46 protein-coding genes (2 of these 46 only partly in view) are annotated in these 57,671 nt (G+C 43.6%); 20 read left to right on the plus strand and 26 right to left on the minus strand.

Annotation, left to right across the window (positions count from 1 at the left end):
• Window positions 1-116, minus strand: partial view of a DUF3024 domain-containing protein gene (locus OCV30_RS22275; RefSeq protein WP_009844792.1) — the beginning only. Its footprint begins 247 nt before the window's first position; the window shows 116 of its 363 coding nt (coding positions 1-116); the start codon lies at window positions 114-116; its stop codon lies beyond the left edge, outside the window.
• 253 nt (window positions 117-369) lie between these two features.
• On the opposite strand from OCV30_RS22275, the gene OCV30_RS22280 reads away from it, so the two are divergent.
• A complete protein-coding gene (locus tag OCV30_RS22280; protein WP_009844791.1) occupies window positions 370-1,185 on the plus strand; it encodes a phosphate ABC transporter substrate-binding protein in 816 nt (271 codons plus the stop codon).
• Between the two features lie 194 nt (window positions 1,186-1,379).
• On the opposite strand, the gene OCV30_RS22285 is transcribed toward OCV30_RS22280, so the two are convergent.
• The 3 genes from OCV30_RS22285 to OCV30_RS22295 all read right to left on the minus strand — a co-directional run bounded on the left by OCV30_RS22285 (window position 1,380) and on the right by OCV30_RS22295 (window position 6,699).
• Window positions 1,380-2,066, minus strand: a complete 687-nt coding sequence (locus tag OCV30_RS22285) for a MaoC family dehydratase (protein WP_009844790.1) — start codon at window positions 2,064-2,066, stop codon at window positions 1,380-1,382.
• 332 nt (window positions 2,067-2,398) lie between these two features.
• Window positions 2,399-5,551 carry an efflux RND transporter permease subunit gene (locus OCV30_RS22290; protein WP_065678853.1) on the minus strand — a complete coding sequence of 1,051 codons (3,153 nt, stop codon included), beginning with the start codon at window positions 5,549-5,551 and terminating at the stop codon, window positions 2,399-2,401.
• A gap of 11 nt (window positions 5,552-5,562) precedes the next feature.
• The gene (locus tag OCV30_RS22295) at window positions 5,563-6,699 is read right to left on the minus strand and encodes an efflux RND transporter periplasmic adaptor subunit (RefSeq protein ID WP_065678854.1); all 1,137 of its coding nucleotides are present in this window, start codon (window positions 6,697-6,699) and stop codon (window positions 5,563-5,565) included.
• 259 nt (window positions 6,700-6,958) lie between these two features.
• Between OCV30_RS22295 and OCV30_RS22300 the strand changes: the two genes are divergently transcribed.
• Complete coding sequence (locus tag OCV30_RS22300) at window positions 6,959-7,402, plus strand: dCMP deaminase family protein (protein WP_004731749.1); 444 nt, start codon at window positions 6,959-6,961, stop codon at window positions 7,400-7,402.
• A gap of 109 nt (window positions 7,403-7,511) precedes the next feature.
• Here the strand turns inward: OCV30_RS22300 and OCV30_RS22305 are convergent, their stop codons facing one another.
• The 3 genes from OCV30_RS22305 to pepT all read right to left on the minus strand — a co-directional run bounded on the left by OCV30_RS22305 (window position 7,512) and on the right by pepT (window position 10,357).
• Window positions 7,512-8,354, minus strand: coding sequence for a mechanosensitive ion channel family protein (locus OCV30_RS22305; protein ID WP_065678855.1), 843 nt, complete (start codon window positions 8,352-8,354; stop codon window positions 7,512-7,514).
• Window positions 8,355-8,580: 226 nt separating this feature from the next.
• Entirely contained in the window at window positions 8,581-9,048 is a 468-nt protein-coding gene (locus tag OCV30_RS22310) for a DM13 domain-containing protein (protein ID WP_017098691.1), read from the minus strand.
• Between the two features lie 76 nt (window positions 9,049-9,124).
• Window positions 9,125-10,357, minus strand: coding sequence for a peptidase T (gene pepT / locus OCV30_RS22315; RefSeq protein WP_065678856.1), 1,233 nt, complete (start codon window positions 10,355-10,357; stop codon window positions 9,125-9,127).
• Window positions 10,358-10,707: 350 nt separating this feature from the next.
• Here pepT and OCV30_RS22320 point away from each other — a divergent pair, with 350 nt between their 5' ends.
• From OCV30_RS22320 to OCV30_RS22330, 3 genes are all read left to right on the plus strand, one after another.
• Window positions 10,708-10,854 (plus strand): hypothetical protein, encoded by a 147-nt coding sequence (locus OCV30_RS22320; RefSeq protein WP_017098689.1) that lies wholly within the window; start codon window positions 10,708-10,710, stop codon window positions 10,852-10,854.
• A gap of 410 nt (window positions 10,855-11,264) precedes the next feature.
• A complete protein-coding gene (locus OCV30_RS22325; protein WP_004731759.1) occupies window positions 11,265-12,257 on the plus strand; it encodes an aldo/keto reductase in 993 nt (330 codons plus the stop codon).
• A 207-nt stretch (window positions 12,258-12,464) separates the two neighbouring features.
• Window positions 12,465-13,199, plus strand: a complete 735-nt coding sequence (locus OCV30_RS22330) for an RNA methyltransferase (protein ID WP_065678857.1) — start codon at window positions 12,465-12,467, stop codon at window positions 13,197-13,199.
• Window positions 13,200-13,716: 517 nt separating this feature from the next.
• Here the strand turns inward: OCV30_RS22330 and fdxA are convergent.
• The gene (fdxA, locus tag OCV30_RS22335; RefSeq protein WP_065678858.1) at window positions 13,717-14,040 is read right to left on the minus strand and encodes a ferredoxin FdxA; all 324 of its coding nucleotides are present in this window, start codon (window positions 14,038-14,040) and stop codon (window positions 13,717-13,719) included.
• Between the two features lie 253 nt (window positions 14,041-14,293).
• Here fdxA and OCV30_RS22340 point away from each other — a divergent pair, with 253 nt between their 5' ends.
• A complete protein-coding gene (locus tag OCV30_RS22340) occupies window positions 14,294-15,925 on the plus strand; it encodes an NAD(P)/FAD-dependent oxidoreductase (RefSeq protein ID WP_065678859.1) in 1,632 nt (543 codons plus the stop codon).
• A 235-nt stretch (window positions 15,926-16,160) separates the two neighbouring features.
• On the opposite strand, the gene OCV30_RS22345 is transcribed toward OCV30_RS22340, so the two are convergent.
• Complete coding sequence (locus OCV30_RS22345) at window positions 16,161-16,316, minus strand: HP1 family phage holin (RefSeq protein ID WP_083994594.1); 156 nt, start codon at window positions 16,314-16,316, stop codon at window positions 16,161-16,163.
• Window positions 16,317-16,505: 189 nt separating this feature from the next.
• Between OCV30_RS22345 and OCV30_RS22350 the strand changes: the two genes are divergently transcribed.
• Genes OCV30_RS22350 through OCV30_RS22360 form a run of 3 tightly spaced genes read left to right on the plus strand, consistent with a single transcriptional unit; the run spans window position 16,506 to window position 18,699 of the window.
• A complete protein-coding gene (locus OCV30_RS22350; RefSeq protein ID WP_167351946.1) occupies window positions 16,506-17,375 on the plus strand; it encodes a ParA family protein in 870 nt (289 codons plus the stop codon).
• A 14-nt stretch (window positions 17,376-17,389) separates the two neighbouring features.
• Window positions 17,390-18,001, plus strand: a complete 612-nt coding sequence (locus OCV30_RS22355) for a hypothetical protein (protein WP_065678861.1) — start codon at window positions 17,390-17,392, stop codon at window positions 17,999-18,001.
• Window positions 17,998-18,699: a hypothetical protein gene (locus tag OCV30_RS22360; RefSeq protein ID WP_065678862.1), complete on the plus strand. Its 702-nt coding sequence runs from the start codon at window positions 17,998-18,000 to the stop codon at window positions 18,697-18,699. Before OCV30_RS22355 ends, OCV30_RS22360 begins: the two co-directional genes overlap by 4 nt.
• A gap of 660 nt (window positions 18,700-19,359) precedes the next feature.
• Here the strand turns inward: OCV30_RS22360 and bluB are convergent.
• Window positions 19,360-20,028: a 5,6-dimethylbenzimidazole synthase gene (gene bluB, locus OCV30_RS22365; RefSeq protein ID WP_065678863.1), complete on the minus strand. Its 669-nt coding sequence runs from the start codon at window positions 20,026-20,028 to the stop codon at window positions 19,360-19,362.
• A 167-nt stretch (window positions 20,029-20,195) separates the two neighbouring features.
• Here bluB and OCV30_RS22370 point away from each other — a divergent pair, with 167 nt between their 5' ends.
• The 3 genes from OCV30_RS22370 to OCV30_RS22380 all read left to right on the plus strand — a co-directional run bounded on the left by OCV30_RS22370 (window position 20,196) and on the right by OCV30_RS22380 (window position 22,619).
• The gene (locus tag OCV30_RS22370) at window positions 20,196-21,401 is read left to right on the plus strand and encodes a DEAD/DEAH box helicase (protein ID WP_065678864.1); all 1,206 of its coding nucleotides are present in this window, start codon (window positions 20,196-20,198) and stop codon (window positions 21,399-21,401) included.
• Between the two features lie 113 nt (window positions 21,402-21,514).
• The gene (locus tag OCV30_RS22375; RefSeq protein WP_065678865.1) at window positions 21,515-21,916 is read left to right on the plus strand and encodes a PPC domain-containing DNA-binding protein; all 402 of its coding nucleotides are present in this window, start codon (window positions 21,515-21,517) and stop codon (window positions 21,914-21,916) included.
• A 70-nt stretch (window positions 21,917-21,986) separates the two neighbouring features.
• Window positions 21,987-22,619, plus strand: a complete 633-nt coding sequence (locus tag OCV30_RS22380; RefSeq protein ID WP_065678866.1) for a 3'-5' exonuclease — start codon at window positions 21,987-21,989, stop codon at window positions 22,617-22,619.
• Between the two features lie 82 nt (window positions 22,620-22,701).
• Here OCV30_RS22380 and OCV30_RS22385 read toward each other — a convergent pair whose 3' ends face one another.
• Entirely contained in the window at window positions 22,702-23,538 is an 837-nt protein-coding gene (locus tag OCV30_RS22385) for a DUF6279 family lipoprotein (RefSeq protein ID WP_065678867.1), read from the minus strand.
• Between the two features lie 261 nt (window positions 23,539-23,799).
• On the opposite strand from OCV30_RS22385, the gene OCV30_RS22390 reads away from it, so the two are divergent.
• On the plus strand, window positions 23,800-23,973 hold the full coding sequence (locus OCV30_RS22390; protein ID WP_009844771.1) for a hypothetical protein: 174 nt from the start codon (window positions 23,800-23,802) through the stop codon (window positions 23,971-23,973).
• A 140-nt stretch (window positions 23,974-24,113) separates the two neighbouring features.
• Here the strand turns inward: OCV30_RS22390 and dbpA are convergent, their stop codons facing one another.
• The 9 genes from dbpA to OCV30_RS22435 all read right to left on the minus strand — a co-directional run bounded on the left by dbpA (window position 24,114) and on the right by OCV30_RS22435 (window position 43,218).
• Window positions 24,114-25,493 (minus strand): ATP-dependent RNA helicase DbpA, encoded by a 1,380-nt coding sequence (gene dbpA, locus OCV30_RS22395; protein WP_009844770.1) that lies wholly within the window; start codon window positions 25,491-25,493, stop codon window positions 24,114-24,116.
• 148 nt (window positions 25,494-25,641) lie between these two features.
• Window positions 25,642-26,550, minus strand: coding sequence for an aldo/keto reductase (locus OCV30_RS22400; protein WP_065678868.1), 909 nt, complete (start codon window positions 26,548-26,550; stop codon window positions 25,642-25,644).
• Window positions 26,551-26,767: 217 nt separating this feature from the next.
• Window positions 26,768-27,361: a hypothetical protein gene (locus OCV30_RS22405; protein ID WP_065678869.1), complete on the minus strand. Its 594-nt coding sequence runs from the start codon at window positions 27,359-27,361 to the stop codon at window positions 26,768-26,770.
• Window positions 27,362-27,571: 210 nt separating this feature from the next.
• Window positions 27,572-28,516 carry a PstS family phosphate ABC transporter substrate-binding protein gene (locus OCV30_RS22410; RefSeq protein ID WP_065678870.1) on the minus strand — a complete coding sequence of 315 codons (945 nt, stop codon included), beginning with the start codon at window positions 28,514-28,516 and terminating at the stop codon, window positions 27,572-27,574.
• A complete protein-coding gene (locus OCV30_RS22415) occupies window positions 28,516-29,163 on the minus strand; it encodes an OmpA family protein (protein ID WP_065678871.1) in 648 nt (215 codons plus the stop codon). The genes OCV30_RS22410 and OCV30_RS22415 overlap by 1 nt, the downstream gene beginning before the upstream one ends.
• The gene (locus OCV30_RS22420) at window positions 29,163-30,476 is read right to left on the minus strand and encodes a TolC family outer membrane protein (protein ID WP_065678872.1); all 1,314 of its coding nucleotides are present in this window, start codon (window positions 30,474-30,476) and stop codon (window positions 29,163-29,165) included. The genes OCV30_RS22415 and OCV30_RS22420 overlap by 1 nt, the downstream gene beginning before the upstream one ends.
• A gap of 33 nt (window positions 30,477-30,509) precedes the next feature.
• A complete protein-coding gene (locus OCV30_RS22425) occupies window positions 30,510-31,835 on the minus strand; it encodes an HlyD family type I secretion periplasmic adaptor subunit (RefSeq protein WP_065678873.1) in 1,326 nt (441 codons plus the stop codon).
• The gene (locus OCV30_RS22430) at window positions 31,828-33,987 is read right to left on the minus strand and encodes a type I secretion system permease/ATPase (RefSeq protein ID WP_065678874.1); all 2,160 of its coding nucleotides are present in this window, start codon (window positions 33,985-33,987) and stop codon (window positions 31,828-31,830) included. The genes OCV30_RS22425 and OCV30_RS22430 overlap by 8 nt, the downstream gene beginning before the upstream one ends.
• Before the next feature lie 33 nt (window positions 33,988-34,020).
• On the minus strand, window positions 34,021-43,218 hold the full coding sequence (locus OCV30_RS22435; protein WP_065678875.1) for a T1SS-143 repeat domain-containing protein: 9,198 nt from the start codon (window positions 43,216-43,218) through the stop codon (window positions 34,021-34,023).
• Between the two features lie 254 nt (window positions 43,219-43,472).
• Between OCV30_RS22435 and OCV30_RS22440 the strand changes: the two genes are divergently transcribed.
• A complete protein-coding gene (locus OCV30_RS22440; protein ID WP_065678877.1) occupies window positions 43,473-45,320 on the plus strand; it encodes a M3 family metallopeptidase in 1,848 nt (615 codons plus the stop codon).
• Window positions 45,321-45,414: 94 nt separating this feature from the next.
• Here OCV30_RS22440 and OCV30_RS22445 read toward each other — a convergent pair whose 3' ends face one another.
• The 3 genes from OCV30_RS22445 to OCV30_RS22455 all read right to left on the minus strand — a co-directional run bounded on the left by OCV30_RS22445 (window position 45,415) and on the right by OCV30_RS22455 (window position 47,968).
• A complete protein-coding gene (locus OCV30_RS22445; RefSeq protein WP_065678905.1) occupies window positions 45,415-45,726 on the minus strand; it encodes a hypothetical protein in 312 nt (103 codons plus the stop codon).
• A 172-nt stretch (window positions 45,727-45,898) separates the two neighbouring features.
• Window positions 45,899-46,939, minus strand: coding sequence for a porin family protein (locus OCV30_RS22450; RefSeq protein ID WP_009844765.1), 1,041 nt, complete (start codon window positions 46,937-46,939; stop codon window positions 45,899-45,901).
• A gap of 156 nt (window positions 46,940-47,095) precedes the next feature.
• Window positions 47,096-47,968, minus strand: coding sequence for a DUF3187 family protein (locus tag OCV30_RS22455; protein ID WP_065678878.1), 873 nt, complete (start codon window positions 47,966-47,968; stop codon window positions 47,096-47,098).
• A gap of 304 nt (window positions 47,969-48,272) precedes the next feature.
• Between OCV30_RS22455 and OCV30_RS22460 the strand changes: the two genes are divergently transcribed.
• Window positions 48,273-49,067, plus strand: coding sequence for a response regulator transcription factor (locus tag OCV30_RS22460; RefSeq protein WP_009844763.1), 795 nt, complete (start codon window positions 48,273-48,275; stop codon window positions 49,065-49,067).
• A 110-nt stretch (window positions 49,068-49,177) separates the two neighbouring features.
• Here OCV30_RS22460 and OCV30_RS22465 read toward each other — a convergent pair whose 3' ends face one another.
• On the minus strand, window positions 49,178-50,011 hold the full coding sequence (locus OCV30_RS22465; protein WP_065678879.1) for a RecX family transcriptional regulator: 834 nt from the start codon (window positions 50,009-50,011) through the stop codon (window positions 49,178-49,180).
• Between the two features lie 180 nt (window positions 50,012-50,191).
• Window positions 50,192-51,796 (minus strand): mechanosensitive ion channel family protein, encoded by a 1,605-nt coding sequence (locus OCV30_RS22470; RefSeq protein WP_065678880.1) that lies wholly within the window; start codon window positions 51,794-51,796, stop codon window positions 50,192-50,194.
• A gap of 252 nt (window positions 51,797-52,048) precedes the next feature.
• On the opposite strand from OCV30_RS22470, the gene OCV30_RS22475 reads away from it, so the two are divergent.
• From OCV30_RS22475 to OCV30_RS22495, 5 genes are all read left to right on the plus strand, one after another.
• Entirely contained in the window at window positions 52,049-52,297 is a 249-nt protein-coding gene (locus tag OCV30_RS22475; RefSeq protein ID WP_009844760.1) for a hypothetical protein, read from the plus strand.
• A 297-nt stretch (window positions 52,298-52,594) separates the two neighbouring features.
• Window positions 52,595-53,071 (plus strand): hypothetical protein, encoded by a 477-nt coding sequence (locus tag OCV30_RS22480; RefSeq protein WP_167351947.1) that lies wholly within the window; start codon window positions 52,595-52,597, stop codon window positions 53,069-53,071.
• Between the two features lie 95 nt (window positions 53,072-53,166).
• Complete coding sequence (locus tag OCV30_RS22485) at window positions 53,167-55,230, plus strand: protein-disulfide reductase DsbD family protein (RefSeq protein WP_065678906.1); 2,064 nt, start codon at window positions 53,167-53,169, stop codon at window positions 55,228-55,230.
• Window positions 55,231-55,233: 3 nt separating this feature from the next.
• Window positions 55,234-55,803 carry a protein disulfide oxidoreductase gene (locus OCV30_RS22490; protein ID WP_065678881.1) on the plus strand — a complete coding sequence of 190 codons (570 nt, stop codon included), beginning with the start codon at window positions 55,234-55,236 and terminating at the stop codon, window positions 55,801-55,803.
• Window positions 55,804-55,925: 122 nt separating this feature from the next.
• The gene (locus OCV30_RS22495) at window positions 55,926-56,645 is read left to right on the plus strand and encodes a DsbA family protein (protein WP_065678882.1); all 720 of its coding nucleotides are present in this window, start codon (window positions 55,926-55,928) and stop codon (window positions 56,643-56,645) included.
• Between the two features lie 156 nt (window positions 56,646-56,801).
• Here the strand turns inward: OCV30_RS22495 and OCV30_RS22500 are convergent, their stop codons facing one another.
• A protein-coding gene (locus tag OCV30_RS22500) for an HD-GYP domain-containing protein (protein WP_065678883.1) crosses the window boundary here: on the minus strand, window positions 56,802-57,671 show its 3' portion. It continues 396 nt past the right edge of the window; 870 of the gene's 1,266 nt are visible here — the last part of the coding sequence; its start codon lies beyond the right edge, outside the window — the gene reads right to left on this strand; it ends in the stop codon at window positions 56,802-56,804.

Consider the following 57,671-nt stretch of genomic DNA (forward strand, 5'->3'; position numbering starts at 1 on the left):
TCACACTCTTCATAAAGGGATTTGCCTAGCTCGACAGGTAAACTGCGATTTCGAGATGTACAGAGCTTCTCAGCTCCAATTAAAAGACGATTCAGTTCGATATGAATGACGGACATAACACCTCTTGTAACTTCATAGAAACTTCTAAGTAGTGAATTCCTTTGTTTAGCTTAGGACTCAACCAACATTTTAGCGAACTAGCGCAAACAAAATACCCGTCCTGCTCCCAGAAACGAATCCTGCTTTTGTAAACCTAACTCGCTTTCACTCATCAAGCTAATAGCGACACATTGAGCGGATAGAATTTCACAAAATTGTCATATAACCGACCTATCATAGCCGGCAAATGTTATTAACTAGGAGTTGTTTATGTTACGAGTCGCGCTTGCCTCTCTTTTATCCTTAGCCCTGTCTTCTCACGCTGCTTTTGCACAAGAAACCAATATTTCGGGCTCCACTTCGGTATCACGTGTGATGGATGTATTGGCTGAGGAGTACAACAAGACTCACCCTGATAACTATATTGCGGTTCAAGGCATCGGTTCTACAGCGGGTATTACCATGGTCAATAAAGGTGTCGCTGATATTGGTATGAGCTCACGTTACTTAACTGACCGCGAACAGGGCGAAAAATTGAAGGTATTTCCAATTGCCTTTGACGGCCTAGCCGTCGTGACTAACCGTTCAAACGGTGTAAGCAACGTTACACGTGAACAGCTATTCGATATCTACAAAGGAAAAATCACAAACTGGAAAGCCATAGGTGGTGCGGATCAACCTATCGCAGTTGTAACTCGTGAAGCTTCTTCTGGTTCACGTTACAGCTTCGAGAGCTTACTTGGTTTGACAAAAATCATTAACGACCGTCTAGTGTCTGACATCAACCCAAATAACTTGGTTGTAAACAGCAACAGCATGGTAAAAACGATTGTTAACCATAACCCACATGCGATTGGATTCATCTCTGTTGGCTCTATCGACCGTTCGATCAAAGCAATCACATTTGAAGGCGTTGAGCCGACATCTAAGAACATCGCCAACCACAGTTATGAATTGGCTCGCCCATTCTTATTGCTGCACAAAACTGAATCAGTTTCTGACGAGAGCAAAGATTTCATTAAGTTCGTGAAGTCAAAACAAGGGCAAGATCTTATCGAAGAGTACGGTTACACGCGCATCAAGTAACTATAAACGCATTAAGTAGCTACAAACACATTAAGTAACTACACGCGTATCAAGTAAGATAACGACTTTTGTGATGTTGTTAGGATGCTGATGATATCGCCTTGATAGACAAAAACAAAAAGAGAGAGCCTTAAGCTCTCTCTTTTTTTGAATCTATAATCTTCGCTAAAAGCAATTCTACTTATAAAAAAGCTCTAGAAGTGAAGTTGAATCACCGAAACAATCACAGCACCAGGACGACGGATGCCTTCGATCTCTACGCGGATTTCGCGTTCAATCTCTAGGCCTTTCTTAATTGGCGTTACTTTTGTTAGCGTACTTTTAGCGCGAACGTTACTGCCCGATTTTACAGGGTATGGGAAACGTACTTGGTTAAGACCAATGTTTACAACCATCTTCGCCGTTGGGAATTGAGATTTGTCAGGATCAACACTGTCTGTCAGTCGAGGAAGCAGAGACAAAGTCAGAAAACCATGTGCAATGGTTGTTTTGAACGGAGAATCTGTTTCAGCCTTAGAAGGCTCTGTATGAATCCACTGCATATCTTCAGTAACGAGGCCAAACTGGTTGATTCTGTCTTGGCTTACATTGATCCAATCACCAGTATGGATCACTTCACCGATCTGCTGTTCAAGCTCATCAAATACAAGTTGTGCTTCTGGCTTAAGTACGATCTGTGGTTCAACAGGCATCTCTGGCGCATCTTCATTGACAGCAGGTTTGTGGTGATCACGAACCCACGCAAAGAAATGACTATTTTGCGTGCGATTCAGAAAGTCTCCCCAGTAATCTCTAAGAGCTGGAGACATCCATTGCATAAACTCTGAGTGTTGCGAAGACACGCTGTCGCCTCGGTGTTTAAATAAATCAATGACTTTCATAAGAACCTCAATGCACAAAATATTTCAATATAACTTGGTAATTTTGAAACACTTCACACTATTGTGCAAATACTTTCGAGCATACAAGTGTTAGCCGAACACTTATATATCCAACAAAAACAACAACCTAAGAATAAAACACCATTTTATTGGAGAGCTTTAATTGGAGTATTAACTCTACCTTATAATAAACATTTCATTATATAAACAGATTCTTTATTCACAAGTGGAATAAAAAAGGCTTAGCACAATGCTAAGCCTTCGTTTTTACAAGAAATTAATTACCAAGGAGAAACCTTGTAAAGGGCTCATCCTACAAGACACTAACTTCCCTATTCATCGTCCAGTGGAATCAACTTGGTATTGCCACCGTGTGCCTTCTCACGCTTACGTTGCACGAATGCATAGAAGCCAGGGATTAGGAACGTACCCGCTAACAACACACATAGCAGGCCACCAATCAGAGAAATACCCAATGAGTTTTGACTCACGTGACCAGCACCCGCAGCGAAGATAAGCGGGAATATACCTAAGATGAATGACCAAGACGTCATGTTCACAGCACGAAAACGCAGCGTACCGCCCTTCACCGCCGCATCTTCAATCGGTGCGTCTTTCTCTTCACGCTCAACCTTTGCGAATTCCACAATCAAGATTGCGTTCTTCGCGGCCAAAGCTATCAATAGAACCAAACCAATTTGTGCATAGAGATTCAGCGGTGTGCCTGTCAGGTTCAGCGCCAAGAAAGAACCTAAGGTTGCAATCGGTACCACTAAGATAATCGCTATAGGGATTGTCCAACTCTCGTACTGCGCCACCATGAACAGATAGATGAAGATCAGAGCCAGTGCAAAAGCAAAGATCGCTTGGTTGCCTGCCAATACTTCTTGATAAGCCATGCCTGTCCATTCGTACTGGTAGCCTTGAGGCAGCACGTCAGCTGCGACACGTTCCATTGCAGCAATCGCATCACCGCTTGAGTAACCCGGTGCTGGTTGGCCTTGAATCACCGCACTGCGGTACATGTTGTAACGCCATGCTACGTCTGGTTCAAAGATCTGATCGTAAGTCACCAATGTGCTTAACGGGATCATCTCGCCATTAGACGAACGCACGTGGAATCGTTGTAGGTCATCCATGCTGCTACGGTGTTCACTGTCTGCTTGCATGGTGACACGGAAATTCTTACCAAACATGGTGAAGTCATTCACGTACATTGACCCAAGATTGCCTTGTAGCGTTTGGAATATTTCCGATAGGGGAATACCTAGCTGTTGCGCTTTCTCACGATCAATATCGACATAGTAGTGAGGTACATTGGCGCGGAAGGTACTGAAGGTATGTGAAATCTCAGGCTGTTTATTTGCCTCAGCAATCACGTCATTCATTACCATCGCCAGATCAGTGCGGCTACGACCTAATGTATCTTCGAGAACAAACTCAAAACCAGACGCAGCACCCATGCCCGGTACGGCTGGAGGTCCCATTGCAAATACAATCGCCTGAGGCAGTTCTGTTGCCGCTCGGCCATTAATACGTTGTGAGATAGCTTGCGCTGAATGTTGACCGTCTAGTGCGTTACGCATTTCCCAATCGTGGAGCTTGATGAACATCGACGCACCATTCGAAGCTGAAGCGCCCGTCATGAATGCATAGCCGTTAACCAGTGTCACACCATCTACGCCCGGCTCTTGCTCAACCATCTCTAGTAACTGCTCTGTCACATCTTCTGTACGAGACAGCGATGCCGCGTCAGGAAGCTGCACGTTAACCAGCAAGATGCCTTTATCTTCTTGAGGTACGAAAGCCGTAGACGTGGTTTTCGCAAAGTAAGTTACCGCTGCTAGTGCCACAACAAAGAAGGTAAACAGCAGAACACCCTTTTTCACAAGGAAGCCTGCAATTTGACCGTATTTGTTGGTTACAGATTCAAGACCACGGTTAAACGCTTGGTACCAACGTGCTGTGTTACCACCGCCCTGCTTAAGAACCAATGAACACAATGCTGGTGACAGCGTTAGAGCGTTAATAGAAGAGATCACAACCGCAATACAGATGGTCAGAGCGAACTGACGATACATAATGCCGGTAATACCTGGCAGCATCGCTACTGGGATGAATACCGCTAACAGAACCAAGGTTGAGGTAACAATTGGCCCCGTAACTTCTTTCATTGCGATAAGCGTTGCTTTTCGCGGTGAAATGGTAGGATCTTTGGCCATCGTAGTATCTACGTTCTCGATAACCAAGATCGCATCATCTACTACGATACCTATCGCCAAAATCAAACCAAACAGGGTTACTGTGTTGATGGTAAAGCCGGTCATCTGCATGACCGCAAAAGTACCAATCAAAGATACCGGAATCGCAACCACCGGAATCAAGGTCGCACGGGCACTGCCCAAGAACAAGTACGTTACTGCGATAACCAGCAAAATTGCTTCGATGAGTGTTTTAACTACACCTTTAATCGACTCAGCAACGAAGAGTGTGGTGTCGTAACTCGCCTCGTAAGCAACGCCTTCAGGGAAATTTTTGCTTAGGTTGTCTAGCATCGCCATGACTGCTTTACCACTTTCCAGCGCATTAGCGTCTGACTGAAGTGACAGCGTTACGATTGAAGCGTCTTGACCACGGTATTTACCGTTACCATCGTAGAACTTTTTACCTAACTCAACACGTGCAACGTCTTTTAAATAAACCGTTGAACCGTCTTGATTTGCACGAAGCACAACATTTTCAAACTCATCAGCCGTTTCTAATCGGCCTTTTGTCACCAAGTTGAATTGCACTTCTTGCGCGTTGTTATAAGGTGCAGCTCCAATACGGCCTGCAGCGACTTGAACGTTCTGCTCCGCCAAAGCGCGATTCACATCAGAGGTAGTTATATTGAGGTTAGCCATTTTTTCAGGATCTAACCAAACACGCATCGCGTATTCACCACCACCCAACACGTTAACTTCACTGATGCCCTTCACACGAGCCAGCTGGTCTTTAATGTTCAAGTTCACGTAGTTGATAAGGAATTGGTCGTTGTACTCTCCGTTCGGCGAGTAGAAGTTCAATACCATCAATAGGTCAGGTGAACGCTTCTTGACCGTTACACCCACCATTCTTACTTCTTGTGGAAGTTTCGATTCGATCTGAGCAACGCGGTTCTGAACGTTGACCTGAGCCATATCAGCATCAGTACCGACATCAAAGGTCACATTAAGGTTGTATGAACCATCATTAGCACTTTTAGAAGACATGTAGATCATATCTTCTACGCCATTCACCGATGTCTCTATGGGGTCGGCTATCGCCTGTTCCACCACTTCAGCACTGGCACCCGTGTAGAATGCCGACACACTGACCGATGGTGGGCTAATTTTTGGATATTCGGCCACTGGTAAGATAGCGAGAGAGATCGCACCCGCCAGCGTTAATATTATGGATATGACAAGGGCAAACTTAGGCCTTTGAATAAAGAAACGACTTAACATAAATAGCCCTCTTACTCAGCTTGTTCAGCAGAAGCTTGAATACGAACAGACATACCATTACGTACACGCTGTAGGCCTTGAGTGATCACTGCGTCGTTCTTCTCTAAACCAGAATGAACGATCACACCACCTTCAACTTGTCGCCCCATCTCAATGTTTCTGCGCTCAGCAACTGGTGCGGCTTCGCCTTCAACCAATACCATCACAAAGTCACCTTCTAGGTCGGTTTGAACTGCACGACGCGGAATAGTCACAACATCAATAGATTGCTTTTCACGTAGATCAACGCGAACGTGTTGGCCTGGAAGCAATTGCTGGTTTGGGTTATCAGCAATGGCGCGCATCGCGATCGTACCAGTATTGAGGTTGATACGGTTACCCAAGAAATCAAGCTGACCTAGATGTTCGAACGCTTCACCATTCTCAAGCATGATCTGAACTTCAACACTTGCAGAATCGCTGCTGCCGTCACCTTCGATACGATCCATACCCAGCTCAATACGCTCACGCTCACTGATGCTGAACGATGCATGGATTGGATCTAGGCTAACCAAGGTGGTTAATACACCTGAAGACGGTGAAACCAGATCACCCGTGCTCACTTTGGTGTCACTGATTCGTCCAGAGAAAGGCGCAATAATTTTGGTATGAGAAAGCTGAACATTGGCTGCATTGAGTTGTGCTTGACTTGCTTCAAGCTGTGCCTGAGAACCCAATAAGTTTGCTGTCAATGCATCAAATTCCGATTGAGAAATACTCCCCTTAGGGAGAAGATTCTTACCTCGGTTAAAATCAAGCTCGGCTTTTTTAAGGTTCGCGTTCGCTTGAGCAACAGACGCTTTTGCGCTTGCTACTTCAGCTTCAAATGAAGAGGGTTCAATGGAGTACAGTAATTGGCCCTTTTCGACCATTTGACCTTCATTGAAATGACGGCTTTGTAGATAGCCAGACACCTGCGCTGTGATAGCCGTATCTTCAACGGCTTCAATACGACCGATGTACGACTTACTTTGCTGGTGAGAAACAACGCTAACATCCTGTACAGCTACGAGAGGTAGAGGCGCTTGCTTGGCATTTTGAGCATCTTGCCCACATCCAGCAAGAATAAGAGAGCTTGCAAGAGCCGTAAGGATCAACTTTTTACGCATGGTTATACCGTCACTTGTTAGTATTTGAACAGTATAAAATTTACGTAACACACCCGTTACTATTGTCCGAGGAATATCAATTATAACGAACCAAAGTGTATCAATATGTTAATTGAAACTAAGTGCTTATAAAGTAATTACAAACGCGTTACAATTTCTAAGTAAATCAACCTCTCAGCTTTTGTTCTCTATGGATATTGTCTAACATCATGTATTGTCGGGCAGATAAGCATTCACATTTAATTGTTAAGGAATTCTCATGATTTCAAAATGGGCTAAACGTTTCTATCAAATGGCGGAATTGGTCGGTTCTTGGAGTAAAGATCCTTCAACTCAAGTCGGCGCCGTCATCACTAAGCACAACCGTATTGTTTCAGTTGGCTTTAATGGCTACCCACATGGCGTGTCTGATAGTGCGGATACTGACGATCGCGAGATGAAATACCTCAAGACACTTCACGCTGAAGAAAATGCAATCTTGTTTGCTAAACGTGATTTAGACAGTTGTGAAGTTTGGGTCACTCACTTCCCTTGTCCGAACTGTGCAGCAAAAATCATTCAAACTGGAATTTCAGCGGTACATTGCCCAGAGCAAAGTGAAGATTTCCTTTCTCGTTGGGGAGATAAGATCAAGATAAGCCAAGATATGTTTGAGCAAGCTGGTGTAGAAGTAGACTGGTTGCCACTCGCTGACCTGGATTAATCTCTAACGCTAGGTCTCAGGTCTAGATCTCAAATACAAAAAAGCCGAGAGTCGATATTATCGCTCTCGGCTTTCTTTTTATTCGGACTTGTTAGCTTCCAGCATCGTATTAGTCACTTGAGGGAAATGCCGACGCGTAAGCTTCCATGAAATCTTTACGGATATCCTGTTCAAGGTGAATCGCTTTCTCTGTCGGGCAGAAGATCATAAAGTGGACTTCTTGCTCACCCGTTGAGCTGCTCGTGATATGAATGTGCGGTTCAGAGCCAGGAAGGTCAACCCCAGCGTGCTTCTCAATCACACCATTGTAACGACGGGCAACATCGATAAACTCTTCACAATGCTCTTCAATTTTCACGATAAGACCCGGCACCATAGGGTATAGGTTTACAAAGTCTTTCACCGTCACAAAAAAGTTATGATAAACATAGCGCTTCATGAAGTTGAGATTCTTTACCGGATAAGTGAAGAACATGCTATTAGGCAGCGTGGCAGTCTTGCCAGTGAAGTGATATTGCCCGTGATACAAATCGATTTCTTGAATCACAGTAGCCATCAAGTTGTGCTCAATCACCTCACCGCTGATTTTGCCCACTTCAATCCAATCACCAATTCGAAATGAGCGAGAACTCGCACGCTGAATAGAGCCAGTAAAACAGAGGATGATCTCTTTTGAAGCCACGACTATCGCAACCGCAATAGCGGTAACAGACAGCGCAAATTCGCTGATTTCGGATTTCCACAACACGAATAACGTCACAACAATAATCGCGAATGTGCCATTTTTGGTACGTGACATCCAGTTACGTTGGTCTTCACTAAGAAAAGCGACATCACCACGGATTCGAGACAAAGTGATTCGTCGGATTATTAATATAATGCAGATGATCAGCACACTAAAAATAAACTTATTAGCGAGTAAGAAATCTATTACTTGCCACATCTTTTCCATTACTTATTCCTTTGTATTACAACAATTAAGCTTTATAACGACGAGCATTAAAACGATTAGCTCTATAACGATGAGCTTTACAGCGACTGACTCAACCCAATAAACGCATTATGAAAAAGCACTCAAAAATAGAGCGCTCCTTTTCATGCTTTTATCAGCTATTAGGGCGTGTTGACCTTTCGCGGTTAAATTTTGTTCGAAAGATCAACACGCCCTAGTAAGGCTATCATTTTATCTTGGCAGAAGTAATAAATTGGCCAAAAGTTTCACACCAAATCACAACGGTATTAAATCGATTAAGATCAGTACCTTCTGGGAGGTTAACCATAAATCGGTCGAATGTTTTTACATCTCCGACTCTCAGTAACTCACTCTTGCTGTCATTGAATGCCTGTTCGGTTTCAATAAACTTAGGTGATAGGTAAACCTTATAATCCGGCCCCGGCGCCAATTCACCTTCAAAAGCTATCGCACTTTCAGAGACAGAGACGATGCCCTCTCCCCAATGCAAAAAGTCACTGTCTTGTCGGTCTTTGGTGAACTCACCTGTATAGATCGCCTGCTGACTGATCGCTTCAACAGAACTTGAGGAAGGAGAATCAGGCTCAATCAAGATAGGTAGTGCGTAGACACCAAGCCCAAAACCAAAAGCACCCACGGCTAAGTGGGTGCAAAGTAAAACTAACTTTTTCATCGCGTACTCCCTTATACTTAAAGAGAGTATTAATGAATACTCTCAAAAATACAAAGAGATATCGCGTTTTAGACGGCTATTTTTGATAGTGAATAGCGGTACGTTGAGAGAGTTTCACGATCACTTCTACCGCTTGTTCCATGCCTTGAATGGTAATGAACTCATGAATACCGTGGAAGTTGTAGCCACCGGTAAAGATATTCGGACACGGTAGCCCCATGAAAGATAAGCGAGCACCGTCTGTACCACCTCGGATAGGCTTGATCATTGGCTCAACATCACACTCAATCATCGCTTGCTTCGCTAATTCAATAATATGTTGATGCGGTTCAACCATCTCTTTCATATTGAAGTAGCTATCGGTTAGCACCAGCTCAACACGGCCTTTCTCAAGACGCTCATTCAGCTCATCCACTTTCTGTTGCATGAATGCCTTACGCGCTTCTACACCCTCACGTTCAAAATCACGAATGATGTAGCCTAACTCAGAGCGAGCCACACCCATTTCAGCTGATTTCAGGTGGTAAAAACCTTCATAACCTTCTGTGCACTCTGGTGTTTCTTGCGCAGGCATCATCAGTTGGAATTGCGCTGCAATGTTCATTGAGTTCACCATTTTACCTTTGGCGGTACCTGGGTGAACGTTCACACCATGACAGATAACATCAGCGCTCGTGGCATTAAAGTTCTCAAATTCCAACTCCCCTACTGGCCCACCATCGATGGTATACGCCCACTCGGCGCCAAATTTTTCAACGTCAAACAGGTTCGCACCGCGGCCAATCTCTTCATCCGGTGTGAAACCAATACAAATGTCGCCGTGTTTGATGTCTGGATTCGCTTTAAGATGGGCAATCGCGCTAATGATCTCAGCGATACCCGCCTTGTTGTCGGCACCAAGTAAAGTCGTGCCATCCGTCGTGATTAGGTCATGGCCATGCAGGGTATCAAGGTCTTGGTATTGGCTTGGGTTTAAACATTCGTCACTTGTGCCTAATTCAATCGTTCCACCTTGGTAATCTTTAATCACCTGAGGTTTCACGTTCGCGCCTGATGCATCAGGGGCGGTATCCATATGTGCGACGAAACCAATGGCAGGTACATCGTAATCGACATTCGACGGCAGTTTAGCCATCAAATAGCCATTTTCATCTAAAGAAACATCAACTAGCTCTAATGCGATCAATTCTGACTTTAAGGCTTCAGCAAACGTGATTTGACCCGGTGAACTTGGGCATTGCTGATTAGAAGGATCGGATTTGGTATCAAAAGTAACGTAGTTCAGAAAACGTTCGACAAGCTTTTCCATAATTCATCTCACCATGGATTAAGTAATTGATTTACTGACTTTATTCTTCATATAGATAAGCGAGGTATTGTTAAATAAATACGTACGCAGAGTCAGTCGCGAGGCTTTTCATCTTACGCCCCTGACCATGTATGTAATTGCTCTAAATCATTATTGTGCGAAATTAGATGAGCTTCCTATACTTGAAAGCAAGAGGGTTTCGTCAGTTCAACATTGCATACGGATGATAAGCGATCGCTTTGTACGCATTCTACGCCCTCCGATCTCAGCCTAAAAAAAGTACAAAGTGGATGATGATCACCTTTTATCCTTGATGCAGAATCTGTCATACGTTACACGGAGACACAGTTATGACGATTAATAAATATTTCATTTTCTCTCCTCAAGCCTCTGAGGAAACACTTCAACCAGCATTAACTGAGAAAGAAGTTCAAAGGCAGGAAGCTCTAAGACAGGCGCAATCTCAAGGTGGGTTTGACACCAACGCGACCTCGTAACTTAATCAATACTCAGAACATATTTATAGAACCCCTAATAAAAGAGCTCTACTTCTCTATGATGTAGAGCTCTTTTGTCTTTGACTCTTCTTCTCTCTTTCTATGATGTCCTATTCAGGCGTCAAACCCATTCCCGTTTTGTGACTCCCCTGCTTTATATCTATAGCTCCACGACTATGCGGCTAGCTCATTCGCTACGTTGAGAAATGACTCATTAAACTTCCCTCAGCCATACCTTGTCGTGTCATTTTGTGCTAATAATTTATATTCGTTTTCATTCCTCACTCGCTCTCTTTTCAAAAACTCTAATGCGAGTACCAGAGAACTTAACCACAGGAATCCCGAATTCAATGGAATATTCAAAACTAGGAAGTAGTCAAATTCCCGTTTCCCGCATCTGTCTTGGCAGCATGACTTGGGGGTTGCAAAATACGCAGCAGCAAGCCGACCAACAGATCGAATACGCACTAAGCCAAGGTATTAACTTCATCGATACTGCAGAAATGTACGCGGTTCCGCCTTCTCCAGAGACCTACGGCAAAACAGAAGCGATCATTGGTAACTGGCTATCGCGCCACCCGCAGCGCCGCCAAGAACTGATCATAGCGAGTAAGATTGCAGGCCCAGGACTTCCTTGGGTTCGAGATGGTGGTCCGATAACGGGTGAAGCCGTAATCGAAGCGGTTGATGCGTCATTAAAGCGTCTACAGACTGATTATATCGACCTGTATCAACTGCACTGGCCAAATCGAAATACACCTCACTTTGGTAAACAGTTCCCAAATCAAATTCGCTTCAGTGATATCGACCGGAAGCAGCATGAAGGGGAAATGTTGGAGATCCTTCAAGCCCTAGCGAGCTGCGTTAAAGCAGGGAAAATCCGTCATGTTGGTTTGTCTGATGACACTACTTGGGGTATCAACACCTATCTCAAGCTGAGCGAAAAACACGATTTGCCACGCATGGTCTCGATTCAGAATGAATTCAGCCTACTTCACGCAAAAGACTGGCCGTATCTGATTGAGAACTGTGTGCATGAAGATGTCGCTTACCTGCCTTGGTCACCGTTATCTGGAGGAATGCTCAGTGGAAAATACATTGATGGTGCAAGACCGGAAGGCAGCCGCTGGACATACATGCAGCGTAAGGGCATTTTCCGCGACACCGAATCTGCCAATGAAGCGGTAAAAGGATATGCAGAAGTCGCGAACACTCATGGATTTACGCCGAGCCAGCTTGCATTAGCATGGTGTAATCAAGTCGATGGTGTTACCTCATCCATCATTGGAGCGACGACAATGGAACAGCTGAAAGAAAACGTAGCCGCTTTCAGCAAGCCTCTATCAGAAGAGATACTCACTGATATCAACACAGTGTTTAAGCGCTATCCTGTTCCATATTAAGCGGTCAGTTCACCCGGCCTTCTCAGTTCGTCTAGCTTGTTCAGCTTAATCTTTGGTAAGTAAATCAGATAAGAGCGTACTATTTAGTACGCTTTTCTTTTTGTAAGTGGGTCGCTTTGCTTTTTATGTGGATCGCATTGAGCTATCACGCTTTTGGTTCTCCAACCTTTGCTCTATAATGCGCGGGCTTATATCTAGGATAAAAACATGATTTCAAAAAACCAATTAAAACTCCTTCGTGCTTTGGGCCAAAAGAAACAACGTAAAGCCCACGGTTTGTTTCTAGTTCAAGGTGAAAAGAACGTTCTTGAGCTGTTCAATAGTGACTTAGTCGTGAAGAACGTCTTTGCTACCGCTGATTTCTTATCTGAAAATCACGCTTCACTGTTTGAGTTTGATTGTGTTGAAGCTTCACTAGATGACCTCACCAAAGCGAGTACTTTGGTAAGTAACAATGCGGCGATTGCTGTTGTTGAGATTCCAACGTTTGAATTACCAAAAGCTACTGGGTTAATGATTGCACTGGATGGTGTATCTGATCCGGGCAACCTAGGTACGATTATTCGTGTAGCAGACTGGTATGGCATTAAGCATATCGTTGCGAGCAGCGATTGTGCAGACCCATACAACCCTAAGACCATCAGTGCAACTATGGGTAGCTTTGGCCGAGTACACGTAAGCCAAACGGACTTACCTGAATACTTGGAGCAAGCGAACCTGCCTGTTTACGGTGCGTTTCTAGAAGGTGAAAGTGTTCATAAGACTGACTTCACTGCCAATGGTATTTTGCTGATGGGCAGCGAGTCTCACGGCATCCGTGAACATGCGGCTAAATACGTGACAGACAAGATTACGATTCCAGCTTTTGGTGGCGCGGAGTCTTTGAACGTTGCAATGGCGACAGGTATTATTCTCGACAACATGCGTCGTCAGCATAGTTAATCGATCCAAGAGTAAACACTAAATAGAACTCGCGGATATGAAGAGCAAGATTCCCTATCTTGCTCGTCCCTCACAGTAGGGAATGACAGAATTCAACTGAGCTTCATCGTCAACATAGTCAATAGAATCGAGAATATACTACTAGCCAGAATTTGCGGATATGAAGAGCAAGATTCCCTATCTTGCTCGTCCCTCGCAGTAGGGAATGACAGAATTCAACTGAGCTTCATCGTCAACATAGTCAATAGAATCGAGAATATACTACTAGCCAGAATTTGCGGATATGAAGAGCAAGACTCCCTATCTTGCTCGTCCCTCACAGTAGGGAATGACATAACTTAGAGTTAGAGACAAAACCAACCACCAGCTCTCACCGCACAAAGCATCAAGTAGATTTTGAAATATAACGTTAGCTAGTAGGTCAATAGTTAACTGAATCATCAGCCGTCATCCTCAAGAAGGAGGGACGACTGAGTTGGGGATCTTTTTTGGAGAAGGTTTATTTCAAGTAACAGAATTACTTTTCTAGCATTGCCAACTTATCAGACACACCATTCCACTTTTCAGCGTCATCCATTGGTGCTTTTACTTCCGTTTGTACCGGCCAGATTTCTGCAAGTTCAGCATTCACTTCTATAAAGATCTTTTGATCATCTGGCAGTTCATCTTCTTGGAAGATCGCTTGAGCGTCGCATTCAGGAACACACAAACCACAATCAATGCATTCGATTGGGTTGATTACCATGAAATTAGGGCCTTCATGGAACGCATCTGCGGGGCATACCGCCACACAGTCTGTGTATTTACATTGAATACAATTATCGCCTACGACAAACGCCATGATGCTCTGCTCTATAAGTTAGTCAAAATTGAAGAATGGGGATAATACTCATCCCAAGGCAAAATTCAACATCATACGGCTCTAATATCGTGTCTATTTGCTCCATGCTTCCAAATTAGTATGACAGATAAATCAATTTCTCGTAAAATGCGCGCCATTGTGAGCTTATCGCTTCTTTCAACATCAGCGTTTTCATCAAACTCTGTATTAAGAAACGATCTAGCTAAGACACCTATAAAAACGAGACATCAAAATGATACGTTTAACCGAAATTAAACTCCCACTAGACCATGAAGAGTCAGCCATTCAAGACGCTATTGAAGCAAAGCTTGGCATTAACGCTGATCAGGTACTTTCTTTTAATATCTTTAAACGTGGCTACGATGCTCGTAAGAAATCAAAAATCTTACTTATCTACACGCTTGACGTTCTCGTTGAAAACGAAGCTGAGTTGTTAGAACAATTCATCAGCGATCCACACGTAAAAGTGACTCCTGACATGGAGTACAAATTCGTAGCTAAAGCGGTTGAGAACCAAACTGAGCGCCCTGTCGTTATCGGCTTTGGCCCTTGTGGTTTGTTCGCAGGCCTAGTGCTTGCTCAAATGGGCTTCAATCCAATCATCGTTGAGCGTGGTAAAGAAGTTCGTGAACGTACGAAAGATACCTTTGGTTTCTGGCGTAAGCGCACACTGAACACTGAATCAAACGTACAGTTCGGTGAAGGTGGCGCAGGTACATTCTCTGACGGTAAGCTCTACAGCCAAGTTAAAGATCCAAAGCACTACGGCCGTAAAGTAATCGAAGAATTCGTAGCTGCTGGCGCACCAGAAGAAATTCTATACGTAAGTAAGCCACACATCGGTACCTTTAAATTGGTTACCATGATCGAGAAGATGCGTGCTTCTATCATTGAGCTAGGTGGCGAAATCCGTTTCAGCACTCGCGTAGACGACGTTCATATGGAAAACGGTCAAATCACTGGCCTAACGCTTTCTAACGGTGAAGAGATTAAAACTCGTCACGTAGTACTGGCTGTTGGCCACAGTGCTCGTGATACGTTTGAAATGCTGCACGAACGTGGCGTTTACATGGAAGCTAAGCCTTTCTCTGTTGGTTTCCGTATCGAACACAAACAGGCGATGATCGATGAAGCTCGCTTCGGCAAGAACGCGGGCAACCCTATTCTAGGTGCTGCGGACTACAAACTCGTACACCACTGTAAGAATGGCCGCACTGTATACAGCTTCTGTATGTGCCCGGGTGGTACTGTGGTTGCAGCGACTTCTGAAGAAGGCCGCGTAGTAACCAATGGTATGAGCCAATACTCTCGTGCAGAACGTAACGCAAACAGTGCCATCGTTGTGGGTATCGACCCAGAGCGTGATTACCCAGGTGACGCACTAGCAGGTATCCGTTTACAGCGTGAATTAGAAAGTGCCGCTTATGTTCTAGGTGGCGAGAACTACGATGCCCCTGCACAGAAAATCGGTGACTTCCTAAAAGGTCGCGATCCAAGTAAAATCGGTGAAGTAAAACCATCATTCACACCGGGTATCCACCTAACGGACATTTCAAAAGCACTGCCTGATTTTGCTATCGAAGCGATTCGTGAAGCAATCCCAGCGTTCGAGAAGAAGATCAAAGGCTTCTCTACGCCAGACGGTCTGCTAACGGGTGTTGAGACTCGTACGTCTTCTCCTGTATGTATCAAACGTGGCAAAGACTTCCAAAGCATCAACTTAAAGGGCTTCTTCCCTGCAGGTGAAGGTGCAGGCTATGCTGGCGGCATCTTGTCTGCTGGTATCGATGGTATTAAGGCTGCAGAAGCACTAGCGATATCAATGGCTGAACAGAACCAAGCTGAGAAAATTGAGATCGCTTAAGCGCTTTTAATAAAGTAAAGCTACATAACGGTCAACCAAAACTAAAAATCCAGTGTCTTGTAGACACTGGATTTTTTTATTGCGTACGGATTATGTAGATTTACTCGGTATCGACTCTGGCTTTACTTACAAGTGTCTTTTGACCAGGTCACACCATCATCTGAACACTCAAATCGACTTGTTCCATTCTGGTAATAATAACCTTTAGTCCAGTTACCTTGAGAATATTTAGACGTTATCGTTTGAGTGTAATACCGCGGTTGGTGAAGTACGTGACAAACATCATCACCACACCAATCACCGCCGCCCAGTCTTGGACGCTGAATGCCCCGGTAAGAGCCAGTAAGCCGCTAGTGAGATATGAAGAGAAGGAACTGGGTTTATCTTGCATATTACTTCCATAGAAAAGCACCCGACTCTCACAATGGAAAGGGGTTATAAACGGTAGAAACGAAAAAACCTCGCTGGTTAGGCGAGGCTTTTTAACATGACTAATGCTCACCATTACACATAAACGGCTGACTTTATGTGTTTTTTGTCAGATAATACAAAATCATTAACGGTGTGGGTAATTGATACAGTGGCAAAGAAAGAACCAGGTAAAGTCATAACAATAATGAATATGAAAGGAGGTGTAGGTAAAACAACGACCACCATCAACTTTAGCACAACACTCGTTGGTAAAAAGTTAAATGATAAGTTTAAGCGCGTGCTAATTATCGATTACGACCCGCAATTTAACTTGTCGCAATCCTTTTTCAACTATGCAGACTACGACCAACTTTTACGTGAATCAAAGAGTATTCTATCTATACTTCAGGACGACAATAGTCAACTTGATTTGTGTACTTTACAGACTCCTATGTCGACAAGCGGACCTAACCTAAGCTCTGTTACAGAAACTGTACTAGCGGATCAGGGTTGGCTACTTGACATTGTTCCATCTACACTTGATTTAATGCCTCTAGCCGTTAGTTCTTCCAATCTTGCAACGAAAATTATGGCAGAACGTTTTTCGAAAATGATTGCACAAGCGAAAGCTCAATATGACCTCATATTAATTGACTGTCATCCTTCAGGCTCTTTGTTTACCAAAACGGCAATTACTGAATCAAACCATATTTTGGTACCTGTAACACCCAATGATTACGCCGAACGCGGAATAAGCTTAATGATTGACTTTATTTCACAGCTTTTCATGGGTAAAGACCTACCTCAGTTACATATTTTACTCAATAACATTAGCTCTGATGACAAAGCTTTTGCAACTAGACTTACTATCAGTAGACACTTTAAAAAGTACGTATTGAAACAACGACTTCCCAGTTCTAAGCTTATCAGCAAGTCAAATATAAATAATGGATTTTTGTATCAGTCTAAAGGGCCACACAGTATAAAGGTAAAAAGTGATATGGAAAATGTCATAAATGAACTGTTAGCAAAAGTCTAAGTAAGGAGCAAGTTATGAATAAAAAGGAACGTTCAACTATTTCTAGAGCGCTAGCAAGTGCTTTACTCGACTCCAAACTTTCTGAAGAGGAGTTAATCATGCTTTGCCAAAATATTTTGGCTGGAGATAGATTACCTTCAGATATTGCATCTCACATTTTAAACATTTTAGGTGCAAGCCCATCAAAGACTGAAATGAGAGACGATTACAAGCTATCTGTTAATTTAGATGATTACACCAGTTATAATTCTAGCGGCAGTAGAAAAAAAACCACTAATTCAAGAATCCATTCTAAAGGCCTTGGTCGCTCAAAGTTAAGCTCGACATCTCCACAGAAATTAGATCTAAAACGTAATGAGATATTGCATACTAATAGCCGAACATCGACATCAAATGATGCAGAGAAGGCATACTCCTGGCTAAAATCTCAAGGAGTTAACAAAAATATACTTTTCGAAGCTATGGAAGTATTTGACCCATCAATTCGTGATTATTTGCGAATAAAGCCAACGATACTTCAAGCCCTAGAGTACTTCATGGCAATCAACACTAGATCCAGTTTTGATCAATTCATGAACTCCTTCATAGATGATAGCTTTGTGACCATGCTAGAGGCGAAAAAATGACCGACTTTCAAGTCTGTTTACAAGAAATTGACTGGAATAGTAAACGAGATCGCTGCCTAAGCGATGGTAGTAATCAAATTGATAGTCTAGAGCATAACTTTCAGATACTTGCTCATTGGTCAAAGTCGTTAGAAACCATCTATCATGGTAACGACGCACTCCCTTTTTTACGAGAAGCTCAAGTATCTGCGCAGGATTTTGCTTGTGTCTACTCTCTCGGCTTATATAAAAACTCCGCTGCTTCAATGAGGACAATCTTCGAAAGTATTCTTTACTTTAGTTACTTTAAGGATCACAACGTTGAGTTGAAATCAGTTACTAGATCTAAATTTCATCTAAGTCGAAGTAAAATTTTACAATATCATGATGATCACACCCCTAATTTTGCCAGCATTTCCGTAAAAACAAAGCTGAAAGATTTTTTAGACAATATGTACTCTGACGTTTCAAATATCGTTCACAGCTCCCAACCTGGGGTTTGGCATCAAATTGCTACATTAGGAGAGAAAGAATATACAAGCTCCATAGCTAAAGAAGTTATTAGTTTGTTTAATGAGACAATTAGAGTCATTAACCTACTACTACTTTGCACGCTAACTTATGATGAGTGGCTGACCGTTCCGCATAAATGCAGAAAATTTTTCTTACAGGGGCTGACAGAACATCAGCTTAGTTTGATTGATAAACAAGTTATCTAACTTTTTAGTTGGGTAATTTCCAGTTTCTTCAACTAAAAATTCACTTGCCGCTACACATCTTCTCTTTAGAGCGATTCAATTCTAGATCCAACGCTCTATATCAATTATCGCTTCAGCCCCCAAACGAGGGGCATCAGTAAATCAGCAAACAAAGATGTTGATATAGGTCAAATCTCAAAGACAACCAACATCTATACCACACCATACCTTCCCTGCTCAAACAGCCTCACGAGCTATGCCGCAGCTTCCAATACTTTCGCCACACTTTCTTCTTGTTTATACCTACCCTGCAACGCCAAAGCCGCTGCACTGCGCTTATCCACCAAAGCGCTTAATCAACTTACCTAAAGTGGATTCGTATTTCTTAAAGCGTGAGAAGGTAACGGGTAAGGTTTGACAGAAGTAAGCGAGGCGAGTTTATTGAGTCCAGTCAATACAGCCACCATCGCAGTATGGGCAAGCTTGTCTTACAAGCACTCAACGAACAATACCAGAAAACCTACTGCCGATTATCTCCATGCAAGGCCGACGATCTCCTGCAACTCTGCGAGAATAAGTGGTCGATATCGTGGAAATAACATGAGTCCAGAGCGATGCTCGTTTAATAAATCAGTTGAAAGAACCAAACTTCTTTGGATGTCAGAATGTTTAATTAATAAGTTACATTCCATCTGCCTCTAACTGCTTAGGATTCCACTTACCTTCATGAATCGCTGAATTGACGTCTCTTCTTGGTAACCAACCCATGGTTTCAAGTTCTGGCTTATCTTTGAAGTGGTCAACGTAACCAATGCACAGGTACGCCACAATATCGATGTTTTCTGGTATATCTAATGCGTCTCGCAGTGTTGAGTCATGCAGGATACTCACCCACCCTAAGCCTAGGTTTTCGGCTCTAGCTGCCAGCCATAGGTTTTGAACCGCACACACGGTGCTGTACAGATCCATCTCTTGTTTGATGGTTCTACCTAACACGACCTTTCCGGTTCGGTTGCGATCGCAAGTCACGCAGACACCGATCGGTGATTCGACGATGCCTTCCAACTTTAGACGCTTATACATTGCCTGCTTTTCATCGGTGAACATTTCCGCGGATTCCGCATGAGCCTGATTAAAACCGGCTTTGATTTGTTGCTTGGTTTCGATATCACGGACAACGACAAAATCCCAAGGCTGCATAAAGCCAACACTGGGAGCATGGTGCGCTGCGGTTAGCACACGCATCAAAACGTCTTCTGGGATCTCATCAGGAAGAAACTGACCACGAACATCTCGGCGAGAAAAAATCGTTTTATATACTGCATCGCGTTCATTCGGCGTAATTTCCATACATCCCTGTCTTATCGTCGTCTTATTGAGTCAGTATTATCCAACTAAAGTGTCTATGTTACTAGCGGTACACAAGCAACATGGTAGAATGCCGCCATTAATCTTATCCTTGTATAAGATTGTTGAACCTTTCCATCGCTATTTAGCCAAATCATACCGAGAAACTTATGCCATTTTCCAAGCTTGGATTAAGCTCACCTATTGTTAAAGCCGTTGCAAAACAAGGCTATGAAAAGCCAACCTCTATTCAAGAAAAAGCAATTCCGATTGTGCTTTCTGGTAAGAACCTAATTGCTGCTGCACAAACAGGTACAGGTAAAACTGCGAGCTTTGTTCTCCCTATCTTAGAAATGCTAAGTAAAGGTGAAACACAACGTAAAAAACGTATTCGTGCTGTTATTCTGACACCAACTCGTGAGCTTGCGATTCAGGTTGAGCAGAACATTACTAAGTACGCGAAGTTCCTAAACCTAACATCACTAGCGATGTACGGTGGCGTATCTTACCAACACCAGAAAGACCGCTTGATCGAAGGTGTCGATATTCTTGTGGCAACACCAGGTCGTTTAATCGATATGTACGGACAACGTGCCGTTCACTTTGATGAAGTCGAAGTACTGGTTCTAGATGAAGCTGATCGCATGCTAGACATGGGTTTCATCGAAGACATCAACAAGATCATCGCGCGTTTGCCACAAAACATTCAAAACCTGTTGTTCTCAGCAACGCTATCAACGCCAGTTCGTGCGCTAGCGAAAAGCGCAATCAGTGAAGCAGAAGAGATTTCAATTGCCAAAACTGACGCTTCTAAAGCGAACATCGAACAATGGCTAGTTACTGTAGATAAAGACCGAAAATCTGCACTTTTAAGCCACATGATCACTGATGGTGAGTGGGACCAAGCGCTTATCTTTATCGAGACTAAGCACGGCGCGGCTAAGTTGGTTGCTCAACTTGAAAAGCGTGGTATCGAAGCGGAAGCTTTCCACAGTGGACGTAGCCAAGCGATTCGTGAAAAGATTCTGGCTGATTTCAAAAAAGGCCGTCTAAAATATCTAGTTGCGACAGGTGTTGCTGCTCGTGGTATCGATATTGATAATCTAAGCCGCGTAGTGAACTACGACATCCCATTCCCAGCGGATGACTATGTTCACCGTATTGGTCGTACAGGCCGTGCTGATGCGTCTGGTGAAGCGATCTCTTTCCTATCGAAAGATAACTTCAAGAACCTGTGCATCATTGAAAAACGTCTTGGTCACTTGATTGAGCGTCGCGTCGTTGAAGGTTTCGAACCACGCAAAGAAGTGCCTATTTCTGTGTTGAACTTTGTTCCTAAAAAGAAAAGAGAGCAGCAAGAGAAAGAAGGCAAGTAACGATCAAAGCTTAACTAGCCGCGATAACTAGCCAACGTATCACTCAAACGAAGCCCAATGTGGCTTCGTTTTGTTCTTTGATTCACGGATAAAGATAAAACAGAGGTATTGAGATGATTACTCCTATCGCAACGAGATTAACCCGCGGCCAAGACCTCAAACTTGAACTCCAAAAGCTTGTGACAGCACACAATATCTCAGCGGGTTCTGTTGCGTCTTGTGTCGGATGTGTTTCTCAACTCAATATTCGATTGGCTAATGCGAACAACACCAAGCTCATCAAAGCTCCGTTCGAAATCGTATCTGTGATGGCGACGCTAACCCCAAACCACCAGCACGTTCATATATCTGTTGCCGATGAGAATGGCGATGTAATTGGCGGGCATTTGCTTGAAGGGACGATTATCGCCACCACCGCTGAATTGATTGTTCACCGCTACGATACTTTGACCTTCAACAGAGAGCATGATGATACGACGGGTTACACTGAGCTCACTATCAGCAGTAACACATAATAGCTTCACTGATAGCAGCACCAAACGCCTCATATAAAGCGATACCACCCAATAGTAATTAGGAAACACGATGGCTCCAAACTCCGCAGACTCCGCAGACTCCGTTATCGTTCTCGATTTCGAAACCACAGGCTTATCACCAAACATGGGTGACCGAGCGATTGAAATCGGTGCGGTTAAATTAGTTAACGGCGAAGTCGTCGACACCTTTCAGCAACTCATGAACCCAGGGTTTCGTGTTAGTGGATTCATTGAAAGCTATACCGGAATCAGTAACCGTATGTTAAGCACAGCGGCCAGTTGCAGTGAAGTGATGGATGAGTTTGCAGACTTTATCCAAGGCAGCCAACTTGTTGCTCACAATGCATCGTTTGATAAGCGCTTTCTCGATGCGGAATTAGACTTTATTGGCCGAGACTACACAGGCAAGTTCGCTTGCTCAATGTTGATTGCTCGCCGCCTAATCCAAGATGCGCCGACTCATAAGCTAGGCGACCTTGTGCGCTTTAAGAATATCGACAACGACGGTACTTTCCACAGAGCGTTAGCCGATTCAGAAATGACAGCACGGTTGTGGTTATTGATGATTGATGAGCTTCAAAGTGACCACGGCATTCAACAGCCGAGTTTTCAACTGATGCAGAAAATATCTAAGACCGCTAAAGGCTCTATTCCAAAGCTGCTGATGAGCAACAGAAATTAAATATCTAAACTCTCTCCCCTTCAAGTTTGATTGACAGGCTAGTCGCATGGATAACTACTAGCCTTTAGAACGAAAGAAGACTCTACTCCTGCAGTGATTCAAATGTTCCTTTAAGGCTTGCTAATTCACTCATGAAATAAGCCCACTGCTTATTCGTACTCCTTTCTACGATATCGACTAAAAAATTGGCTGATGTCTGCATGTTCTTGTTAAGCTCAGGCTCAAGTCCTTCAGGGTAATAAGCTTCATTGTTCAGAAGCAGGTTCATAATAATCGGCTGAGCTATATCTAAGTCGCTTTTCTTTTCTATCAGTGTCGATAAATCTTGGTAGGTATTATTTTGATATTGGCGCCAGTTATCGTTGGTATTTACCCATTCTTGAGACCAAGTTGAAATAATCTGCTTTTGCTCTTTCGATACCGATCCTAGCCATCGCTCTAACCGATCTTCAATTCGACTCCGATATCGCTCTCTCGAATCTTCATCATTCAATGATAATCTTTCTTCGTAATATTCTTGCTGATTTTCCCTAAAGTTCTTTAAGAATTCGTTATCTTGCTCAGGGGTAAGCTGCATGCTTAACGCGTAAATATCGGGAGAGAACTTACTAACGATTGAGCGAATATGGTCTTTAATTTGGTCACTTTGTTCAGTGATAAAAGCAGAATTCATATCAGAACGATCTGTGTTTTGGATCACTTCTAATTGCGAAATATATAACGGCAGTTGAGTTTCTTTATGCCATTGCTGTAATAAATCGAAGCGCTCTTCTAGCTCTGATTCCTGACTATTGGAAAGAGTTACAAAGTCTTCAATATAGCTAACGACAAACCAGCTTATATTGTTATAGGCAAATTTAGTCCCGCAGCCAGAGAATAGAAAACAGCTTAATAAGACTAACCAGCGACACTTTCTCATTACACCCTCTCACAACATTTTACTCAACAACGAACCTCAAGACGATCTTATAACATTAGCTACAAAATCGGGTTCTCGTAAAAACTTTCGGATAAATTGAGACTCAGACTTGCTAATCTAACTATTTCGGCAAATGATTAAACTAAAAATAATTAATGGCAGTGATGTAACTTGATTTTTATTGCTCATTTGACGCAATACGAACCCTATAAATGAGTTGGGTTGGCGTATTTCAAATGATTGATATTTGGGAGGGGAGCTATGGCCGCTATTCCTGATCATCCAAGCGATTTAGAATATGAGCTTTGTTATTTTGACGATGGTTCAATAACCACAATCACGATATTGGTTCACAATCGAAAGGAAGCGATGACTTGGTATCTTAGCGAGGGAAAACATATCAACGATCTTTATTCGATAAGACCCGATGAATAATGCTTTGGTATAGAGAACTAGGTCGATAAACCTAAGAGAGTAAACTTGAGTGGCATTTTGTGGAACACCCTTTACTGCAATGTCATTAAGTAGCAATCTCGTTAATTAGACATATCGCAGCAAAGGGATTCAGTCTCGAATTACTTCAGGATTCGGGCGCGAAATTGACGCCCCTTCATCTTACCTGATTCGATTTTTCCTAATGCTTTCTTAGCCATTGATCTTTCTACAGCTACGTAAGCGCGCATCGCGAACAAGTTGATCTTGCCTACTGACTTACCATCAATACCGCCTTGGCCTGTCAACGCACCAAGGATATCACCTGCGCGAAGTTTCGCTTTCTTACCACCATCAATCTGGATAGTTACCATGTTTGAGTAGTACGGCTTAGCAATTGGTTTAGCTGGCAACTGAGACGGTTCGATTGGCATATCCATGTACTCATCAATTTGAGCAACACGGTGCATCTCTTTTTCGCTAAAGAAGCTGATAGCGACGCCTTTGCTTCCTGCACGTCCAGTACGACCGATGCGGTGTACGTGAACTTCAGGATCGCGAGACAACTCAAAGTTGAACACAGCATCTAGGTTATCAACATCAAGACCACGAGCAGCAACATCTGTTGCAACCAAGATAGAGATGGTTTTATTTGAGAACTGAACCAAAGCTTGGTCACGTTCACGCTGTTCCATGTCGCCATGAAGCTCAATAACACTGAAGCCACGGTGGCTTAGCTCGTCGTTTACGTTCTGTACTTCTTTCTTAGTATTACAGAACACAACCGCTGACTCTGGTTGATGATGAAGAAGCATTAGCTCTAGTGCGTCATCACGAGCTTCAGTACCTTCAACCTTATAAAAGTGTTGCTGGATGCTTGAGTGATCGTGTGTTGATTCAACCTTCACCATTTCAGGGTTATTCATGATGCGGTCTGCAACAGATTTAATCTGTTTAGGGAAAGTTGCACTGAACAATAACGTTTGACGATCTTTTGGTGCTGCTTCAATAACAGCATCTAGTGCATCTTGGAAACCCATTTCCAGCATGCGGTCGGCTTCATCTAACACAAGTGTGTTCAACTCAGACAGGTCAATACGGTCTCTCTCTAGGTGGTCAAGGATACGACCAGGAGTGCCCACAAGAATGTGTGCGCCATGCTCTAATGAACCAATTTGTGGGCCCATTGGCATACCGCCACATAGTGTCAGCACTTTAATATTGTGAATACCACGAGCAAGAGTACGGATCTCTTTTGCTACTTGGTCTGCTAGCTCACGAGTCGGACATAACACTAAAGACTGAACACGGAAACGCTTAACGCGTAGGTTTTGCAGCACGCCTAAACCAAAAGCAGCTGTTTTACCTGAACCCGTTTTACCCTGACCGATAACATCCTTGCCATCCAGAATAGTAGGAAGACTTAACGCTTGAATAGGCGTCATTTCAGTATAACCAAGAGAATCTAACGTATTTAGAAGCTCTGGTTTAAGGGCGATTGAAGAGAATTTTGAAGTGCTCAATGGAAATATCCAACTGGTGAAAAACAGAGTGCATTATGAGTGTTTTTGAAAATTATTCCACTTTAATCACAGTTTTGAAGAAATAGGTTAGGCGAACACAAAAAAGCCAGCTTTGTTAGCTGGCTTTGACTTCTATACGAATTGCTTTCTATGGCACACCGTGACCTTTAGAGGCAACCCAAACGCGATACCATTGCTCGCGCGTAAGTTCTATTTTCAGTGCATCAACGGCCGTTTTCACACGCTCAATCTTACCTGAACCAATAATAGTAATCGGATTAGACGGTAATCGACGAACCCAAGCGTAAATTACTTGGTCAATACTATCTGCACCCACTTCTTGGCGAATGGCTTCTAGTTCATCACGAACACGAATCGCTTGTGCTGAATCGCCACTAAAGATGCTACCACCACCGAGACAAGACCACGCCATTGGACGAATACGGTTCATCTGCAGTTGATCTAGCGTGCCATCATGAGCCACTTCGAAGTTCAATGGGTTGATTTCAACTTGGTTAGTCACTAGTGGCTTACCTAGTCGAGATTGCAGTAAGTCGAACTGACGCGGTGAAAAGTTAGAGACACCGAAGTGCTTAACTTTGCCGACTTTATGAAGTTCAGCGAACGCTTCTGCCACTTCATCTGCATCCATCAGTACATCTGGGCGGTGAATGAGTAATACATCAAGTTCGGTTACACCCAAACGCTCTAGAGAGTTATTTACTGATTGGTAAATATGGTGCGCGCTGGTGTCATAGTGATTGATCTTACGATCTGGAGTGTGGTCACCACACAAGTTGATGTCGCACTTGGTGACGATTTGAATATCATCACGGAGGCTTGGCTCAAGCGCTAATGCTTCACCAAACAACTTTTCACATTGGTAGTTACCGTAGATATCCGCGTGATCAACAGTTGTGATACCAAGATCAATGTGCTGCTTCAGGAAAGTCAGGCGTTGTTGCGGGGTCATGCCCCACTCCGCTGTACGCCAGTATCCTTGCACCAACTCAGAAAGTTCTGGGCCTTGTGGCGCTGTCGTTACTCTTGCAACCATGGGTTGTCTCCTTTATCAATACTGCATGTATCCTAAGCTCGTTTTACCGAAGGCTCAACGTATAACAAATGGCAAAGGTAAACGCTTACTAAAAATGTGAGAGCCACAGAAAAACGAACACTTAAATGAATAATAGCTTGCTGTCTGCCCGTCAGCCGTTCTCCTGAAAGGCTTGTTTACTCTGATGAATGACGAAACCATCTATAAATTTGAGCAATTAAAAGCGATTTAGTTCAACCGTTAAGTTGTCACCATCACTATGTAGCTGAACCCAAGGAGAAGACGAACGAGAAGAAGATGAGGAAGAACTAGGCGCATTCCATACACTCACTTGTTCAGAGGGTTGATGTTGTGAGTTGATGAATTCGACGAGTTGTTTATCTACCTTGTCGTAACCAACTCCCTCACGTTTCGCTTGTTCAAGTTGAGCGACGACATCAAACTCATCCTCTCCAATACGAATTGAGCTAAGAGCAAAGCCATCTTGACGAAGATATGCCTGAAGCTTTGTGTAACTTAGGTTCGAATATGGCAGATTAAGGCGAACCACTTCGACGCTTGAGTCACCCAACTCCAGTTCAACATAAACATCCAAATCGTAATATTGGGTTATGTCACTGCACAACAGAGTGCCTTCAACTTCGCCACAATCCATAAGATCGATATCGTTAATATAGTTTTGAGAACTCGGCTGAGTTGGGTCGCTATTGAATACCGTTCGCAACCACCAGCTTTCACTCGCTTGCGCAGAAAATGAAAAGGTACTCAGAGCCAATAACAAAGGAAGGATTAAGACAGGAAGAGTTCTCATTATTTGTGCTTATTTCACGCGGTACGAAGCATCCATTATACGTGACCAATCAACAAACAACCGCTCAAGCCACAAATTTTAGGCGAAAAAAACGGGCATACATGCCCGCTAGATAAATTCTATCGCCGAATAACGTAATCCGTCACGTTGATAACCATTACAGAACTAACAATACCATTCCGACGATCCACATACAATATGTCATACCAATTATTTATAACCACCTTCTATTGCAGGCTCTTCAAGCGATAATCTAACTTTGTTACGCTGAATAGCTTCTGGTGGCAAACTAATGAAACCGTATTGGTTCAACACGCCTTGATGCTCTTCCGACAGAGTAAGCCCAACAAAGAACTTCTCTTGTTCCGTAAAGCCTTTGCGATGCGCTGGAATATTCAGGTACATATAGTAAACCGTTGCCAATGGATAACGACCTGAGAGAATCGTTTCTTTGTTCAAGTCGTAGTTCACGCCTAGATTATCAACCACGCTCAGCCATTTCACATCCGAGATTTGGTCTGAGTAAACCGTGTAACCAATCGCAGCTTCTTCATCTTCAATCTTATTAATGAGGTCAGGCAAATCCGCTAAGAATTGAGTATGAGCATAATCTCCTTCCGTTCCACATTCGACCCAGCTTGAAAAGGTAGTGTGCCCTTTTAGGTTGTGATCGATAGCAAAAGGCAACATATGAGTATCTAGACTTTCACCGTTACGAATATCACTGCTTGGTAACCATTTAGGGTGCTTGGGATCGTTAGAACAGCCAAACACATCGATAAGCTCAGCAACACTAATGGATGTGGCTGGGTTATTCTCATTCGCCAGAATAGCTATTACGTCTGCTGTAAACATTAGCTCCGTCGGTCTGTAGCCGTAGCGCATGTCGAACCTAGCCATCTCTTTGTCAGTCCACTTTTTGGAAGTAATACCAACACGCGAGCGTTGCATGATCATCTGCTCTGGGACACTGTCACTCAGTAAAATCTCTAGATCGATCTCTTGGCTCTCAAGCAAATCTTTAACAAGCCCTTCCATGTTCGGTTCAATCGCGACCAAACCAATATCACTCACGTCATTCGCTAACGTTGATACGGAAAAAAACGCAGTTACAGCAGCAAGCAGTAAGCCCGATTTATTAAATAGACGTTTCATTACTGGCCTCCTACTGGATCAATCGATGTCTTAGATTCAACATCACTATTGCTGTCGAGCTGCATCTCTGAGGTAAAGATATTCCAAGATGGATTCACTTCCATGCTCTCTGTTTTTAACACCGCAATAGTTCTACGCTTACGCTTGTGAAGGTGCTGAGTTAAGCTGGTTATCTGAGTAAATTCTTGTTCGAAGATTCGCTCCCCATCGATGCCTCTGTCAATCAGAGCATCTCGAATCACGCCAGTCCTTTTCTTGGCCAATGCTTTGTTATAAACATTAGTACCTTCTGAACTCGTATCACCAACTAAGGTCACTGATGCATCTGGCTGTTCACCCAGTAAACGCACTAACTCGTTGAGAACGGCCGTGTGTTCAGGTTTTAGAACGTATTTATCGAAATCAAATGCCACGCTTAAGACTTCAACATCTTCGACAATTTTCCAGTTTGCACACCCTTTAATGTCTACTGTCACATCTTCTGGTGTATCTGCACACAGATCGCGTTGGTTAATCACACCGTCACGATCATCATCCGCTAGATCATCAATTTGATGGCGAGTCATTGTCGTGTCGGGCGTTTCTGCACAACCCATTAGCAAGATAGAACTCAGTAGCGCTAGTTTCGCTAGTTTAAAATATCTCATTACTTGTTCTCCCCTTGCCACTCTTCTGGGTGTTCAACCCTTAATGCGTAGGTCAACATGCCCATCGCGTTCAATACACGGTATGCTGCTAACGTTTGATCGTATTCAGTGCTGATGAAGTTTCTTCGAGCCAAGAACACTTCCACTTTTGCATCGAGCACATCCAGCAAGCTTCGTCTGCCAACATTAAATTGTTGAATATAACCAAGCTCTGCAATTTTTGCTGCATCCACGTTCTGTTGAAGAAGGGACTTTTGTTGTTCAAGCATCTTGTATGCGTTCCAAGCGAGCTGAGTGCCCTCTTTAACCTCACGCTCGGTTCGTAATCGTATCGCCCTTGCTTCTTCAACTCGCCAAGCCGATGATTCCACGCGAGAATCGGTAGAGAAGCCATTAAACAAGTCGTAATCCATCGTTAACATGATACGCGCATCTTCATCAACACCACCTGGAGGATTAGACACGTTGTCATTTTTGTTGGCGTGAAGCTCAAGTTTTAGTTCTGGGTAGTAATCCCCTTTCTCGCGGCGCATTTCTTTACGAGCGGCATCAATATCAAGCAAAGAGGCTTGGATTTCAGGGTGATTCTCGACAGCCTGTTCAAGCGCGACCTGTGCTGAGCTTGGTAACAGAGCATAATCAAAACGGGGATAAACCAAGTTCACAGCTGGCTTACCCACTAAGCGTAAGTACTGAGTTTGTAAATCAAACAGGTTGTTTTGAGCAGCGATCAATGAAGATTGCGCCGTCGCAACACGGGCAGAGATCTGAGCCAGATCCGAGTTACTACTCAAACCTTTGCTCTTTTTATCTTGGATATCTTGGTAGATCTCTTGGTGCTCTTTTACGTTACGCTTAGACAGTTCAAGTAACGTCTCTGCCTTGAGAATATCGAGATAGTTTCTCACCACGTCTAACGAAACGTTTTCAGCTCGCGAAATCAGAGTTAGACGCTCAGCTTCCGCCTCGAAGGTTAATCGGTCGACATTCGAGGTCGTTTTAAAACCATCGAACAGTAACTGGGATACTTTAACGCCAATTTCCGTTCTCGTTAGGCCTCTATCATCGGTATCGAGTTTGCTGCCACTGTTGTAGCGAGTCTCTTCATAGCCTGCCGCTGCGTACAAGTTCACTTGTGGCATATACAAACCACTCGCCGCGTCTCCGTCTCTTACCACTGATTGGTATCGGGAGTACTGCGCCAATATCTCTGGGCTATAGTCGATGGCAAAGGCCACAGACTCTTCTAATGACGCTGCTTGAGACAGTCCACTCATTAGTAAGCAAGAAGAGAGTAAGAATTTTGAATGCATTACACTTCCTTTTATATTTATGCTCAACGCACTTCATCGTTCGCGAAGTGAGTTTTCCTTAGCTCGTAAAATAGGTTTTAACCAATAACTCAATACTGTTTTTTCTCCGGTCAATATATCAACCGCGACTTGCATCCCTGGGATAATGCTAAAAGCAGAATTTTGTTGTTGGTCTTCGTTTAACTGAATATGGGCGCGATAATAGGCATTACCGTCTTCCGTTTGTAAGGCGTCGGCACTGACATAAATCACCTCGCCTTTAAGTCCGCCATAAATGACAAAATCATAGGCCGTGAATTTGACTGTTGCCCCCAGTCCCGTATGAACAAACGCGATATCTTGCGGAGAGATTCTCGCTTCAACAATCAGGTCACTGTTTGATGGGATGATCTCAATGATCGGTTCGCCGGGACGAACAACACCACCAATGGTACGCACAAAGACCTCTTTTACTGTGCCATCAACAGGCGCTAAGATTTGTGTTCGTTTCAGTTGGTCGGCGATCGCTTGTTGGCTTTCATTCAATTGCGCTATTTTGCTGGCAACTTCGTTCAGTTGGCCTTGTGCTTTGGCACGAAAATCTAACGCGATGCTGCGATGGTCGGCTATCGACTCTGAGTAAGCCGCTATCTGTTTCTGAGCCGCCACTTTCGAGCTGGCAATATCACCTTTCAGCTTGACCACATCACGGTTCAGTTTAAGCAGCTCAACTTCTGCAACCGCACCGCTGGCAACCACATCTTTCAACATATTGCGTTCTCGAATCACGATACCTAGGCTGCTCTCTAAAGTCTGAATATTATTGAGCGTATCGACACGTGCTTGATCTTGCTGCTCGATGCGAAGTGCCGCCTCTTCCAGTTCAGACTTCAACTGTCCTAAACGCTCTCGATAGTTCGCCTTAGCATTCATTAACGCGGGATGGCTTGATACATCGACAACAATATCTTGCGGTACTAGAACCACTCGTTCAAACCACTCTTTTGCATCATTATTTAAAACGACTGTCGCCAGCTCCGCTTTCAATCTTAATTGTTGGGCCAGTAAGGTATCGGCTTGTTGGGCAGATTCTAAAAACGCCGCTTTAAAACGTGTATCTTCGAGCTTAGCCAGAGGTTGCCCCTTCACTACAGATTGGCCTTGTCGCACCATGATCTCTTGAACCAGCCCACCTTCTAAGCTCTGAATGGTTTGCACCGAAAGGCTTGGAACGACTTTACCTTCACCGATCACGACTTCTTCTAATGTTGCCCACGTAGCCCAACCGATAATTGAGACAATGAGTAGAGCACTCAACCAAATCAGCTTACGAGAGCGGAATGCCAAGTGGTTGTTGGTCCATTGAATATCATTACTCATGACGACCTCCCTTCACCACCGAAACCGTTTTGAAGCGACTGGTTCCTTTGGGTACACTTTTCTTCTGTAGAGATAAAATGTCTTTTGGCTCACCCTCAGCCACGATCTGACCTTTATCCAATACAACCACACGATCACACATCATCAAGAATGAAGATTTGTGTGAGCTGATCAGCATTGAAGTTTCTCTTGGCATACTTTGAAGTGCATTGAAGAACTGTATCTCAGCTTGATTATCTAGCGCACTGGTAGGTTCATCCATGATCAGTAATTTTGGACAACGATAAAGCGCCCTTGCGATAGCCACCGCTTGTCGTTGCCCTCCTGAAAGCAATCGGCCACCTTCACCGACAGGCGTTTCTAAGCCATTGCTTAAGCGTCCCATGTAACCGTTGAGGCCAGACTGTTGCAGCGCTTGTCTTAGCTTCTCTTCATCAACGTTGGTCGCACCCAAAGTAACGTTGTCGTAAACACTGCCAAAGATCAAATTAGTGGTTTGCCCTACCCAGCCCATTCCGCTGCGCAAGACACTGGTTGGCCATAACTGCCCATCAATCTCTTGATAGAAAGCTTGTCCTGTTGTTGGCAAATACTGTCGAGCAACAATCGATAAAAGCGTGGTTTTACCTGCGCCAGCGGCACCAACAAGGCCAACTCGCTCACCCGGTTTTATCTCCAAAGAGATTTCCTTTAGCGCGGGGCTTTGAGTCTCTGGATAAGTAAACGTCACTTCATCTAACCTAACCCCACCATCAAAGTCTCCTTTGTCGATAACTTGGTGTTTGGACTCTTCTTGAGGTAGCTCCATAATCTGATTGAGCCCTTCAACGGCCGAACGTGTTTGTTGGAACCTCAGCAATAGAAGAGAAAGCTGGTTCACCGAACTTGCAGCGCGCCCACTCAACATCACCACGGCTATCAAACCACCCATACTCAGCAAGCCTTCAGAGATCTGATACACGCCGAAGATAATCAGAGTGATGGTCACGATCTGCTGACTGGACTGAATAGAGTGCGTCACGATATTGGAGTAATGACGAGATTGAGTCTGCCATTGAGAGAGCGATGAAATCGTCTGTTCCCAACGTTTCTGAGTGATTCCCTCAGCATTGTTTTGCTTGATGTCCGGAAGGGTTGTTAAGCAATCAAACAGCTGTGCCTGTCTTTGTGTCGAGAGGCGTGCGGTTTCATCGAATGTTCTCTCAACTTTGCCTTTCATCGCAATGCTCAGCACGATCAAGACCAACATGATGGCGACAGGAATGAACATCATCGCGCCACCGAGCCAGCCAATAAGGAATAGGAACAACAAGGTGAACGGCAGGTCGACTAAAGTAACCAAAGAAATAGAAGTGAAGAAATCTTTCACGCTATCGAAATCTTGAAGCTGTCTGGCAAATGCGCCTACTGATTGAGGTCGATTTTCCAATTTCATACCAAGGACTTTAGAGAACAGTTGAGAAGACAACTTGTTATCAATATAGCGCCCAGCCATGTCGGTCACAGAGCTTCGTGAGCTTCTCAACACCCAATCAAAAATAACGACAATACCAACGCCTGCCGCCAACACCCAAAGCGTGTTAAACGCTTGGTTTGGCACAACGCGGTCGTACACATTCATGGTAAATAACGGAACCACCAGCGCTAGCACGTTGATCAAGAACGAAGCGATAAACAGATCGCGATACCAAGGCTTCACTTCCTTGACGACACGCCATAACCAACGGGTGTTGGATCTACTGTCACTGCGTTCATGGGATTGAACACGCGCATCATCAAGCGCTTGGGCACCCACTTGCCAAACAAATGAGTCCACTTTAATGACTAAGTCTTTAAGGAGAATTTGTTGGCTTAAGTTAGATTCACAATTCAATACTTGAAAGTCGCCACCGGAGCTTTGGGTTACGACAAGAGGAGACCCTGTCGCGGACTCAACAGCAACAACAGGGAACTGACATTGATTCAGTAATTCTTTTTTAACGTGGCTCAGCGTTAGCCCCGATTTCTCAACCGCTCTTGGAAAAAGGGATTCATTGAGCCTGCCTTCATCTAAAGGTAGGCCAGACACTATTTTGGAAGGGTGACTGCGAACATTAAAATGCTCACATAGCCACTCAACACAACCTAGCCAGCTGTCTTTTTGTTCTACCAATCTAAACTTCCTTTTATAGACCGTACATCTAACTTACAGCGTTAAGTTTTTGTCATCTATCATTTGTTGTAAAATTTGAGCTTCTAGTGCAATGCCACTACCACCTTGAGTCAGGTCATTATAAGTGACATCAGTTAACAAGATATTTTGCCTAACATCATCGTCTCCGTTAGGCTTAATGGAAATCTTCACGCCCTTACCAGATTCTTCTAAATCTAGGTACTGTGTGGCCCCCAAGCCCGTCGTAATTCCCAAACTTCCAAGAATCCCAGAGAGGTCAATGGCGTCGGTATTTGGCGACGCATCGAAGTCTTGAATCACATCTAAACTTGGCGCCTCTGTACTGCCTAAGCCTGAAGATTCAAATACAAATTTATCTGAGCCTGCGCCACCAATCAGTAGGTCGTTTTCATCTGTCGCTGTGATTGTAGAATCACCATTAGCGACAAATTCAACCGATACCGTTTGAGGTAACCCTACCGCTTGGTTGTTACCTATCTCTGCTGCCGGCTCAATCGTTAGATCAAATTGATCTCCACTGTTGTAGCCCCCTGTTATCGCTAGATTAGGCACATCCGCTAAATCCACCACGTATTGACCATCAACCATACTTCCGTGCGAAAACGTCAAACCGGCAGGGATATCATAGATGGTAATGAAGCCCACTTCTGAATCAGCAGGATTTACAAGAGAAAGGTCTAAACCAAGAGGAATCGTGCCACTTGCTTCAGCCACAATTGAAGAGTATTCAACGCTTAATAAAGGCGCATCAGGTTCTGGTGTAATGATAAGCGTCATGTCTTGCGAGCTTGGGTCACCAATATCTGTAACTAGATTGCCCAACACCGTATTCTTGTCGACAGTTTGACCTGTAATCGTGATATCAAGATTGCCAAATGCATCGCCCGCAAAGAACTCCAACTTATTGACAGAGCTTGCCTTAACAAGAATAGTCGCCTGCACGATATCACCGACACGAACAAAAGAACTGGTTTCTGAGCCAATACGAATTCGATCTAATCCGACTAATCCTGACGGATCCGAAGTTGCATTAACCGTTACGGTAATTGATAAGAATTCATCGCTGTTGGTTTCAAAACTATTGGCATCAAGTGGGATAGTAATGCCATCATCTTCACTTCCAGTGAGCTGTTCTGGTAAATCGAAGAACTCAACTTTATCACCAATAGGATTCACACCCACGGTAAATTCAGATGCAGTATAACGAATATCAGTCGTGCCAATTTCTTGAGTAATAGCTTCTAGAGACAGATTAATATCACCACTGAAATCTCGTGGAGGTAGAATAACGAGGTTGGCAAGCTGACTAGGATCAAGCTGCCACTCGTAAGTAGGGTTACCATCGAAGGTTCCGCCATCAACGCCGTTGTTGGGAACTAATTCGTAATTATCTCCCACCTTGATTGCTATAACAGCCCCTTCAGGAACACCTTTCAGAGACAGCGACATGTTTTCAGAACCATCTTGGTCAATCAGCTCTGCACTGAGTGAAGACAATGAAATGTAGTTATCTTCGTCGCCAATAACATCCTGAGTCACCAAATTCGCAGCATCTGCTACTGGTTCAACGGTGATAGTCACCACGGTCGATTTATCTTGAGTATTCGTTTCTGCAACACAATCCGCTTTATCGGTGATGTTAGCTTTTACCGTTAAAGTAAGCTCGCCGCTGTAATGCAGAGGCGGCGTCACCAACACATCACTCAAACGGCTAGGGTCGGTTACCGTCCAAGTACCATTGCCATTGTCAACAAGTAATCCGGTGTCAGTTGGAGTTTCAGATAAGGTTGCTCCATTAGAAATGCTTACCGTTAGAGAATTAACGGACTCTTTGCCAGTAGCGCCATTTCCCTCACCTGTGATTAATTGCCCATCTTCAACGCTGTCACCAAGAACGAGCTCAAGATTAAGGTCTGTCGCGATGTCTTCTTGAATGGTCGTGGAGTCTGTCGACACCGTAATGTCGTCCACAACGGGTAAAACTTGAATACTGATGGTTTGGTCTGTGGTTACTGTGTCACCATTACATGGAGAGGTTTCAATAGTCTTAATTGTAAAGTTGATACAACCAGAAAAATCTTCATCTAACCCTGTTAACGTTAGCTTGGATAAGCCGTCCGCGGTAACGGAGTAACCAACAACTTCACCAGATGCATCGTATTCAGCAATCACGCCGGATCCAGAAATCTCAACGCCATCAGGCAACGAGTCAGCAGGAATGTAGAAGGATATCTCGTTATCGGAATCACTCGCGACATTGGTATTTAGGACTCCAGTCAGGTCAATATCTTCCCCTTCTGGGGTCTTGATCTCACCATCTGGTTGAATCGGTTTTGGGGGGCCTACCGGATCGCAACTGCCTCCACCACCATCATGCCCCGTAATTTGCAGCGGGAAAGTCGCATTAATGTATCTCGCATCTTCCCCATCAATCACGCGAGCACGGACAACAATATCCAGTACCGGTGTATCACTTGGACTGGAAATGGTCGCATTATTCAAAATATAAGCGGCAAGCTCTTGGAAAGAGTCACTGGTTAGTCCGGCAGCAGATATAATCCAATTCCCAGAGCTGTCTTGCGCGGCACCATTGGGGTGCTCAACAATCAACGAATAGCCGTCAGGGATTTCAATCAAAATGTAATCTAAGTATTCTGAACCATCGATATCCGCATCGACGAATGTCACTGCACTAGATATATCAACGGGGGTGCCATCCGTACTCTGCAGCAGCTCTGCCGAACCTTCCAATCGAGTGTCTAGCTCTACACGGGCATCAACTGTGACGCTAATATTCCCAGAAATATCTTTTACATCAGTCGCACCTGTGGGCGATGTATCAGTCACTTCATAAGTGATCGGAATCGTAAATGTCCCGCTTAAATCTTCTGTCGCAGTAACAGAAAGCCTGCCGCTATTCAGAAGGTCAGAAAGCGTTGGCGTTGTGCTATCCAATAGGCTCTCTAAATCTAACCCTGAAGCAGGTACTTCAATAACACTGCCATCAAAGTAAAGAGTCAGATCAGCCGGAAGACTGTCAATCACATACCCAGTTAAAGACTCACTGCCGTCAATATCTTGATTCACCGAGGGCTCAAGATTCAAACCAATTTGGCTGTCTTCAATACCTTGAGTACTGATGACCTGACCATTATTCTGATCAACAACAGGAGCTAACTCAACTTTTAATGTCATTGGGAACTCACCAGTATCGCCATCTGGTTCAGTCGAAATTGCAATGACCGTTAACTCAAGTCCCCCGCTAAAGTCACCAACAGGCTTTAAATACAAGTCTGCAAGCTGAGCATTAGAAACTTGCAGAACAGGGCCTGTAACGTCATCGATATAAGCGATCGTCAATGATACGGGGTGGCCTGTTGAATCAACGAGCAATGTACCTGCAGGGATGTCAGTCAACAGAATGTTGATTTCTTCAGACAAATCATCATCCGTGGTTTGAACAATAAAATCGAGTTGTATTAACCCATCCTCATTTAAAACCGATTGGTTGCTAATAATTTTACTGTCGCTGTCGTATTGCCAATGACCGTTGCCACCATCGACAGCTGTGGGCTCATCGACGACACCTTTAAGGAAAATATTGATGGTTTTGGTGTCGCTCGAAGCTTGTCCATTAATAGGAACGAGTGAATCCACCGTCGACTCAGTAGCTACCGCTGTGACTTTTATATATAAATCTTCAGTAAAAGAACTGATGTCTTCTTTAGGTTGAATATAAGCTTTACCACTAGCAATAGCCGTGGCAGTGACGGAGTAAGAGTTATTTCCTATTTTAGCGGTACCCTCACCTTCGATAGACCAACCATCTTGAACCTCGATAATGTAACTTAACGATTCAGAGCCATCAGTATCAGCAAGCACACCATCAATCACCTCATTCAATACGATTTTTTCATCTTCTAATCCCTTGTAGTCTTTAACGGAAACATGGGGAGTATCAGCATCAGGTGAAATTTCAACCGTAACCATATGAACGGTTTCGGCTGTTTTATCTGTCGGATCAGCAAATGTGTTTCCAGCTTCAGTTGCAATCGCTGTAATCTGGAACTCAAAACGACCAGCGAGGTTCTCATTCGCTCGGATTTCCATCTTATCAATTTGGCTTTGTGTGTATTCTTTGCCCTCTTTAACGGCATTGCCATTCAAAGTGATATTTAACCCATCAGGGATGCCGCTAATTTTATAACTCAGGGTTTCAGAGGGTGTCGGCGAATCTTGATCAAACAACTGTGCAGTGATGTTTAATTTAATAGCAGTGCTATCGTCTTCGACTGAGCGATAGCTAAACACCGAATCTGACCAATCTGGTACATCAGCCACGGGTAACACTGAAACGGCAACGCTTGCGGTCAACTGCTTTGGAAGCGTATCTGTACTAATAACTGCATTAACGGCTAAGGTGACTGTTGAAGTGGTATTCGATTCGTTTAGCGCTGGACGATAAGTAAGTTGGCCATTTGGCCCAGTAAATTGGCCATCTATTACGACAAGCTTATCGTCCGACAATGTCACTTTACCATCGACCACCTTAAGCAACTCGCCATCTAGATAGAGGCTTCCGCCGTTAAGCGAAGCTTCAGAAAACTCAATCGCAGTAACGGTTTCATTTTGGTCCACGTCTCCAGTGGCTACGCTCACCACGATAATTGCGTCGTTATCTTCCGTCGTTTCAGAATCTTCATAACGAATAAAGCCTTCGTTATCATCTAGGATAAGTGTCGCAGTACTAGTGACTTCATCACCGTCTGTATCTCGGACCAGGTACTTAATTTCATCCACCAGCCTAGGATCACCCGGATCAGTCATTACATTAGGGTTAGTCGTTAACTGATATGTTCCATCAGATGAAAGAGTAAACTTGCCGTATATAGAAGAAGGCTGCCCAGTTACGGAGTCATTAATTAGATCAATCTCGATTGACGTGATTACATCGGTAAAAGTGTAGGTAGTACCACGATAGTCAAAACTCACAATGACAGCGCCATCGGCACCTGCGAACTCTTCTGTCAGGAACTGTCCATTTAGGTTATCACCCTCAACTATTTCAATTGATCCTGAACGCGCAACCGGAATGGCATCTTTCACATTCACTACATAGATAGTAGGGTCAGAACTGTCTCCGTCAGCATCGTTAACCGTCAATTCAAAATCAAGAGCCAGATTATTTTCGCCATTGTCTCCGTATGCGTGATCAAGCGGAGCATATAAGTCAAACTCTGTCTTCCCGTCAGTATTAAAACGGATCCGAAATACATTCTTGTCATCAGAATCTTGCCCGTAATACCAACCGTTAGAATCAACAGGTTGAAGGGAGATTACTTTTCCACCACTTTTATACAAAAGAGCATCAAAAGCAGCCGTATTTACCGTTACAGAAGCGACATCGTCAGAACCCTCAACAATACCTAAAGAAGGAGTCGAATCTTCAACACCAATTTGTTCGCTATCCCCCAATAAACCATCTTCATCGACAGAAATTTGTCCAATAACAGAAATCTTAGGGTTAGTACCATCGTAAATTTTAATATTCGATTCTTGTGTATCTCGTGACCCATCGGAGTCTATCGTCACGATTGAAGCCGGTATTGTAAGCTCTGTGTCCTTCGCCCCAATCCCATGATCAATAGACTGATATAGCTCTATAACAATGGTTACGCTTGTTGAACCTTTAGCTTCAAGACTAAAATCTTCTGGTAACCTTATTTTGAAAACCGCATCTCCGTTAGCAAGAACAGCGTCGAATGTACCATTGCCGTTATCACGCCAAGTCAACGCTTCACCATTGCGGGTAACAGCAACACTATCGCTGTCTAGTACAGCTTGCCCCGTCTTCACATCTAAACCTAAGAAAACCAGAGGATCATTACCTGCCGTAACAGCCAAACTCACATTTGCGGTTGATCCAATTCCAAGCGGGGTACTATCAGCAATAGGAATTTCACTCAATTCAACTGTCCCAGAACCAATCGTGGGGTTCCCGCCATCAGTAATCGAGACGTTCAAAGTTAATTGCGTTTCGTCGTTATCATCATCTCTTGCAGTGACGACGAAAGGAATTTGATCCGTTGTGGAGCTTTGATCCAGCCCTTTACTAAGAGTGAAGGTATACGTCACATTAGAATCGACTTGAGCATCTACAGGAGGGAAGCTAAGCGTAAAAGCAACGTTCTCTGCACTTACAGAACCAACGTAACCGGTGAGTAAGTTTCCGTTAGGCGAGATAGTGTAGACAATCTGTTCCCCCCCACTGAACAACAAGGGCTGATCTGCCAGATTGAAAAATAGAGCTCCGTCATAGTCACTCCCTAGGTTGAGACTAAAAACACCTGTACTAATCGTTGTACCGCTATCGAGGTCAGACTCATCTAGAGAAGCGTTACTAACACTGACCAACTCAGGGTTAGTACCATCTTTCACGATCCAATCAAACTGCCCTTTTCCTAATTGGGTACCATCCAAATCTGTACCGTCAATATTCAGTGGTAAGGTGAGTGAATCGCGGAAGAAGTTGTGATTCAGTGGTTTATTCAACACTAACGTAACTTCCGCTAACACATCATTGCCATTAGCACGCGCCGCTAGCGTCAGCATAAATATGGTTTCCCCGCCAACTTGCGCGGTAATCACTTTTCCATCGGCCGATAGAGTGTAAGAGAGCGGTATCAAAACCTCACTCGTGGTTATGTTCAGCGCATCGAGTTGATTCAAAGTATCAAGATTAAACACCAACGAGTCTGGATCTGGATTATCAGAACTGCCTAAAACGGTGAATTGACCGACAACAGTTTGAATACCATCAGAGACATCCGTTTCGATGGTTGTTGCGCTGCCACCTACAATTTGGCCAGCAGCACCATCGGTAATATTGATAACCGCCGTACCGTTACCAAAATCATTACTGGCGTCCCCGGCCACGTAATTAAATGTAATATTTTGGCTGATGGTATGATCAAGATTTCGATTCGCGCTAAAGTTCCAATGACCATTAGCAAACACAGTCAAAGTACCTTCGCTAGTCGTAAATGAAACTGGAGAACTGCCAGAAATTATCTTTGTCGTGCCATCCACTTCGACACTTTTTATGGTCAATTGTGTATCTAGGTCGATGTCGTTATTCAGTACATTACCAGATGTGAACGCTCCCTCTATCACATCATAGGATTCATCGAAAATTAACGGCTCTGAATCCTGAATCACGATAGGTAAGTGACCTACAACCAACTCCGTAGTTTTGTCTGCGTCAGTTTGAAGACCTTCAATAATCAACGCTGTCTGAATTGAATCCAACCCAGCATCTTGATCGACTACCGTATGAAATTTGATATTTACGTTACTGCCAGAAATAGCCGCATCGAATACACGCTCACCATCACTTCGTATTCCGGTCAGGCTTTGTTTGTCATCTGAGACTGTGACGGTTATCGAAAAACCTTGAGATGTTAGCAACTCGGCTAAATTTTGCTCTTCACTAAACGAGAAGTTTGCAAAATCAATACGAATATCCGAAGTTTGTGTTTCGTCGCCAAAAATACCAATCACATTTTCCCGGAACACAACAGACTCAGGAAGGATAATACTCGGCATGTCATCAACCGCTTCATTACCTACCGTATTGAAAATTTTCGCATCTACTGTCCATTCAGAAGATAAATTAAGGGAAGAAACATCAATATTTTCTACAAGCCAATTGCCTGACGCATCAACAACGCCCTCAAACACAAGTGTCTCAGAGCCATCATTGACTTCAATATAAACAGGAAGCCCCTCGGCAACATTGGTCGTGCCTTGCATCGTCGTAAGTTGACCGCCACGAAATGCCAAAATGCTAAAGCCATCAAGTGTATCAATATCGATAATTGGGGAGACAGTATCAATGGTCACCTCCCCCGAACTGTTGGTCGCCTTAGCCGGGTTTCCTGCAACATCGAGCGTTTCAGCGGTAACCTTGATATCACCATCAGCAAAACTTGTTAGATCTACGCCTTCCACCGCCCAAGCACCATTTACAACCGTGGCTGTTAGTACAATCACGTTAGTCGTGCTATCTGAGATTCGGATATTGACCGTTTGGCCTTCTTCTACATTTTGTACCGTACCAAAGAATTTAGCCGATTGAATTTCGAAGCTATTAAGAACACCGTCTCCACCATCATCTACCGCTGCGGTGATGCTCGCTAACGTATCTTTGACAATAGTGTCGGTCGCTGAAATGGGGTTTCCCGCTATGTCTACGGTACTCGCAACAACGGTCAATTCGCCTTCTGCGAAACTTGAGTAATCTTGAAGAGTCAGAGTCCAAGTTCCACCGGATACTGCTGCTGTGTATTCTTGTGTCGCACCTTGGCTATCGGTAATAGAAATACTGATGGTTTGCCCATCTTCTACATTGGCAATCGTACCAACTAGCACTCCATTCGATATTTCAAATTGATTGTAAAACTCATCACCAAAGCCATCGAAATCGACATCTATATTGGCTAGCGTATCTTTGATTGTGGCATCATTCGCTGTGATGCTATTACCAAAATCATCGTTAATGACTGCGTCGACCTTAAGATCGCCTTCAGCTAATGAGGAAAGATCAACACCATTTACAACATAAGCTTCATTGTTGGTAATTGCCGTTGTGGTAACCGTGTTTCCATTGACATCAGTGATTGTGATAAAAACGGTGCGTCCATCTCGAACGTCGACAGCAGTACCATTAATCGTAACCGAGGGCACTTCAAACTGGTTTTCGTAACCGTCCCCGCCATCTAAAATATCGACTGTTAATAGTGCGCTAGGTAAAAGTATGTCTAGATTACCATCGCTTGATGCTCGAACTTCCTCGACATAATCTGTAGGCCGCGTATCAAAACCAGCATCTGCAAGCGTTTCTTCTAAAGTAGAACGGACATAAGCAATAAAAGAAGCACTGGAACTGGGCTGGTCGCCCACTGAGCTTGGCTGATCAGGTGCGCTTGCAATGTTGTTGACCAGTTCGGTGACCACCTTTTCCAACAGTTGTTCAACAACGGCTATTTGTGGTTCAGTGAGGGGCAGAGCCTCTTCTAGATTCTGAGGTTCAATCGTGACGACTTGGACACCTTCAACTTTTAGCTGTGCTGCCGGTAATTGAAGCCAAGTACCATCAGGGAATACTTGCCACACCACACCACCAACTTCAATATATAAAATAGGATCCATCCTAAACCTCTTCCTTACTAAAACGCTGACCTGTGAGTATAAATTTACTCAATAACAGACGAACCGTTCAGTGAACACTCTCTATCACAATACTAGCAACTAACAAATCATTAACAGTTAATTTGATACCATTGATACGCTGTAAAGTAAACTGATATGCTGTGACTTGCATTCCGTTATGATTATCACCTAAAAATACACCCCATGAATGTGTCATAATGTTGAAATTAATGAATAATTTACAAGGAACGTCCATGACTGCAACGAACTATCTCAACCAATTGAACCAAAAGTATCTTGCGACTCATAAAGCGAAAGAAGACTTCTTTTGGGATACTTATATGGGGATCAGTGACGACCATGATGGCTCGACACTCGCGCAGACCCAGTGGACTGAATTTCTTAGCTCTGCCGAGCAAATTGCTGCTATCGAAACGCAACTCGCTACTATCGAAGAAATTCAAGACCCTCAAGAAAAAGAGAGCACGCTAACAGGCTTGAATGGTTGGTTAGCGACCTTTAGATCTCACGCTATTGAGTCTGAGCAATCACAGAAGCTTAAAGCCGAACTCATAAAGTTTGAGGCTGAACTGTTCGAGAAAAAACAGAATCATGTAATGACATACATGAATGAAGCGGGCGACGACACAGAAGGGTCGTTACCGGTTCTAGGTTCAACAATAAGAACCAATAGTAATGAAAAAGTTAGGCTTTCAGCTCACCAAACACTATTAGGTTTAGAGCAGTGGCTGCTGGCTAACGGCTTCATTGAACTCATCAAAAAACGCAACCAATTTGCTCAATCGCTGGGTTTCAAAACCTTTTTTGATTATTCCGTCGTTAAAACCGAGCAGATGACAACTGAGCAACTGTTTGCAATTCTGGATGATTTTGAAGTTCGCACGCGAGATAGCCATCAACAAAGCCTAGAGAGCTTAACTCAGAAAAAAGGTCAGAGTACTCTAGAAGCCCATAATTTCACCTACTCTTTCGCAGGTGACGTTATGAATGACTTAGACCCTTACGTTCCCTTCTCAAAATCACTGAGACGCTGGGTTGAGTCTTTTGGTCGTCTTAATATCGAATACTCACAAGCAACATTGAAATTAGATTTGCTTGATCGCAAAGGAAAGTATCCAAACGGTTTCTGTCATGGGCCAGTTCCTTCTTTCTACGATCAAGATACTTGGGTAGCTGCACAGGTTAACTTCACTAGCAATGCCAAGCCCGACCAAATCGGCAGCGGTTATGATGGTATCAATACGCTGTTTCACGAGGGCGGCCACGCTGCACATTTCGCTAATGTTAAAATGAACGCGCCTTGTTTCTCTCAAGAATTTGCACCAACATCGATGGCTTATGCCGAAACTCAATCCATGTTCTGTGACAGCTTATTGAATGACGCCGATTGGCTAAAACAATATGCCCTGGATTCAGAAGGCCAAGCAGTACCTGATGAGCTAATCAAAGCCATCATCGATAACAAACAACCGTTCAGAGCCTACCAAGAACGAAGCATTCTTGTTGTTCCCTATTTCGAACGAGCACTTTACGAATTGGCGGATGAAGATCTGACACCTGAAAAGATCACTGATCTTGCTCGTAGCAGCGAGAAAACGATTCTGGGATTGGCTTGTAGCCCTCGCCCATTGATGGCGATTCCACATCTACTGTCGGATGAAGCCTCTTGCGCATATCAGGGTTACTTATTAGCTCATATGGCCGTGTATCAAGCTCGTGCATATTTCACCGATAAGTTTGGCTACTTAACGGATAACCCAGAGATCGGCCCTTTGTTAGCTAAGCACTATTGGCACCAAGGAAATAGCGTGAATCATAATGGGACAATCGAAAGCCTGACTGGGGAAGGTTTTAATGCCAAGTACCTCGCTGACGAGTGCAACTTATCGCCAGAAGAAGCTTGGGCTATTGAAGATCAAAAAATCAAACAGCTGTCGACAAGAGAACGAGCACCCGTCGCTGATTTGAATGCGAAGATATCAATCGTTGATGGGACAACCGAGTTGGCGAATAATGATAAGTCAAACCATCAGATGTGTGATGAGTTTGAACACTTTATCGTTGGGCAATACGGCCGATAGCGGGTGCTGAGCACCTGTAACCAAGGTTGAACCAAAAAACTCAAACGAAAAAAAGGACGATATTTAATCGTCCTTTTTATTTACAGCATCGGCCCTACACAGTGACACAATTTAAACGAGATTGAACATCAAAAATAATGTCGACAGAATCAAGGCTTCTTAGTGATTTCCTATGAATACCACATATCTGCCCTGTCAAAACAATATAAAACTTTTCTGTTTTGAGTAAATTCCAAGCTTCATCAAGAGATTCAGCATAAACCTTGTTCTTGAGATCTTGCGGGCGAGTACCTGCAACTCTTCCATGTTTACGCGCCAGTTCAAATAATCCATTTCGATTCTGTTTACATGTAAACAGAGTGTCATTTCCGTAAATAACACCCTTGGCAGTAATGCTCTTAACCATTACATTCTCCAGATTATCATTCCACTCATAACACTGAGTGCCAAACCACATATCGGTTGGATACTTAAACGGCAAAAAGAAGAGAACATGGTGTAACCACCGGGCATGCGACACACCATAGCAATCAGATTTAAAGTTCTTAAGCTCTCAAAGCTATTAAGCTATTAAGAGCTTAGAAGTAGTAGTAAGCTGCTGCGAATACGTGTGTTTCTTCGTCGTACTGTGCGCTAGTTGAACCCATGCGTGCACCATCAATATCTTGTTTGATATCAATACCCATGTCAGCGTTGTCTGCAATACGGTACATTGCCGCGATGTTGATGTAAGAAGCATCTACGTCAGCTTGGCCATCAAGTTCATTGCTGTTAGAGGCGTAACCGGCTGCAATTGTTAGGTCTTCAGATACCGCGTAACCACCTGAAACGTAGTAACCCGTGTCTTTCTCAGAATCTGCGTCATCAATCCAAGAGTTCATACCTAGTGTTAGGTCACCAATTTTTACGTTACCAGTTACCGTGTAAACTTCGTAATTAGCTTCGTAATCACGGTTTTCGTAACCTGCGTATAGGTTGAATACTTCTTGCTCTAGACCGATGTAGCCGTTCACACCTTTGTCGAACTTATCATTGTTACGAGAATCTTTCGTTTCGAAGTAAGAGATACCGTAAGCGATACCGCTTGTTGCACCTTGGAATTTAACAACATTGAAGCCGTCAGAAGCATCACCAGCAGAAGCACCAAACTCGTAAGTGTTATCACCAGCACCGTCAACTTTATCTAGTGCTGTATCATTTTCCCAACCGAATGAAGCGATACCGAAACCAGTATCAAAACCAAGCCAAGCTTTGTCTACATCCGCAGCAGGGCCAGTATCGATGCCATTTGTCCACTTGTAGTTAACTGAATCATTCGCTGAAACGTTATTGTCTGTCGTGTAGTTCACCATCAGGTCAGTTTCGAAGTAACCAACAATACGGTTGTTACGGTAGTTTACTGCAAGTGTTAGGCCTGTAGCCCAGTCATCGTAGAATGCTTTAGAACCAGTGTCGTAGTAACCGCCAACACCCATAGCACCAGATACTGAGAATTGATCTTTATGCATTGAATCAAATGCGAACATGTCTTCATTTTGGCTGTTTTGGCTGCTTGTATTTACAGCGAAAGCTGAACTTGAAATGCTTGCAATCGCAAGTGCTACTAATGTCTTTTTCATAATAACCACTACCTATATATTTATGTTGGCTTGTTAGTCAGGCCTTTCGGAGTGGTGCTATTGTTCAAAAAAACAGGTTATTGATATACCGTAAATTTACTGAAAATTTTATAGCTTCGGTGAATTTCATGAAATAAGAATATATTAATGTGTCGTTTATATTGAAAAACGTAATCCCAGAGTAAAGCCGATATCGGTGCTGTTATCCATATTGCGAATATTCTCTGTCATCAAGGCTTCTAAACTAAACCTATTGAAGTGGTACCTATAACCGAGCACCACTTCATTAGACGGCTTTGAGAAATCTGGTTCATCCGTTGCCCACCCTTGATAATTTAAAGACTCAACTAACAAACTGTGCCGAGCATTAAACATATACTCATACCCTAATGCCCAACTTGCGCTGAACCCCTCTAAACTAACTAAGTAGTCATCACCGTTACGGTGAACCAAACCTACCGTTGAAAAAAAGTTATGCCTTAAGGTGATAAAGCTGTAGTTAAGTTGGACGCCTTGTTCGAAGCTAGTTCTGGCAAACCGGCCACTTTTTACGTTGTTGTAAAATAAAGAGCCACCAGCAGAGAGCGACATCGGCCCTCTAGAATGCAACAGAAGCTCATTGTAAAAAGTCAGCGCATTGGTTAAATCATCCCCCTCAAAATCAGACACATGAACCCCTGCATGATTAAAATCCATGGTGAACTGATCTTCAGCCACTTCATCCCGACCATTTTGGCCGATATTAAATAGGTCATGAAAGCCCATCACAAAACTATCAAGTCCATTATCTTTTGCAGTCACAACTCGATAATCCAGCTCGGTTTTCCAAATTGGAGATGCTTGCCACTCAATCGCAATATTTGACTGGTTTTGATAATAGTCGAGCGAATACGCACTCGTGTGTGCCCATATACTTGCTTGGGTATAAGAGGACTTGAACTCAATAGTCCCCACCCTTTTGGGCTGAGCAGAACGAAGTTGTGTTGAAAGCACATTTGAATGAATAGGTGACTGCGCATAGACAAACATTGGGGATGCGTTCGCGCTTGCAGTAGGATGAAAAAAAGTCAGTATCGAGACTGAAATACTCAGTAACGCCCTTAAACTTATCACAGTGTTTACTCGGTTCTATAAATGCCCGATTTTATTAAAAAACACCGTTCAATTAATGCAGTAGATCTACCGCTTATCATCCTAACATTTAGATTAAAGAGTTATAAAAAAACGAAAATTAGAACCTCTCGAAAATGTAAACATCTTATCTTGCACTGTGCTTTACGAACGCATAGTCTTCGGGATATTAACCTGATGAATATATTGATAGAGGAAAGGTATGTCGGCTACTAACCTAAATTTTGAACAATTGTTGATGAAGCAATCGACGACTCTCATCAATAGCGATCCTCAGTGTTTTCAAACCACCTGGTCAGAGGCGAGCTTTGACGTACTCGATTGGTTCGGGATGGATCGTTTAACACTCTACCCTAACTCAATGGTCTTACTGGAAGACGGAAAGACTTGTTCAGTATCGAAAGCGAACATACCCCCGGTCAATAAACAGAATCTCATTGGTGGCAACTATCTTGATTATTTAAAGCTGCTAAAGACCAAAAAAACTTATCTCGCGTTTTCGAAAGACGACCTCGAGAACACTCAGAATTACGTATTAAAGCAGTTATACAAAGAAGGGGGCCGATGGCACTGCATCATTCCTTTGCAACTCTTTAACCAACGCTGGGGAGCACTGTCTTTTACTAACTTTCACGACAACGATACCACTTTCGATCTTGAAGACATCCAGCGCTTAAAATTAGTCTGTGAGCTTTGGCTCTGTTATTGGCAGCACTCAACGCTAGCCAGAACATTAAAGCAAAATGAGAATCGGCTAGAAGATGACAGTGACAAATTACTCTTACTCACCAAGAAGCAGACCAAAGTGTTGGCACTTATTGCTCAAGGCCTAAGTGCAAAAGAGTGTGCGGAACAGCTCCATCTAAGCTCTCGAACTATAGAATCGCATAAGTACAGAATGCTTGGATTGCTCGATTTGAACAACCACAATGACCTCCTTCAGTTCGCGTTGCGTAATGGGTTAGGTATTACAGAAAACCTGCACACAACGCGTTAAAACAATCTATTGACCCTGTAAATCATTCTGTGTTCGATGACCTTTAGCTCTTTATATCTGAAGGGGCTGTATTTATGAAAGTTCTATATTTCTTGGTTTAAGGACACTGGCTACTCGTTACCTTCACTCAGAGCAAATTTAATTTCATCCGACGAAAAGCCTTTTCGACTTAGCATAGCGTAAGCCTTTGAGCGCTCTTTGTGATCGTTGAGGTCATAAGATTTCTTTTGTAGTTGTTCTAAACACGAAGAGTAAAAATCCAGTTGCTCTTCGTTAATTAACCGATCGACTAACGATGATAGTTCGCTCGTGTCTATTTGTCGTTGTCTAAGCTCTTGCTGAATAGCAGTCAAGCCTTTGCCTTTACGAGCATACTTAAGCACCTCTTTTTCCAAGTCGGCTTTCTCGGCCTTAATTTGAATATTACTCTTCAGTTCATGCGCTTGTGGGTGCTGATCAATCGCTACCTTAACTTGTTGATAGCTAAAGCCACGCTTTTGCAGCGTCGCAACCAGCTTTTCACGACTCATGGTAAAGCTTGTGTAGTAATGGTTGATTCGGTCTATCAAGATAGTTTGTTCATCAATAGACTTTTCGAATGACACTTTATGAATCGCATCAGAAATCACTGAGTCCGTCAGGCCTTTCTTTTTCAGTTTTTCGACAATATATCGAGAACCAAATTCACCCGAGAACGCTTGTTCCACAAATTGTTCTGCAAACACTTGGTCAGACTTGAGATACCCAAAGCCTTTCAGAGTTCCTAGAGTTTCATCAATCCACTCTTGATTATCGGTTTTCACTTTGAGCTTCGCAATCAACTCGCTTTCCGTCATATCTCGCTGAGTTAAATGCCACATCGCAGAGTTCATAACACTTTCAATTCGCGTCGCTTTTCTTACCGTTGTATTTCTACCATTCGTTTTTTGCTGTGAATCATCCATTCGATTTCAACTGTCCAAACTAAGCCTACCTCATCATAACTTAATTCTAAGATGGTTGAGTTACCTAAAAGAGTGAAGCTCAATATAAATGGCAGCCAATAAAAATGGACGCTTATTCAGCGTCCATTTGATATCACATTAAGTAGAAATCGACCTTAAGCCGTACTTAGTTTTTTTAGATTAGCTCTCTTCGTGATTGTAAACATGTACATCACGTTGAGGGAATGGAATCGTGATGCCCTCTTCATCGAAGCGTTTCTTCACGGTTTCCGTCACATCCCAATACACTTCCCAGTAGTCATCTGTCTTAACCCAAGGTCTTACAACAAAATCAACTGAAGACGTATTCAAGGTGTGAAGCTTGATCATATGCTCTGGTTTTTTCAACACTAGAGGGTGAGCAAGAATGATGTCGTTCAATACCGATTTTGCTTTATCGATATCATCTGAGTAACCGATACCAAAAACCATATCAACACGTCTCACACGCTCTGCTGTGATGTTGTTGATCACGTCACCCCAGATCTTGTTGTTTGGGATCACCAAGCGTTGGTTATCGATGGTTTGAATGGTCGTCGACACTAAGCTCATGTCTTTTACTGTACCTTGCACGCCAGCGACTTTAACCATATCTCCCACATCATATGGGCGGTAGATCAAGATCATCAAGCCCGATGCAAAGTTAGACAGCGTATCTTGCAATGCAAAACCAATGATGACACCCGCAACACCGAAACCCGTTAATAGTGGTGCTAGCTCAATCCCTATTTGAGACAGGGCGATCAGCAAACCAACAAACACGACCGCTTTAGATGCAATTGATACAAAGAAGTCCTGCATCAATACACTGAAGTCCATTTTAGAGTGCGAAACACTCTTACGAACGGTTTTACGAGCCACATTAGCAATAAGGCGAGTTACATACAAAATACCGAGGAAAAGCGCGAGTTTAACGATAAAAGAAGGGGTGTTTTCAAAAGCCCATGAGCTGAACGAACGTAACCAACCATCCAATAAATCTAACGCAACATCAATATCCAATACATCAGCATTTATATCACCAGTGGTCGCTAACAGAATGCGCTTATATGACGTTATATCTACCCCAAACGGTTCCATCAACGAGATCGTGTTTTCTAAGCTGGCAACCATAACGCTGGTTCGTTCTCTGAAACGTATTAATTCAGTTTTTATCGTCGCCTTTTCTTCTTCACTAACAAAAGACAAACGGCGCTCTAAATCTTGACGCTGCGTGTCTGTGTAGAGAATCGCATTTGTCAGATATTGCGAACGAGAAACTAGTGCGGTTTTTAACTGACTTTCCGCAGCCGATACATCAACGCCTCGATCTTTTGACCAACTTAAGGTCTTAGAAAGTTGCTGATAGTAGTCATCCATCATTCCGATACGTTTTTGAATCAACAATTCAAGACGCTTTTTTGCATCCCCTTCAGCCGAACGGTTGTCTTTGCTCATAGAGACAATTTTAACTTCGTTCAATGACAGTAAATGCTGTAAAAGCTCTACTTGCTGGGCAAGGACAGCGTCTAAGCCTTGCTTCTTATCAGATGATAATTGGGAGGATATCTCTTTGCGTAGTGCTTGGTTCTTTCTTCGCAATATGTCTTCTAGAAACGGCTTTTCAGCATCGTGCGCTGTTTCTAATGTAGCGAGGTCCAGCATTAGCTGGTCTTGTACTTCTGCTATTTTATCGACGCTTTGCGCAAAACTTCCAAATGCGACAAACGCCAACATTAACAATAGACAACGCCAAACCTTCATCATACTAATTCCTATTATTGTCTAAATTGACCCTATAAATAGTAGTAAAAAGAAGATGGATAACAAGCATTTAAACGTATGTTGTGTTAAAACTTTGAAAATTATCAGCCTGTATCTAATATTTGAGAGTTCCAATCCCCTCTTATGACCTGTAGAGTACGCAACCAACAAAGAACAACAGCCAATATCGTCATTTAGGTGCATGTACTAAATCGCCTTAAATCCTATGTTGGCTCACAGCAAAAGAGCATAAAAATGAACAACGAACTTGATGTTATTGAGTCTCTAGAAGAGCTGGAGCAATTCCTAATTTCAGTAGAAGCAGGGGGCTTAGGTCTTGAAGACGTTGAAGGCGTAGGTATGGCCACCAATAATTCTGATGGTCGTCATTTCGTTGCAGTATTCAACAGCAGTCACAAGGTTTTACTCGCTCGCTGGATCACTAAAGAAATCTTTGAAAATGGTAAAGACCTTGTGCGCAACGGTCCTCGCCGTTCTCACTAAACCTTTCCAATAGCACCAATGGTTAAAGCCCAATACGTCCATCAGCGATCTGTTGGGCTTTTTTGTATCTCCTGATAATGAATAGAGCATTCTATACAGGATAAATTAGCGATAACTTCCAGTTGTTGTGAACTTTATCTAGAACTCAATGTCGTATTCGCGTGAGTTGGTGTTTATGCATCGTTTCACTTTAACAATTTCATGACTTGTGACTCGAAGAGAACTTATTTAAGCTAGCCACAATTCAACGAGCTCGCTTGAGCGACTAACGACTAACTGATTCGATTACTGACTGATTTGCTGAATACACCATTACTTTTCTTATCCACACAGAACCGCCGACAAAAGCATTCGCTTTGGGCGCTGTTCCTTACCGGACTGGTTATCGTAACCTGTCTGGCGAGTACGCTTTCTACAAACAAAGTAACTTCTTCAGCTTCCTTAATTGGACAATCAATACTTGTCGGTGCAGAAACCAGCCACCCACAAGCAATCGTCGCATCTTTCGATAAAATGTCTGAGCTCTATGCCAGCGTTTTTGGTTCAGAAGCTTCTAAAGCTTTGTCAGGACCAAACTCTAGCGCGTGCAGCCTAAGCTCAAAAATGCTCACCTTCGCGACACCTAAAACAGGTTGGCTGATTCCTTTTATCCTGTTTATTGCCGTTGCGTACAGCCTATCACCGCACATATCGAGATTGTCTAGAGATAACCATCGCTCTACTCGACCTACAAAACACCGCTTACATCTAAAGCACTGTATATTTAGAGAGTAAATAACCGGGCTACTACACCCTTTTATTTATTTTTTGGAGATACATTTGTGTACAACACACTACTAACTAAGTTTGTCGATTCGTTGGCATTCTGCATGCGTACATGCGCGAAAACGCTAGTCACTGCCCTTTTGGTTATGACGTCATTTACAGCTTTGGCACAGGCGACGGGCTGGCTCAGCGTGCCTGAACATCCACCAGTCAAGATGCGAATGATGTCGACGGGTGAACAATCGGACGACGGTTCTAAGATTCAAACCGTGCTGGATGTCGTTCTCGACGGCGATTGGAAAACCTATTGGCGTAGCCCCGGCGAAGGTGGTATTCCGCCAAGTTGGGACTGGTCTGGCTCAACAAACATAGAGTCGGTAGAGTGGCACTGGCCGATCCCTAAGTACTACGAACAACTGGATGTGATGACGTTAGGCTACAAAAAGCACGTCAGCTTTCCCGTTACGTTGACACTGAAAGACAACACGAAGCCAGCACTGTTCAAGGCGTCGTTCACCTTTCCGTCGTGCACCAATATCTGTGTATTAACCGATTACGACATCGAACTGAAGATTGATCCGCAAACATTAGAGCTCGATGAAGAAGCGATGTTCTTGTTCAATCAAGGCATGAGCCAATCCCCACGAGAAGCTAACCGCACTTCAGTGAACGGCCTGTTCTGGGATAAAAGCAAACAACAACTTGTGACTCAGCTAACAAGTAAGGAAGGCTGGGATAAACCGATGGTATTGATTGATGGACAAGAAGTGCTTGATGACTTCTTCTCTCCACCAACCGTCCACATCACAGACAATACAATGACCGCAGTATTCGATGTGAGTAACTGGATCGGCGAGGTCGACTTAACGGATCGCACAGTGAGTATTACCGTTTCAGATACTAACTTTGCCGAAGAGATGACCGCACAAGTTGGGTCAGACCCGATAGCTTACCAAACAAGCAACAACAGCTTTCTAGTAATGCTTGGCTTTGCGTTAGTGGGCGGTTTAATCCTCAACATCATGCCGTGTGTTCTACCCGTGTTAGGGATGAAGCTAAACAGCATCATTCAGAACCAAGGTGCTTCAAACCGCCACATCCGACTCTCATTCCTAGCGTCTGCTGCAGGTGTTATCACTTCGTTTGCGCTGTTAGCTCTAGGCATGACCGTTCTAAAAATGGGTGGCAATGCGATTGGTTGGGGAATCCAGTTCCAAAATGTTTGGTTCATCGGGTTCATGCTGATCATTACCCTACTGTTCTCAGTTAACCTACTCGGTCTATTCGAATTCAGACTTCCGTCAGGCTTAAACACTTGGATGGCAACCAAAGGCGACGACTCACATTCCGGTCACTTTATCCAAGGCATGTTTGCGACACTATTGGCGACGCCTTGCAGTGCTCCATTCCTAGGAACCGCAGTGGCTTATGCTCTGGGCGCAAGTTACCAAGAGTTGTGGGCTATCTTTATCGCACTCGGCATTGGTATGAGCGCACCTTGGTTGATCTTCGCGTTATTCCCAAGCCTAACTAAATTGCTACCAAAACCTGGCGCGTGGATGTTCAAAGTTAAGTTGGTATTCGGCTTAATGATGTTCATCACCAGTCTGTGGTTAACAAGCCTACTGAGCCCATTCATTGGCAAGTTCCCAACCATCTTGTTGTCACTGTTTATCGTCGTTTCAGTGCTAATTTGGATTGGCATGAAATTAGGGCGCAAGGTACTGATTCCTATCATGGCAACCACCACCTTGGTATTTGGTGCTGCATTGATCGTCGGTAGTGTTACCGCTGATAACTGGGCAACGCCAATTGTCGATAACCTTGATTGGCAGAAACTGGATGCGAAACAAATCCCTCAGTTGGTCGAGGAAGGAAAAACCGTCTTTGTCGACGTGACTGCGGAATGGTGCATCACCTGTAAAGCCAACAAAATTGGCGTCATTCTTCAAGACCCTGTCTACAGCCACCTGCAACAAGAAGACATTGTTTTGATGAAAGGCGATTGGACAACACCAAGTGAAAGTGTCACTCAATACTTACAAAGTAATGGGCGATTTGGTGTGCCATTTAATATCGTTTATGGCCCGAGCTATAAAAATGGTATTCCATTACCCGTGATTCTAGACAGTGACACTGTTATTCAAGCCATCGACGCTGCGAGATAATTGATGAAGACGCCCAACAATGAACAAAGGCCTAGCTCAGCTGAAGACAATGCTGTAAAGGCTGAAACCAAAAAGCCAAGCCGTCTTAAGAAGTGGGGAAAGGAACTCGTTTCAATGATACTGATCGTTGGCGTGGTTTCGTTTGCCATGGATTTTTACCACAGCAGAAGCATGCCTCAAGGAGACGCGATACCAATCGTAGGTCAGTCGATCCAAGGTGACGATATTGATGTTATCGAGCTAAGCAAAAGCGGTAAGCCCGTTATTGTCTATTTTTGGGCGACTTGGTGTAGCGCGTGCAAATTGGTGAGCCCGACGGTTAATAGCTTCAGCGACTCCCATCAAGTAGTTTCTGTAGCACTTTCATCTGGCCCAGACGAACGTGTTCAGCGCTTCTTAGACGCCAAAGAGTATGACTTCCCTGTTATCAATGATCTCTCTGGATCGATCAGCAGAAGTTGGGGAGTCAATGTCACGCCAAGTATTGTCATCATCAAAGATGGAAAGATTAGCAGTATCGCAACCGGCGTTACTTCCCCTATCGGGCTGTGGTTAAGAACCTACTTTGCATAACTCGCTCACTAAGAAAGACAGAGCAGAGCAAATGAACCGATTAAAGCCAATTTAACAAACAATAATACCGTGAGCGCGACCCAAAACGTGCTCACGATTATCAAGAACTAGAGAAAAACAACATGAAAAAACATCTGATTAGCACACTGATTTTAGGCTCACTAATGAGCACAAGTGCCTTCGCTGAGTTAAGCACAGAACAAACCCAGCAACTCGAAGAAATTAACCAGTTCCTGAAGGATAACCCTTCTACGATTTCAGGGCTGCATACCAGTTTAGAGCAGTATGTCGCGGGCCAAGCGCAAGCAAAGAAAGCTCAAGCTGAGAGTCACGACTGGTTGTATAACAATGACGCTCATCCAATCACGGGCAACCCTGACGGAAAATCAGTAATCGTTAACTTTACTGACTACAACTGCCCTTACTGTAAGCGCTTGGAAAAAGGCTTGGTTCAATTAGCCTCTGAAAACAGCGACATTAAAGTGATCAACGTGTACTTGTCATTTAAGCAGCAACAAGTAGATGGCCTTGATACCAATGCGGCTCTATACGCGATGAAAGTGTGGAAAGATAACCCAGCAGCCTTCCCTGAAGTCAACAGACTGCTGATGGCAAAAAGTGGTATTCACTCGAAAAGCTCACTAGAAGCCGTAGCCAAGAAGACAGGCACAGAAGCGGAACTAAAAACAACTCGAGAACAAAACCAGGTTCTAACCACTAACCATCAAACCTTTAGCGCTCTGGGTTTAACAGGCACGCCAACAATGATGATGAATGATCAGGTTCTACCGGGCTATGTACCTTACGATCGACTAAAAGACATCGTGGATGATGCTTTTTAATCAAGTTTAGATAGAGATAAAGATTCGAAAGAAAAGAGAATAAAAAGCCGACTAGCGTAACTCGCAGTCGGCTTTTTCATTGTTTGAATAAAGTAGATAATCCGTTTACCTTCAATCTAGATTTAAAGGTGAGTTGAACCCTAAAAACAATCGAAGTTAAAACGCGTACATTCTTTTATCCGTCGATAGTTCAAAGCAGTACTCTGCGTGCTTTCTAAGGCATTCAAACACTTCTCGATCCAACTTATAACTATCAACTTGGTCCGTTAATATCGCTAGAGTTTCTTCCAGTGTCATACCTTTACGATAAGGGCGAGACTGGGTTAATGCTTGAAATACATCGACTACAGCAACAATTCTACTGGGTTGATCTAAATCTTCAGCCGTTTTACCCATCGGATAGCCTGAACCATCTAACCTTTCATGGTGATCGGAAGCCCACTGACACACCTGAGGCGAACTAAATAACTCCTGCAGCGCGAATCGAGTATCTGTCGCATGGCGTTTAATACAACAGTATTCTTCGTCAGTGAGCAAATCTGGCTTATGAAGAATGTCACCAGGGGTTTGCAGTTTGCCAATATCGTGAACTAAACCAGCTAAATAGAGCTTTCTCTGCGTTGTGTGTGAATAACCAAGTTGTTTAGCTAGATATTCAGAAAGTTGCCCGACCTTCAACGAGTGCTTGAAAGTGAACGAGCTTTTCGTATCAACGACATTAGCAATAAACTCGGCAAAGGCGACTGTCTCATCCAGCGACATTTGCTGAGAGAAAAAGGGCACAGGTTCAAAGTTATCTCTCATATCCTCGATGTAAGGGGTCTCCATCGAGAACCAAAAATCATCCAGATCAACCAACTCACACATGTGCTGTACAAGATTGGTTTCGAACATCTCATCCGCTTGCTCAGTCAAACGTCCAATAATGCTCGCTTTACCGTCTGGGGTTAGGTTCCCATAACGATCAGAAGCTGTTATGCCATATAGATAGTCAACTCTGTCAGCAAGCATCACAACTGCAGCCAG

Source organism: Vibrio atlanticus, assembly GCF_024347315.1.
GTDB classification, from domain to species: domain Bacteria; phylum Pseudomonadota; class Gammaproteobacteria; order Enterobacterales; family Vibrionaceae; genus Vibrio; species Vibrio atlanticus.

Excerpts from the sequence above, each read along its gene's own strand:
- OCV30_RS22490 (WP_065678881.1), top strand. The coding sequence starts at position 55,234 with ATGAAGACGCCCAACAATGAACAAAGGCCTAGCTCAGCTGAAGACAAT.
- OCV30_RS22485 (WP_065678906.1), top strand. The coding sequence starts at position 53,167 with ATGCGTACATGCGCGAAAACGCTAGTCACTGCCCTTTTGGTTATGACG.
- OCV30_RS22355 (WP_065678861.1), top strand. The coding sequence starts at position 17,390 with ATGAATAAAAAGGAACGTTCAACTATTTCTAGAGCGCTAGCAAGTGCT.
- OCV30_RS22380 (WP_065678866.1), top strand. The coding sequence starts at position 21,987 with ATGGCTCCAAACTCCGCAGACTCCGCAGACTCCGTTATCGTTCTCGAT.
- pepT (WP_065678856.1), bottom strand. The coding sequence starts at position 10,357 with ATGGAAAAGCTTGTCGAACGTTTTCTGAACTACGTTACTTTTGATACC.
- OCV30_RS22305 (WP_065678855.1), bottom strand. The coding sequence starts at position 8,354 with ATGGAAAAGATGTGGCAAGTAATAGATTTCTTACTCGCTAATAAGTTT.
- bluB (WP_065678863.1), bottom strand. The coding sequence starts at position 20,028 with ATGGAAATTACGCCGAATGAACGCGATGCAGTATATAAAACGATTTTT.
- OCV30_RS22290 (WP_065678853.1), bottom strand. The coding sequence starts at position 5,551 with ATGTTAAGTCGTTTCTTTATTCAAAGGCCTAAGTTTGCCCTTGTCATA.
- OCV30_RS22470 (WP_065678880.1), bottom strand. The coding sequence starts at position 51,796 with ATGATGAAGGTTTGGCGTTGTCTATTGTTAATGTTGGCGTTTGTCGCA.
- OCV30_RS22465 (WP_065678879.1), bottom strand. The coding sequence starts at position 50,011 with ATGGATGATTCACAGCAAAAAACGAATGGTAGAAATACAACGGTAAGA.
- OCV30_RS22405 (WP_065678869.1), bottom strand. The coding sequence starts at position 27,361 with ATGAGAACTCTTCCTGTCTTAATCCTTCCTTTGTTATTGGCTCTGAGT.
- OCV30_RS22385 (WP_065678867.1), bottom strand. The coding sequence starts at position 23,538 with ATGAGAAAGTGTCGCTGGTTAGTCTTATTAAGCTGTTTTCTATTCTCT.
- fdxA (WP_065678858.1), bottom strand. The coding sequence starts at position 14,040 with ATGGCGTTTGTCGTAGGCGATAATTGTATTCAATGTAAATACACAGAC.
- OCV30_RS22280 (WP_009844791.1), top strand. The coding sequence starts at position 370 with ATGTTACGAGTCGCGCTTGCCTCTCTTTTATCCTTAGCCCTGTCTTCT.
- OCV30_RS22325 (WP_004731759.1), top strand. The coding sequence starts at position 11,265 with ATGACTTGGGGGTTGCAAAATACGCAGCAGCAAGCCGACCAACAGATC.
- OCV30_RS22420 (WP_065678872.1), bottom strand. The coding sequence starts at position 30,476 with ATGCATTCAAAATTCTTACTCTCTTCTTGCTTACTAATGAGTGGACTG.
- OCV30_RS22435 (WP_065678875.1), bottom strand. The coding sequence starts at position 43,218 with ATGGATCCTATTTTATATATTGAAGTTGGTGGTGTGGTGTGGCAAGTA.
- OCV30_RS22460 (WP_009844763.1), top strand. The coding sequence starts at position 48,273 with ATGTCGGCTACTAACCTAAATTTTGAACAATTGTTGATGAAGCAATCG.
- OCV30_RS22390 (WP_009844771.1), top strand. The coding sequence starts at position 23,800 with ATGGCCGCTATTCCTGATCATCCAAGCGATTTAGAATATGAGCTTTGT.
- OCV30_RS22360 (WP_065678862.1), top strand. The coding sequence starts at position 17,998 with ATGACCGACTTTCAAGTCTGTTTACAAGAAATTGACTGGAATAGTAAA.
- OCV30_RS22345 (WP_083994594.1), bottom strand. The coding sequence starts at position 16,316 with ATGCAAGATAAACCCAGTTCCTTCTCTTCATATCTCACTAGCGGCTTA.
- OCV30_RS22455 (WP_065678878.1), bottom strand. The coding sequence starts at position 47,968 with ATGTTTGTCTATGCGCAGTCACCTATTCATTCAAATGTGCTTTCAACA.
- OCV30_RS22475 (WP_009844760.1), top strand. The coding sequence starts at position 52,049 with ATGAACAACGAACTTGATGTTATTGAGTCTCTAGAAGAGCTGGAGCAA.
- OCV30_RS22425 (WP_065678873.1), bottom strand. The coding sequence starts at position 31,835 with ATGAGTAATGATATTCAATGGACCAACAACCACTTGGCATTCCGCTCT.
- OCV30_RS22415 (WP_065678871.1), bottom strand. The coding sequence starts at position 29,163 with ATGAGATATTTTAAACTAGCGAAACTAGCGCTACTGAGTTCTATCTTG.
- OCV30_RS22285 (WP_009844790.1), bottom strand. The coding sequence starts at position 2,066 with ATGAAAGTCATTGATTTATTTAAACACCGAGGCGACAGCGTGTCTTCG.
- OCV30_RS22495 (WP_065678882.1), top strand. The coding sequence starts at position 55,926 with ATGAAAAAACATCTGATTAGCACACTGATTTTAGGCTCACTAATGAGC.
- OCV30_RS22440 (WP_065678877.1), top strand. The coding sequence starts at position 43,473 with ATGACTGCAACGAACTATCTCAACCAATTGAACCAAAAGTATCTTGCG.
- OCV30_RS22410 (WP_065678870.1), bottom strand. The coding sequence starts at position 28,516 with ATGAAACGTCTATTTAATAAATCGGGCTTACTGCTTGCTGCTGTAACT.
- OCV30_RS22450 (WP_009844765.1), bottom strand. The coding sequence starts at position 46,939 with ATGAAAAAGACATTAGTAGCACTTGCGATTGCAAGCATTTCAAGTTCA.
- OCV30_RS22310 (WP_017098691.1), bottom strand. The coding sequence starts at position 9,048 with ATGAAAAAGTTAGTTTTACTTTGCACCCACTTAGCCGTGGGTGCTTTT.
- OCV30_RS22330 (WP_065678857.1), top strand. The coding sequence starts at position 12,465 with ATGATTTCAAAAAACCAATTAAAACTCCTTCGTGCTTTGGGCCAAAAG.
- OCV30_RS22400 (WP_065678868.1), bottom strand. The coding sequence starts at position 26,550 with ATGGTTGCAAGAGTAACGACAGCGCCACAAGGCCCAGAACTTTCTGAG.
- OCV30_RS22340 (WP_065678859.1), top strand. The coding sequence starts at position 14,294 with ATGATACGTTTAACCGAAATTAAACTCCCACTAGACCATGAAGAGTCA.
- OCV30_RS22295 (WP_065678854.1), bottom strand. The coding sequence starts at position 6,699 with ATGCGTAAAAAGTTGATCCTTACGGCTCTTGCAAGCTCTCTTATTCTT.
- OCV30_RS22445 (WP_065678905.1), bottom strand. The coding sequence starts at position 45,726 with ATGGTTAAGAGCATTACTGCCAAGGGTGTTATTTACGGAAATGACACT.
- OCV30_RS22320 (WP_017098689.1), top strand. The coding sequence starts at position 10,708 with ATGACGATTAATAAATATTTCATTTTCTCTCCTCAAGCCTCTGAGGAA.
- OCV30_RS22370 (WP_065678864.1), top strand. The coding sequence starts at position 20,196 with ATGCCATTTTCCAAGCTTGGATTAAGCTCACCTATTGTTAAAGCCGTT.
- OCV30_RS22375 (WP_065678865.1), top strand. The coding sequence starts at position 21,515 with ATGATTACTCCTATCGCAACGAGATTAACCCGCGGCCAAGACCTCAAA.
- OCV30_RS22300 (WP_004731749.1), top strand. The coding sequence starts at position 6,959 with ATGATTTCAAAATGGGCTAAACGTTTCTATCAAATGGCGGAATTGGTC.